This window comes from Actinomadura rupiterrae, assembly GCF_024172125.1.
Classification (GTDB): Bacteria; Actinomycetota; Actinomycetes; order Streptosporangiales; family Streptosporangiaceae; genus Spirillospora; species Spirillospora rupiterrae.
This window is the reverse complement of record NZ_JAMZEA010000020.1, coordinates 1-57671: the sequence shown is the minus strand read 5'-3', so window position 1 is coordinate 57671 and position 57671 is coordinate 1. Positions and strand designations below refer to the sequence as shown.

The window sequence follows — 57671 nt, the reverse complement described above, 5'->3', positions numbered from 1 at the left end:
GGAGGACGCGGCGTACCCGATGACGTGCTCGCGCTCGGCCGAGTCGAGCAGCGCGCGGCGGTAGTCGAGCATGATGATCCGCGCCTCGGCCGGGGTGTACCGCTCGCAGATCGCGTCCACCAGCACCTTGAGCAGGTTGGACTTGCCGCTCTCGTTGTCGCCGATCATGACGAAGTGCGGGTCGGCCTCGAAGTCCAGCAGGACGGGGGACAGGTTGTCCTCGTCGATGCCGATCGGGACGCGCTTGCCGGTCTCGGTGACCTGCGGGAGCGAGGTGAGCGGCAGCTCGTCCGGCAGCATCCGGACCTGCGGCGCGCCCGGACGGCCCTGCCAGGCCGCCGCGACGGTGTCGACCAGGTGCTTGACGCCCGCGGACAGGTCCTCGGTGGTCGTCCCGCCGTCGATGCGCGGGAGCGCGCCGAGGAAGTGCAGGCCGTCGCGGGTGACGCCGCGGCCGGGACGCCCCTCGGGGACGTTCGCGGCGAGCTTGCGGTCCATCTCCGACTCGTACGGGTCGCCGAGCTTCAGTTCCAGCTTGGTCTGGAACAGGTCCCGGATGGTCATCCGGAACTCCGACCACTTGTTCGTCGCGGCCATGATGTGGATGCCGTAGCCGAGGCCGCGCGCGGCGAGGTCGGTGATCGTGGTCTCGATCGCCTCGAAGTCCGACCGGACGGTCAGCCAGTTGTCCACGACCAGGAACACGTCGCCGAACCCGTCGCCGGGGATCTGGCCCTCGGCGCGCAGGCGCCGGTAGGCGGCGATCGACTCGATGCCGCGCTCGGTGAACATCCGCTCGCGCGACTCCAGCAGGCCCGCGACCTCGGCGACGGTCCGGCGGACCCGGTCGGGGTCGAGCCGGGACGCGATCCCGCCGACGTGCGGCAGGTCGGCCAGGGACGCCAGCGAGCCGCCGCCGAAGTCCAGGCAGTAGAACTGGACCTCCTGCGGGGTGTGCATCAGCGCGAGGGACGTGATCAGCGTCCGGAGCAGCGTCGACTTGCCGGCCTGCGGCGAGCCCGCGACGCCGACGTGCCCGGCCGCGCCGGCCAGGTCGAGCCACATCGCGTCGCGGCGCTGGTCGAACGGCCGGTCCACGATGCCCGCGAAGGCGTGCAGCCGCCCGCGGCCCTCCCAGCCGGCGGTGGTGAAGCCGAACTCCGGCGTGGCCTGGAGGTTCGGGAGGCTCTCGTTCAGCGGGGACGGCTCGTCCAGCGGCGGCAGCCAGATCTCGTGTGGCGGCGGGCCGTTCCCGGCCAGCTGCTTCACGACCATGTCGAACAGGCTGATCTGCGGGCCGTCGTCCTCCTTCTTGACCTGCGCCTGCTGCGGCGCCTCCAGCATCTGCGGCTGGACGTACGCCGGGGTGAACGGGACGATCTGCGCGACCTGCCGCGGACCCTCCGCCTGCGCCTGCGGGGCGTCGTCGTCGGGGCTGTACGGCCCTGAGACGTACGCTGCGCGGAAACGGGTCATCGTCTCGGTGCCGACCTTCAGATAACCGTTACCAGGCGCCTGGGGAAGCTCGTATGCGTCGGGGACGCCCAGGACGACGCGCGATTCCATCGCGGAGAAGGTCCGCAGACCGATGCGGTAGGACAGGTGGGTGTCCAGGCCGCGGAGCTTGCCCTCTTCCAGGCGCTGGGAGGCCAGCAGGAGGTGGACGCCGAGGGATCGGCCGAGGCGTCCGATCATGACGAACAGTTCGGCGAAGTCGGGCTTGGCGGACAGCAGTTCGGAGAACTCGTCCAGGACGACGAACAGGGTGGGCATGGGCTTGAGCGGTGCGCCCTGTTCGCGGGCCTTCTCGTAGTCGCGCAGGGAGGCGTAGTTGCCGGCCGCGCGGAGCCATTCCTGGCGGCGGACCATCTCGCCGTGCAGGGCGTCGTACATACGGTCGACCAGCGGGAGCTCGTCTTCCAGGTTGGTGATGATCGCCGAGACGTGCTGCAGGCCGTCCATGCCCAGGAAGGTCGCGCCGCCCTTGAAGTCGACCAGGACGAAGTTCAGCACCTCGGACGAGTGGGTCATCGCCAGGCCCAGCACCAGGGTCCGCAGCAGCTCCGACTTACCGGAACCGGTAGCGCCGATGCACAGGCCGTGCGGGCCGAAACCGCCCTGCGCGGCCTCCTTGATGTCCAGCTCGACCGGACGGCCCTCGGTGTCGACACCGATCGGCACGCGCAGCCGGTTGCGCGGCGCGCGCGGGCGCCACGCCTGCGCGACGTTCAGCCGCGCCGCGTCCGGGACGTTCAGCAGCTTGGTCAGCGTCATCGCCTGGGACAGCGCGTCCAGCTCGCCGCCGCCCGCGGCCGCCGACGCGCGCAGCGGCGCGAGCTGCCGGGCCAGGCCGTCCGCCTGGACGTAGCTGAAGGCGTCCGGACGGCCGAGCAGGGTCGGGACGTCCTTGCCGGTGCGGTCCTTGCGGAGCATCGCCATCTTGTCGGCGGCGACGCGCAGCCGCAGCATCGTGTTGTCCGCGGTCGGGGTGACGTGCCCGGTGATGTCGATCACGCAGACGCCCTCGATGCCGTCCGCGCCGATCTGCGAGTCCGGGGTGACGGCGCCGCCGTCCACGATCACGATGTGGTACGGAAGATCGTTCTGCGACAGGCCGGGGGTGAACCGGGGCCGGTCCTTCACCTCGAAGGCCAGCATGGCCTCCAGCTCCGACAGCGTGTTCGCCATCAGCCGGACCGGGCCCGCCGCGTCCGTCACCTGCGGGTGCATCGAATGCGGCAGCCACTTGACGAAGTCCCAGTGCGGCATCGCCTGTGGCGAAGCGCACACGCTGACCCGCATGTCGTCGGGGGAGTGGAACGAGCAGAGCTGGGCGATCATCGCCCGCACCATGCCGCGCACCGCCTCGACGTCCCCGACCGGGACGATCCGCGAGAAGGACGGCAGCGACACCGCGACCGGCAGGTTCGGCACGGTCGAGTGCGCCCGGACGAACCGGCGCAGCGCGCCCGCCGTCATCGGCTCCAGGTCCTCGATCGGCTTGGTCTCCGGCGGGATCAGCTGGACGGCCAGCTTCTGCGGACCCGCGCCGATCCGCACGTTGCCGAAGTCGGAGTCGGTCGGGCGGCGCTCCCAGATCCGGGCGCTCATCACGACCGACCACAGCGAGTCGGGCGTCGGGCTGTTCCACTCCAGCGACTCGCGCTGCTGGTCGGCGGCGCGCCGCACCTTCCGCCGCGCCTGCGACAGGTACCGGAAGTAGTCGCGGCGGGCGCCGTTCAGCTTGAACTTGCGCTCCCCGGACCCCCGGGTCAGCTGGCCGATCAGCATGCCGACCATCGCCAGGCCCATGCCGCCGGAGCTGATCCCCGCCATCGGGCCGCGGCTGTTGCCGCCGAGCAGCATCAGCCCCATCATCAGCGGCATCACCGCCATCGGCAGGAAGGTCAGCACCGCCTGCATGCCGCCGCTCTGCTGCTCGGGCAGCTCGGGCGGTGACTCCAGCAGGAGCTCGCCCTTGGGTGCCGGGGGCGGCTGCCTGCGTTCCTTGCGTCGGACGAGAGTCGTGCTCACCTGGGAGTTCCCTCCACGGATGCGCCGGAGGCGTCGGGCTCGGGGTCGGGGTGCGGGGCCGGGGCGGGGGACGATGGAGTCGGGGGCGGGGGGCGATGGAGTCGGGCGGGTCGGTCGAGTCGGGACAGGTCGGTCGAGGCGGGGGTCATAATCCGTATCAGCTGGACAAAGTAGTCGTTACGGGTGAGCCTCGGAGTCACTGTCGGTCAACGGTTGATTTAGCGTAATGGGACCCAACATCCTAGGCTTCGCGTTCGATCCGACGATCCGGAGGACGGGAGCCCAGTGAATTCCCCCGCCACAACCGAACTGTGCAGGGTGACGATCGTCGCGCCAAGACGGCGGATCGACGTTTCGCTCCCTGCCGATGTGCCGCTCGCGCACATGCTTCCCACCCTGCTCCGCGCGGCGGGGGAGAACCTGGCGGACGCCGGGCTCGCCCACTCCGGCTGGGTGCTGCAGCGCCTCGACGAAGGCGCGTTCGACGCCGCCAAGACGCTCTCCGTGCTGGGCGTCCGCGACGGCGAGATCCTTTACTTCCGCCCCCGCATGGCGCAGCTCCCGGAGATGTCGTTCGACGACGTCGCCGACGTCATCGCCGAGGGCATGAAGGAGCGCTCCGACCGCTGGCGGCCCGCGTCCACGCGCCGCTTCGGCCTCGGCGCGGCCGCCGCCGCCCTGGTGGTCGGCGCGTTCGTGATCGCGATGTCCGGCCCGCCCTGGATCGCGCCCGCCGCCGCGGCGGGCCTGGTCGCGGTGGTCACCGTGGTCGCGGCCGCCGCGCTGTCCCGCGCGTTCGCCGACTCCGGCGCCGGGATGATCCTCGGCTACGCCGCCCTGCCGCACGCGTTCCTCGCCGGGCTGCTCGCGCCCGCGCGCTCGCACGCGACGCTGCTGGACCTCGGCGCCCCGCACCTGCTCGCCGGATTCGGCGTGATGGCGCTGGTGTCGGTGATCGCGATGTTCGCGGTCGCGGACGGCCTGTCCACCTTCCTCGGCGTCACGGTCGCCGCGATGGCCGGGACCGTCGCCGCCGGGGTCGAGTTCGGCGTCGGCGGGCTGCCCGCCGCCGGCCTCGCCGCCTGCGCCGCCGTCGTGGTGATGATGCTCACACCGGCCATCCCGTCGCTGGCGTTCAAGCTGGCCAGGATGCCGCTGCCGCCCGTCCCGGCCAGCGCGGACGACCTGCGCCGCGACACCGAGACCGTGGACGGCCGCCAGGTGCTCGCCCGCACCGGCATCGCCGACCGGTTCGCGACCGGCCTGGTCGCCGGTGTCGCGATCTCCGCGCTCGGCGGGATGATCTTCCTGGCCACCGCGTCCGGCTGGGCGCCCGCCGCGACGATCGCCGCGATGTCGGTGTCGCTGCTGCTGCGCAGCCGGGTCTTCCGCGGTGTCACGCAGCGGTCCTGGATGCTCGTCGCGGGCTTCGCCGGCCTCGGCCTGCTGGAGGTCGGCACCGCCTGGCGCGGCGACTCCCAGATCCTGATGCTCGCCACCGGGCTGCTCCCGCTGCTGGTCGTGGTCGGCATCGTGGTCGGGGTCTCGCTGTGGATCCCCAACCACCGGCCGTCCCCGTTCTGGGGCCGGGCCGGCGACATCTTCGACATCATCGTGGTGATCTCGCTGATCCCGCTGGCCCTGGCCGCGCTGGACATCTACGGCCGCGTCCGCGGCCTGGCGGGGTGACGCCGCGATGCAGAACCGCCGCGACCTCTACCAGGCCCACCGGCTGATGACCCAGCGGGTCGGGCTCGCGCTGCTCCAGGGCGAGCCCGACATCGCCGAGTCCCCGATGCGCCGGCACGCGGTCGGCGCGTTCGCCGGGGTCATGGTCGCGCTGCTGGTCGCCGCCGTGTTCGGCATCTGGGGCGTGCTCGCCCCGGGCGGCGCGCGCGGCCTCGACCAGCCCGGCAAGCTGATCATCGAGAAGGAGACCGGGACCAAGTACATCTACGACGCGAACACGCGCAAGATGTTCCCGGTCGCCAACTACGCCTCGGCGATGCTCGCGCTCAACCAGGACAAGGTCGAGCGCCGCACGGTCTCCCGCAAGTCGCTGGCGCACTTCGAGCGCGGCCCGATGATCGGCATCGTCGGCGCGCCCGACTCGCTCCCCGACACCAAGCAGCTCATCCGCGGCCCCTGGTCGGTGTGCGTCCGCGAGGCCGCCGGGACCAACGGCGTCCGCCGCGAGTTCACCGCCCTCGCCGCCGGGCGCGACGTCGGCGGCCGGAGCCTCGGCGAGAACGAGGCCGTCGTGGTGAAGTCCGGCGGCCAGGCGTGGGTGATCTGGAAGGACCACCGGATGCAGCTCGGCGTCCCCGCCGGCGGCGTCACCGCCATCACCGGCGGCCCGGACGCGGTCGAGGTGCCGCCCGCGTGGCTGAACGCGATGCCCGCCGCGGGCAACTTCAGCGCCCCGGACGTCCCCGGCCGCGGCGCCGCCCGCCAGGGCCCGGGCGGACGTCCCGCCCGCGTCGGCCAGATCTTCAAGGCCGACACCGGCGGCCAGCCCAACTGGTACGTCATGCTCGCCGACGGCCTCGCCCAGATCTCCGAGACGCAGGCGCAGCTGCTGCTGCGCTCCCCGGACACCGTCGCCGCCTACCCGGGCGGCCAGGGCGTCAAGGAGATCCCGGTGGACGCCGCGTCCGCGCAGCAGGCCGTCGGCGGCCACAAGCCGCTGATCGACCCGGCCCTGCCGCCGACGCTGCCGAAGTTCGCCAGCTGGGACACCTCCACGCCGCTGTGCTCGGTCTTCCCGACCGGTTCGGCGGTGGCGCGGCTGACGCTGGGCGGCTCGCTGCCCCCGCCGTCCGCGGCGACGCTGGGCGCCGGCTCGTCCGGCTCGGGGAACGCGGTGGACCAGGTCGTCCTGCCCCCGGGCGGGGCGGCGCTGATGAGCCTGGTGGCGGGCGGTGGCCAGAACGGCGGCCAGGCGGCCGGCTCGGGCTCGCTGTCGCTGGTGAACGACCAGGGCGTCCGGTTCGCGCTGCCGTCCCCGGACGTGGCGAAGAAGCTCGGCTACGACCCGACGAAGGCGGCGCCCGTGCCGTCCCCGGTGATCCAGCTGATCCCGACCGGCCCCGCACTGGACCCCGCGAAGGCCCGCAACCCCGTCCCCACTACAGGCGGCTGAGGGATGCGCGAGCGGCCGGGACTGACACGAGTGGCTTCAACGACCGAGGTATGACACGCGTTGCATCCTGACCGCATCCGGCCACTCCCGGCGCACGGCTTCCGTTCGCCGGGGGTGGGCCTGATCTTTGGTTTCAGGGCGGTCACATCCGGGGGTTCTCGGATGTGACGTGAATCACATAGGGCGCAGGGGATCCATGCGATCTCCGATTGCGTCGACAGGTTGACAGCGAAACCCATATGATCGCTGACATTTCGGGTCACAGGGCGCGTTGCCTCGGTCAGAGGCGATGCGGAGGGGCGCCCAAGACGGTGCGGCCAGCACATGCCTGTGACGCGGTGTCAAGGACAAGCTCCCTAACTGGAGGTGACACTGTGGCCGGCCAGTCCGCAGTCGACAGAGCAGCAATGGCCCAGGCGGCGACCCGCATCGAGGAGTCCGCCAACATCATCAAGGGCCTGCAGAGCCAGCTTGAGGGACACAAGAGCAACCTCATGAGCGGCTGGGCGGGCAACGCGTCGATCTCCTTCGACAAGGTGTTCAACGAGTTCCAGACCGACATGAACAAGGTGCGCACCGCCCTGGACGGCATGCACGAGAAGCTCTCGCACACCAAGATCCAGTACGAGAGCACGGAGCAGGAGCAGAACGAGGCCGTCAACAAGATCAACTCGCTGCTCAACGGCAGCACCTGATCCGCGCCCCGTTCGTCCAGCAGTCCGGTCTTCGACCCCTCGAAGGAACTTCATCGTGAGCGAGAGCTACACCAAAGCAAACTTCGGAACCATGCAGCAGGCACAGGCCGACTTCACCCTGGCCTACCGCGCGCTGATCGACGAGCTCTCCGACCTGGAGAAGGAGCTCGAGAAGCACCTCCAGCAGTGGGAGGGCGACGCGGTGTCTGCCTACTGGGACGCCAAGCGCCAGTGGGACTCCGCCGCCCAGCACATCGGCACCGTCCTCAACCAGCTCGGTGTCGTGATCGGCGAGGCGCACCAGAACTACAGCGCCGCCGAGCGTAAGAACTCGGGCATCTGGGGCGCCTGAGCTGGTTGCTGCGGGCCTGGACGGCGCCGGACACCCTCCCCCGGGAAGGTCCGGCGCCGTGCCCGCGCCGGAACCGGACCGCCAATTGCCAGGAGTAGTGACTCATGGGTCAATACGACCTCCCACCTGACAAGATCCACCAGATCGACGTGTACCACACGGAGGGTTACGGCGAATACGCCACCGTGACCACGTCGAAGATGACGGACCAGGAGTGGAACGCTCTCACCGAGAGTGAGAAGAAGGATTACTGGCTGAAGTACGCCGGTGACCCGGGCACTCCGAAGGACCACCCCGTCCAGCGGACGCACACCCCGGACGACTCCCCCTGGAAGTACGAGGCCCAGCCGGGTTACGACGTCGACCCGAAGGCCCTCCGCGATCTCGCCGACAAGATGGAAGGCGAGATGAACGGGTGGAAGAGCAAGCTGAACCGCGTTCAGACGATCACCATCACCACCCAGAACGTGACCGACTACCAGGCCGGCAAGGACTTCGTGGACATCGCCACCACGTCCAAGACCGCGTTCGGGCAGTACATCACGGAGATCAGTAACACCTACACCGCGGTCATCGGTCGGCTGCGCGCCACTGCGCAGGAGTACGAGCGCGCCCACCAGAAGACCAAGGACGCCGTCGATAAGGACGTTGACCTCTGATGACCAACGGTGACGTGAACACAGGGGGTGAACGCTGATGGGACAGGTCGACTACCCGATCAAGACCGGGCCGAAGCCGTCCTACAACTACGGTTCCACGGACTTCGACGAGGTCAAGAAGAAGTTCAAGGGCATCGAGACGGGCCCGGTCGGTGACGCCTCCGACGCGTACCGGGACGCGGGTGACGTCCTCGCGGAGATGGCGAACAACCTCCGCGCCCACGCGTCCACGATCGTCGGCGCCTGGAAGGGCGACTCCGCCCAGAAAGCCCTGGACCAGCTGAAGCAGGTCCACTGGACCGCGACGAACCTGTCGAACAGCAGTGCCACCAACGCCTCGAACTACCACTGGTTCAAGTACCAGATCCTCGACTGGTACAAGGCCAAGGCCGAGTCGATGGACGACGGCATGTTCCACGACAGCGACGACGACAAGTACGCCGGCGAGATGCTCAACAAGTTCGCCATGCGTGCCGGTCAGGCGTGGGACGGCCACCCCGACAAGATCACCAAGGACCTGCCCGGCGACGGCAAGGGCGACCTCGGTGACCCCCGCAATCCCGGTGGCGGTCCTCCCGGCGGAGGCCCCCCTGGTGGTGGCCCTCCCGGTGGCGGTCCCCACGGCGGTGGCCCGAAGGGGAGCTTCGACCCCAACAAGAACAACCCGTTCAAGCACTTCAACGAGAACAACAACCCGCACCTGAACCCGAACGACCACAACAAGTTCAACGACCCGAACAGCAAGTTCCCGAACAGCCACAACCCGAACTGGAACAACAGCAACAACCACAACCCGTTCCAGGACCCGAACCACAAGACGAACCTGTCGTCCTTCGACCCGAGTGGCATGGGTCCGGGCGGCGGTCCCGGCGGTGGCGGTGGCGGCATGGGACCGTTCGGCGGTGACGGCGGTGGTCTCGGCCCCGGCGGCAGCGGTGGTGGTCTCGGTGGCGGCGGCATCACGGGTGTTCCGGGCGGTGCTCTCGGCGGTGGCTTCGGCGCCGGTGCGGCAGCCGGCGGTCGCGCGGGTATGAACGGCATGCCGATGGGCGGCCAGCACGGCGGTCAAGGCGAGGGCGAGAAGGAGCGCGAGCGCTCCACCTGGCTCACTGAGGACGAGGACGTGTGGGGCGCGGACGACGACACCGCACCTCCGGTCATCGGCTAAATGCTTGACCGTATGACTGCGACAGGGCGGCGGGATTACGATCCCACCGCCCATGTTGCTGTGTAACGGAAGAAGTGAGGAAGATCTTGAGACGGCTGATCCAGGCCGCGGCTGTGACCGCCGCCTTCGGAATCGTGCTTGGCCAGACGCCCTTCGCCCTCGCAGCACACGACAAGGGCGAATGGTGGTTCAACTCGTGGCACATCGAAGAGCAGGTGTGGCCGCAGACCAAGGGTGCCGGGATCACCGTGGCAGTGCTGGACACCGGCGTGAACGCGTCGCTGCCGGGTCTCAAGGACGCGGTGGTCCCCGGCACCGACTTCGCCGGGGGTGACGGTCGGCGCGACCAGGACACCGACAGCAGCACGGGCGGCCATGGCACCGCGATGGCCAGCTTCATCGCCTCCAGCGGCAAGGGCACCGGCTACATGGGTGTCGCGCCCTCGGCCAAGATCCTCCCCATCTTCACCCGGGGAAACGTGCCCAAGGAGATGGCCGAGGCGATCCGCTACGGCGCTGACCACGGCGCCAAGGTCATGAACATCTCCCAGGGGCCCGTCGCCAGCTCCTTCCCGAACCAGTGCCCTCCCGAAGTGGCAAGCGCGCTGGCGTACGCCGCCAAGAAGGACATGGTCGTCGTCGCCTCCGCCGGTAACGAAGGCGACTCCACGAACTCGCCCGAGTACCCGGCGTCCTGCCCGGGAGCCTTGGCCGTGGGCGCAATCGACCACACCGGAAAGCCGTGGGCGCGAAGCCAGCGTCAGGACTACGTCACGGTCGCTGCGCCCGGCGCGGGCATGACCGCGGTCGGCAAGGACGGGCGGCTCTACGACAACGGCAACGGAACCAGTGATGCCGCAGCGCTGACGTCGGGCGCCATCGCCCTGCTCCGCAGCAAATACCCGGACATGACGGCCCGCCGAGCCGTCCAGGTCATCGTCGGCTCCGTGAAGGACCTCGACGGACCCGGCAAGAACAACGTCACCGGCTATGGCGTCGTGAGCGTACGCCAGGCGCTCGCGAACAAGGTTCCGGAGAGCGCGCCAAACCCGGTCTACGAGAAGCTCGACAAGGCCGGGGCCGCAGCGCCCAAGGGATCGGGCTCTACTGGCACCGCGCCCGAGAAGACGGACGACAAGAAGAGTTCCAGCAACACGCTCCTCTACGTCGGCATCGGCGTCGTCGTCATCGCGGTCCTCGTGATCGGTGGCGTGGTCGTCATGCGCCGCGGCAAGGGCAAGAACGGCGGCGGCCCTTCCGCCCCGCCCCCCGCCCCCACAGGCCCCCCGTCCTTCGGCCAGGGCCAACCGCAGCAGTCCCCGTACCAGGGCGGCCAACAGCCCCCCGCCGGCTACGGTCAACCAGGCAACGGCGCCCCCCAGTTCCAGCCCCCAACCAGCGGCCAGGAACCCCGCCAGTAAGCAAGAACAACGCAGCACCTCAAAGCGGGATGGTGAGGCTCGTGAACACGAACCTCACCATCCCGCTTCTGCTTCTATTTCATGGCGCAGTGAGACTCCGCTAAACAGGGCCAGTCTCCTGCTGAACACGCGTACGCGTGCCAGCCCGCTTGCGGTAGCCGCCGAAGCCGAGCAGCCCAAGCAGGACGAGCAACGCGATCGGGGGCAGGAGAAGCCGAATCCCGGGAACGACAGCCCGATCCTGCGTAGCGCGAACCGGAACGGTCTTGCCCAGATCGTCGCGCGTGGCACCGTAAACGCGGCCCTGCCCGCTCTCTCGGCCTGTCGCGGCCCAATGACCAGAGCACCGCGTCGAGTGCCCGAACCGTCCAGCGTGCCGCCAGCACTCGTCCACGGTAGCCCGCGTCGAAGCGCCATTCGCATACCACCAGGCCGGACGGGCAATCCCGCCAATCCCATCAACGAGGACGGCCAGAACAGCAACAACGCACAAGCCGGCGACCAGCTTCGGCTGAAGCCGCCGCAGAGCCCCCATGGCCGTCCCGGCCCCGCTCTCCGGCAGTATCCGTGAGTCCGCGGGCTCCTTCTCCAACCGCCGAACCCACCCGGGCCGAAGCAGACCACGCAATGCGAGGCGACCGCCGAGGAGCCCCACTCCCAGTCCCAGAAACGCGCCGACGACAAGCCCAGCAGGCATACCCGTCCAAGACACCCGCCAGACCCAGAGCGCTTCCCCGCTCAGCCAGGCAATCGCGAACCACATAACAGCAAGTGGCGCCCCCACCGGCTTGAACCCATCCGGATACCAGGACTTCCACCACCCGACGTAAGCCGCCGCCCCGAAGAGAAACAATGCTAGCGCTACCGCGCCGGCCACGACCAAAAGAAGGTTGCCTACAACCGACTTCGCAGACCCCGCCGCCAGAATCACCGCCCGCCCTTCCCGAAGCCGAGATTACGAAAGAGCAAGCCCGCCCTGTTCTGCGCATTGCGCGTAGCCCGGTTCATGCATGCCCAGACGTCCTTGATTTGCCTGCAGGCGATCGGCTTCGCCTTCTGGATCATCTGGCCTCCATGGGGTCGGGCATCGGGTTGACCGGCAGCACGGAATGTGATTCGCGTTCCGGGTAGCAGGTGAAGCAGAGGAGGGCGGCAACCGCGAACAAGAGGCCAACGACGAAGCCAAGGACCGCTCAGAAATTCGGTAGCCGTTTCCGCCGGCGGCCGGCTTTTGCGGCGGGCGAAGTGCCGGAGCCCCCGACGCGTGCTGCGAGACTTTCCTGTGCCGGCCTCGCGGCGTCATCGCCCCTCATCGAGTCGGGAGCCTGCTAGAGCCTGCCTTCTAGCTGGGCGAACGCGATGCTCCACCAGGACTCGGGGTCCTCGAAGGCCGCTGGGTCGAGCTCGGCGAGCTCGGCGTGCAGGCGCCCGGCGGGGACGGCTCGGGTGGTCTTGCCCTGGTCCGCGCGGATGAGCCGGTCCACCCGGAAGAGGAACTCGACGAAGTGGGCGAGGGTCGAGTTGACGAGTTCGAGCCCGGCCGGTTCGTCGGCGGTGAGGAGGAGCACCTGGCCTGAATCGCCATTGAGGCAGTAGTACATGGCTTCGTCGTCGGGCACCCTCCCGAGGGCGATGAGCCCGAGCGGTTCGTCCGCGCCGACTTGGACCTCCAGGACGCCGAACAACTTGATGTCGCCGTCGATGTAGGCGTCCAGCAGCAGGGGCACCTCGCCGGGGATCGCGGCCTTCGGCGACAGGGTGGCCGGGTCGAAGCGGATGCGCTCCAGCAGGTCGACCGGGATGTAGAGCAGCCCGTCCTCACCCCACTGCGCGAGCATGTCCTCAAAGGAGATCATCTGTGATCCTCTTCCGGTCGGCGGTCACGTCTCTGCTGAGGCGAAACCGTGGCGTACGAGGAACTCGTACCACTCGTCTCCATCGGCACCGAGGATTCGCCGGTATCCGGAGCCGAGGGCGTATTCTTCGATGAAATCGTCCAAGCTGTCGGTGAGCTTCTCGAAGGGGCTGTCGAAGTAGCTCTCCAACCCCGGTTCGGAAAACCACCAGATGCTTCCGTCGGCGCGGTCCATGAGGAGCGGGAAGTCGTTCAAAACGGCAACGACATACCAGTTCTCGTTCTCGCGGCCGGTTGCGGCGGCCATTTCCGGTTGGTCCAGGTAGAACTGGACCTTCTGCTGGCGCTTCACCGGTGGGACGGAAATCCAGCCGACGTGAAATCCGTCGGTCTCCGCGAGGAGTTCTTTGACGGGGGCCGGCAGATCGGAGGGGATGTCCGTCGCGCCCTGGTGCAACCGATGTACCACGGCGAGGTCGGGCTCGTCTGCCAGCTTGTTCTTTACCTCGATGAGCCTGGCGCGGGTCTCTGGTCTCATAATATCTTGATCCTGATCGGAGTGCCGGTCGGCAGGTGGTATATCTGTTCCCTGATCTGCCTTCCTATCGCGTTGTTGGTGGTGCTGTCGAGGAAGCGAAGATTGTAGCGCAGGTCAGGCCCGGCGAGCTGCAGCTCGTGTCGATGGTCGAGCTGCATCGATCCGTTGGTGATCCGGTCGATCAGCCGATCCCGGAAATCCGGGTTATGCGCATACTGTCGCCGAATTCGGCCGATCAGGTCGCCGCGATGTTGGTTTCGTCGCGCAGTGTCCCGTAGGCGGTGCGGCTCTATGAACTTGAAGAGCTTGCCTTCGTCGCCGAGCTTTTTGAGTGCGTTCGCCTTACGGCGGAACTCGGCCTTCGGCATACCCGGTTCGTGCTTCAGATGAATGGTGACCGGTTTCTGTGGGCCGTGCCGCTTCGCCCAGCGCACGAAACTCTCAATTTCCTTGAAGATACCACGTGCGGTCTTCTCCCTGGCGGTTCGCGGAGGGTGAAAGCCCCTGCGGGCCGCCGATGCCAGCCAGAAAATCAGGACCAGACGGACCAGCATGGTTCCCTATCCCGCCAGGACGGCGTTCACGGCCAGGTTGATGAGCTCGTCGATGAGGGCACCGGTGATCTCCTTGAAGACCGGGATCTCGGCGAGAGACGCCCCGAACGTCTCGGGGGCGGTGGCGAGGGCCTGGGCGATCTCGACGGCCAGGATGGTGAGCTGGACGATCGTGTTGATCTTCAGAGCGAGGACGACGCCGCCGCAGACCATCAGGGCCGCACCGATGATCTGGGCGGCGGTGCGGGCGTCTTCCAGGTTGGCGTGCGGAGCCTCGTGGTCGCTCCACGCCTTCCGGAAGGCCTCGACTCCGTCGGCTTGGTGGGCCGTCCAGACCAGCTGGGCGTGACCGTGGGCGTCGGCGACGGGCCGGCCGAGCGTTCCGGCGAAGCGCAGCCAGGCACTGCCCATCTGGAGGAGCTTGGTCTCGTCGGCCTCGGGCCAGGAGTAGCCCAGCATGTTCAGCAGCGAGCGCAGCTCGCCGGGCAGCTGCAGGCCCATCGTTAGAGGAAGTCCTTGACTCGGTTCACCTCGATGTGGGAGGTGTCCTCGGACTCCCGGTAGGTGCCCGCCATCGCCTGGACGCCTTCCGCGTGCTCGGTCACGGCGCCGATGTTGTCGTCCAGGCAGTCGCCGAAGATTTGCAGGGCGCCCTGGTAGCAGAGGCCGATGACCTGGCCGATGTCATCGTTGCCCCATGGTTCGCCGTAGGACGCCAGCTCGCCCTGGAACTGCTGCCAGTGGGCGCGGAGGTCGGAAGCGGCCGTGCCGATGTCGCGGCCGGTCTTGAGTAGCTGCTGGTGATCGACTTTCAGTTCCGGTGCCAAGACAGGTCTCCTTGAGGGGAGGGAGGCGGGTCTCTACTTCGGCTGAACGTTGCTCATCAGGGCTTGCAAAGAGGCCACGTAACCGCGCAACTGCGCGACGCTGGCGTCCTGGACGGCGTTGAGACGCTCGGTGTGGTCGGCGGAGGGAGCGCCGGCCTGCCGGGCCTGTGCCGCGGCGTCGGTGAGGGCGGTGTTGACCGCCTGGACCAGGCCGTCGGTGATCTCGGCAGTGCCCGCGTCCGGCTCCCACCAGATTCGACTGACGTGGCCGACGGACGTTGCCTTGGCATAGACGCGGTTGTTCATGGTCCAAACCTCGGCGGCCATCTCGACCGTGGACGGCGACACCGCGTCCAAGGCGGCTCTGGTCTGGGCGAACAGCCCCTCGAAGTCGGGAGGATCGACCGTTCCGCGCATCACGGCGCGCTGGTTGATCTGGGCCACCGCCTCACCCAGCGCGCTCGTCACCTGCTGCATGCCGACGCGAGCCTCGTTCAGGGCGGCATCGAGTGACGCGCGCAGGCCGTTCACATCTACTGGCGGGACGTCCTGCGCGTCCCTCGGCCGTGGCCGGCACTGGGCGAGTGCAGTGTTGATCAACCGCGTGAGCTGGGACTCCAGCTCGACCTGGTTCTGCCGGAGCACTCGGGCGTCGAGCTCGATCCCCTCCAGCCGTCCGCCGACCGCCGTGACCCGGACGCGCTCGTCGTCTGACATCGCCGAAGCCCGTGACGGGACTTGCTCGACGGGCTGCTGGGCATCCTGGGGAGTCGCTCGCAGTTCGGCCAGCCTGCGCCGCGCCTCATCGACTCGCTCGTCCATGCCGCCGCTCCTGTCCTTGATGCCAAGATCGACTGGTCGTGACAGTAGCAGTCGAACCGGGGTTTTTGGTGGAAATTGGCCGCAATCGGGATATTCGCCTGATGAGGCATCAGGCCCACCAACGCGTCCAGCGATGGCGCGATGCTGCGGAAGGCGAGGGCGGTCGCCTGGAGATCGGTGAGCACCGCTCGATGGCCCGCTTCGAGCTCAAGTGCGGACGTTGGACTTGGCGGCGTTGTCGAGGCGGGTTCCGGTGCGGGACGTGCCGTACAAGGTCGTGTTGGTGATCGTCGCGCCCGTGAAGTCGGCGTCGTCCAGGATGGCGTTCAGGACCAGGGTGTCGGTGATGGTCGCGCCGTGGAGGCGGGCTCCGGTGAGGTCGGAGCGGCTGAGGACGGAGCGGGTGATCGTGGCTCTGTCCAAGATGGCGCCGGTGAGGTCGGCTCCCGTGATGGTGGCTTCGGCCAGGCGCGCGCCGGTCAGGTCGGCCCCGCGCAGGTCGGCGTGGTCGAGTTCGGCGCCGAACAGGTCGGCCCCGCGCAGGTCGCGTCCGGCCAGCGGAGCACCTTGGAGATCGTTGTAGTTGCCGTCGCCGGCCGGGTAGCGAGCGTCCGTCCAATCCTCGCCGTTCTTGGCCGCGCGGACGACGTCGTCCAGGTTGGCCGATTGTTCGGGGATGGCCCAGCGGGCCCGCGACACTTGACGCTCGTATGCGAGCGCCTCCTGCGCCTCGCTGTGTCGCGGTGCCTGGGGGAACCACGTATCGGTGAAGTGCAGGTCGCGCATTCCGACGACGTAGCCGCTTCCCGTCGCGCGCACGATGGGGTCCACGGCATTACCGAGCATCTGCGTGCCCGTGAAGTCGGCGTCGGCGAGCGTGGCACCGGTGAAGTCGGTGAAACGGGCCGAAACCTTCGACAGGACGGCACCAGTGAGATCGGTGTCGGACAGATCGGCGAATTGCAGGTCGGCGCGGCGCAGGTCGATACCGGACAGGTCGCGTCCGGCCAGCGGAGCGCCTTCGAGGTCGATGGCCGGCGCTTCCTGTCCGCCCAGAACGGCGAGCCAGTCGCCGCCGGTCAGGGCTTCCATCAGGGCCTCGTCCAGCCGCTCCGCCATGTACGGCTCGGTCCACCGCTCCATCCGCCAAACGGTCGCGGCCCCGTGGATTCCGAGCATCCGGCAGTCCTCCCTTTCGCACTTCGACGTGGCGGTCGAGGAGACGGTTCAGGGGCGCGCACGGATGACGATCGGGCGGCGGGGGAGCGTGGCCCCGGTCGGCCTGGGGCGGACGACCGGGGGATTGGGCGCTTATTGGTGGGGGGACTTCAGGGTTTGGATGAGGGTGGTGAAGGCGGTGGGGGTGAGGGGGAGGTGGGGGGTGTGGGGGGACTTGGAGTCGCGGATGGCTACTTGGTGGGTCAGGTCCGCGATCTCTACGCAGTCTCCGCCGCTGCCGCCGCTGTGGCTGCTCTTGCGCCAAGTGGTCCGTGTGTTCATCGGCTGACCTCCAAAAGGGCGGTGATCAGGTCGATCGTCGCCGAGGTCGTCAGGGCGACGTTCCTGATCAACTCCAACCGTTCCGCGTAGGAGGCTACCGTCACGGCGTCTTCGAGAAGATGGCCATGGCCGCCCGCTTCGGTGTAGGCGACGTCGTGTGCGCCGCGATCGAAGCTGAGAACGGTGAACGAGCCTTCCTTTCCTTCGTGGTAGCCGATGTCGTCCGGGACGATCTGGAGGTGCACGCGCGGACGGGCGGCCATCTCGATGAGGTGCTGCCACTGGCCGCGCATGACGTCCTGTGGTGCGACCGCTGAGCGGAGGGCGTGCTCGCTCTGGACGATCCACAGCCGCGGCGGGTTGTCCCGGCCGAGGATCGCCGCCTGGCGTTCCATGCGTCGGCGGACCATGGCTTCGGTCTGGGCGGCCGTCCGCTGTGCGGAGGTGCAGACCTCGCGGGCGTACGCCTCGGTTTGGAGCAGGCCAGCGATCAGTTCGGAGTCCCACTTGCGGATGACCGACGCCTGGAGCTCGTGCGACTGGTACTCGTTGAAGCCGGGGACGGGGGTGGGGGCCGGTTCGCCGGGGCGTTCTATGGCCTTGGCCAGGTCTTCGAACCAGGTGCCGGTCTTCCAGAAGGTGTCGCAGTCGGCGCCGAACTTTCGGGACGGCTTCTCGGCGCAGTTCTCGACCTGCCAGATCCAGGTGCCGGTGTAGCCCATCTCGTCCCCGAGGGCGTCCATGGACAGGCCGGCGTCGCCGCGGCGTTTGCGGAGCTGGGCGGCGAAGAAGCTGGGCAGGTCGTAGGGCTGGATCGGCGGGCTTCTGCGGGGCACGTCGTGACCTCCGGGGGTTCACAAGGACGGCCCGGCTTGGTGGGCACCGGCCGTCGCTTGCCGCGGTCCTTGCTGTGCTTCGTAGCCGAGAGTATGTCGCCGGTCACAGACTCGGAGGGTGTTCACCGGGAGTCGAGGACGGAGGTTTTCAGATGGTGAGGATCGAGCGGTCGCGTAGGCGTGAGTCGAATGTGTTTCTGGACGGCGACCCCGAGCCGCGGCCGCCTCGTGCTCGCGGGTTCGGCCTTGGGACGCGTTCGGCGGATGAGTGGTTGTGGGGGCCGGATGAGATGCGGTGGCGGCGTGCGTTTTCGGGGCGTCCGGAGCAGGTGGCTTTGGCGCGGGAGTTCGCCGGGGCGCTTCTCGCCGGGGCGGAATGTCTCGACGTGGTGGAGTTCGTGGTGTCCGAGTTGACCGCCAACACCATTCGGCACAGCCGGACCGCGGAGGCGGGTGGGTGGTTCGGGCTTGAGCTGGTTTTCGACGACCCGGTCTATGTCGCGGTCGTCGATAACGGGGGACGGGGCGTCCCGGCAGTAAAGGAGCCGGTTGATCTGCTGGCGACCAGCGGGCGAGGGCTGTACGCGGTTTCGCAGCTGGTCTGCCGGATGGGGATCGAGGGTAATCCCCAGTGCGGGCACAAGGTGTGGGCGGAGGTCGCTCTTGACCGTGAGTTGGGTGCCGGCCTCCTCTGATGGGCAGCGCGGCAGGTAGGAGTGCGCACGGCTGGTAAGGCGGGTGGCGCGGATCGTTCTGGATGGCTTCACGAGCGTGATGCGAACAGGCTTTGATCGGCTTGGCGGTTGATTGTCAGACTCCCCGCATGCATTCCATTTCCGAGACCATCCGGATTGACGCCTCACCGGAGCGGGTCTGGGAGGTACTCGCCGACCTCGACTCCTATCCGCAGTGGAATCCGTTCATCAGGGAGGCGGCGGGCGCTCTCGTCGCGGGTTCCCGGCTGACCATCAAGCTGTTCCCGGGGACCGGAGGACGTCCCAGCACTTTTCGGCCTGTCGTGCGGGTCGTTCGTCCCGGGCGGGAGTTGTGCTGGAAGGGCAAGGTGCTCGTGCCGGGGCTGCTGGACGGCGAGCATCGCTTCGAGATCGAGGCGGACGGCGGCGACGCCTGTGTCGTGACGCAGAGCGAGAGGTTCACCGGGCTGCTGGTTCCTCTGCTGGGCAAGACGATCGAGCGGACCACCGCCGACTTCCGGGCACTCAACCAGGCGCTCAGGCGGCGCGCGGAGGACGGGCGATGACATCCCCGGCCGACCGGGCGGGGGCTGGTCGGCCGGGCACGAGGATCCGGCCGGGCGGCCGGGACGCGGGTCAGGCCGGGGTCAGGGAGTTGCCCCAGCTCGTCCAGGAACCGTGGGCGTTGTGGTCCACGACGAACCAGTTCTCGTCGAACTCGGCGGTGCCGGTGCCGCCGAGGCGGGTGAGGAAGGAGCGCTGGGCGTAGTAGCGGTTGTAGGCGCCGTCGCCGTCCGACCCGTGCGGGGTCACGCAGGTCGTCCACGAGTAGGTGTCGGCGGCCAGGTAGATGGAGCGGACGGTCTGGCCGTCGCGGTACTGGGTGTAGGCCGGGTACTCCTGGGAGTCGTTCACCCAGCGCTCGTCCTTCCACGTGTACCAGTCGGCCTTGAGCCAGATCTGGCGGCTCTGGCAGCTCATCGGCATGGCCTCGTTGGGGCTCGGGGCGAGGTACTCCGTCTTGATCAGCGTGGCCGTTCCGCTCGCGTGGGCCGCGGCGGGCGCCAGGGACGCGGCCACGGCGGCCGCCGCCGCCACGGAGAACGTCTTCAGGGCAAGTTTCATGAGGTTCCTCTCGTGTTTCCGGGGAGGGGGCCAGCCTCGCGACACGGTGCGAGGTGATCAAGGACGCGTTGGAGCACGCACGTGCAGCCGGGCTTCACGATCGCGGACGTCCACCGTCCGGCCCGGTGCGGTGGGCGGATGACCTGGGCGGATATCGTCACCATCCGGTCGTGGCGCACACGGGCGGTGGAGCGGGAGGGGTTGGTTGGAGCCAGGAACGAGCGGCAGCGTTTCGACCCATATCGCGCGGTTCCTGCTTCAGGCCGCCGCGGACGCGGGCGTCGAGGCGTCCGCCATCGCCGCCGTGCCGGGGCTCGCGCCGGCGATGCTCGGCGGTGACCTCGACCGCGTCTCCACGCTCGCGCTGCACCGGCTGTGGGAGCTGATCCACGCGGCGGCGGGGCCGGAGGCCGGTGTCCGGATCGCCGCGGCCGCCGAGCACGGGCGCCTGCACGTCTGGGACTACCTCGTCACCGGCGCGCCGACGCTCGCCGAGGGGTTCGGCGACGCGGCGCGCTACTTCGCCGCGCTCACCGACCCGCAGGTGACGCTCCAGGTCACCGAGGGGGACGGGCGGCTGTCGGTTGGCTACGCGGGCTTTCCCCTTGCGGAGGACGTGAACTCGCAGATCAACGAGTTCGCCTTGGCTCTGCTGCTGCGCAGGGCCAGGGAGTCGGCCTGGGGTGTCGCGGTGCCGGTGCACGTGGCGTTCGCGCATCGCGCTCCCCGGCGGCACGGGCACCTCGTCGAAGCGTTCGGCACGCGGGCCATCGACTTCGGGGCGGACGCCGACACCGTCACGTTCGCGGACGATGGGCGCCTCACGCGTGAACGTCCGCACGACCCCGAGCTGCGTCGCATCATGCGGCAGTACGCGCAGTCGGTCATCGACGGCGCCCGTCCCGTCCCGACCTGGCAGGACGCGTTCCACGCGGCGGTCTGCGACGTCCTCGCCGAATGCCTGCCCGACGGAGTCTCGCTGGAGCGGGTCGCGCGCCGGATGGCGGTCAGCCCGCGCACGCTCCAGCGGCGGCTCGCCGAGCAGGGGACGAGCTGGCGGGAGGAGGTCGAGGCCGTCCGGCACCGGCAGGCCGCGCGGCTGCTGCGCGACACGCGCCTGCCGGTGCGCTCCATCGCCGGCCGCCTCGGCTACACCGACCCCCGCACGCTCCGCCGCGCCTTCCTTCGCTGGACGGGCCAAACCCCCGACGCCTACCGCCGAACCGTCTGAGCCCCCGCGCAACACGTCGGTGGACGGGCGTCCGGACGCCGTGCGCCGCGCTTTACGGACGGGCCGTTCCGCTGTCGCGCGCTGCGGTCGCGGTCGTGGAGGGCGGAGGTGGGACGCTTCCCAGCGGCGTCCAGGCGGCGCGGGTGCCGGGCAGGGGCGTACCTTGCACGGAGCAGTTCGCGTCGTGACCGCCCGGAGGGACAGATCGGTGAACGAAACACGTGAGGGCCAGTGATCGAGGCACGCGAGATCGAGGCGTTCCTGGCGGTCGCCGAGACGCTGCATTTCGGACGGGCGGGGGAGCGGCTCGGGCTGTCCACCTCGCGTGTCAGCGGGCTGGTCCGCACGCTGGAGCGGCGGCTGGGCGCACCGCTGTTCGAGCGCACCAGCCGCCGGGTGAGTCTCACCCGGGACGGGGAGTTCCTGCTCCGCGAGATCCGGCCCGCGACGCTCCAGATCGAGCGCGCCATGCAGAGCGTCCGCAGCGGCATTTCCGCGGATCGGACGATGCGCGTCGGCTTCGACACCACGCTGCCCGCCAAGGTCGCGCCCGAGCTGATGCGGGCCGTCGCCAGGGCTCACCCGCAGTGCCGCGTCATCCGTTCCACCCATCCCACCTCGGACTTGTTCCGCTGGCAGGAACGCAGGGAATGGCCGGTGGACGTCTTCCTGACATGGTCGCCGCAGGCGCGCGTCCCGGACCTGAATTTCGGCCCGGCCTTGTTGCACGTGCCGCGGGCCGTGGCCGTCGCGGAGTCGCATCCGCTCGCCGGACGGGACGACGTCGCCGCCGTGGAGTTGGCCGACCATGAGATCGTCCATCCCGGTTTCCCGGAGTGGTACACCGACTACTGGCTCCCCGCGACCGAGGCGACCGGCCGTCCGCTGCGGACGCGTCCGATTCCGTGCGGATACGTGGAGGAGCTGCTGCGGTGGGTCGCCACGGACGGTGACCTGGTCCATTTCGTGCCCGGCACCCTGCCCGAGATCTGCCCGGACCCGCTGGTCAGAGTCGTCCCGGTGTCCGGGCTTCCGCCGCTGACCGTCCGCCCGGTCTGGCCGCGTCCGCCGAGCGACCCCGACACCGAGGGCTTCGTGCGCGTCGCTCTCGAACACGCCGTGACCAGCGGCTGGACCGTCCCTCTCGCCGACCGGCCGACGCTTGCGACAGCCGACGCGACCACGGCCGTGGCGACGGACGCAATGGCAGGCGCGACCGCGGCCGAGGCGACGGACGCAATCGCAGACGCGACCGCGGCAGTGGCGAACGATGCGAGGGCGGGTTCGGGGGCGCTTGCCGGGGTGGAGCCGGGGGCGGCGGAGCTTGGCGTGTAATGACCCCGCGGTGGCGTGAGCGGTCATCCCGGCAGTGCGGGGGCGCTGCCTATCGTCGCTTCCATGACCACTACAGAGATGTCTTCGCAGGTGGCGATGCCCGCGTCCGGCTCCGCGTGGGTGAAGGCGGCGCGCAACGGCGCCATCCAGCGGGCCGTTCTGCTGGCCGTCGCGACCGTCGTCCTCATCGCGATCGACCAACGCATCTGGGTGCCGTTCAGCGTCAGCGCGTACGCCATCTGGAACGCCGCCGCGCTCATCCGGACGAGCGTCCGCTCGGCATCGAGGCCGCAGGTCTCCGCGGGCGTCGAGCACCGGGCGCGTCCTCTTTCCGGACACACTCCGGGGCCGGCCAAGCCGCCGTGGAATCCTCGCGACGTCGCGGCGACGCATGAGTACAGCTCGTCCGCTCCGACTTGCCGGACGCCCTGACGTCGAAGCGCCGCGTCCGAACCGGACCTAAAGGTCAGGAGCGGGCGCGGCAGGTTGTGCAGCTGGTCAGGGCGGTGACGACCTGGTGGGCCAGGGTGTCGGCGGGTGGGCGGCCGGAGGCGGCGTCCAGGGGGATCGAGGTTGATTCGTCCGCATAGCCGAAGCCGTCGGAGTTGGAGTCGCGGCCTCGGTAGGCGACGATGACGATGGCGTTGCGGACGCGGACCGTCTCCTCGGCGGTGCCCAGCTTGCCCAGGCCGCTGACGGCGGTCCGGTGGGTGAAGAAGGCCTGGTCGCCGATGCCGCCGAGGCGGGTGGTCGCGTCGCTGCGGAGGGTGCCGAGGGACGTGGTGCCGTTCGTCTGGAGCGCTCCCTGCCAGGCGGTGTCGAAGTCGGCCTTGGCGGCGGCTTCGGTCGCGTGCAGGCGGACGGCGACGAGGACGCCGCGTTCGATGATGCGCTTCACGTGCGGCTGGTTGTCGTTGGACGAGCGCCAGTCGCAGTACGTGTAGCGCTGGCTGGGGTAGGTGCCGGACGTGGGCGGCTGCGCAGCACCCGGGACGAGCCGGTCGAGGGTGTCCTGGGGGACGGCGCTGCACAGGGACGGGGCCGAGGCGTAGGTCGCTTTGTCCTTCTTGCCGTCCGAGCCGCCGACGATCGCCCAGGTCACGCCGCCGATGGCGACGAGCGCGGCGGCGCCGGCCCCGGCCAGCGGCCACAGCTTGCGGCGCGGCCTCGGGGGCTCCGCGGGCGGTTGCTCGGCGGGGGCCGGGGCGGCGGACGGCGGCTCGGGAGGCGTCTCGTCGTCCGGCGGGAGGAAGGTCGGCTGGCTCATGTGTGCGGACTCACCGGGGGTCGCTGGGCAGGGGGCGCTACGTCTGAATGTTAGACGTTGGACGCGTCCGCTCCGGTTCGTTCACCCGTCAGATCGCCGACCGCGTCCGCGTAATAGGACGCCCCGGAGAGGTGGAATGCGATCTGCCTGAACGTCCAGCCGTCACCTGGTGAATGGGACAGCTGCTGCTCGGTCGGCGAGTTTCAGGGTATGAGTGACCAATCCCGTGATGATTTCGGCAGGGGCGCGGTCGTCGGTCTCCGGCAATTCATCGGACATCACAAGCCTCCTCTTAAAGGACGGCGCTCAGATTAGGCCCCGAAAATCTCGACCGCGGACGAAACGTGGCTGCACTCAGGCCGCGACAGCCTGGGGACGGCGCGTCCGGCGAAGGTAGTAAGCGACCGTGACGATGGCGAGCAGCGGGCCCCAGGCCAGGAGCGGCGCATAGCAGGCCGTCATGACCGCGCCGGCGACGCCGTGCGGCGCGTCGGGGTCGCCCATCGCGCCGGGATCGGCCCAGGACACCGCGCCGATGAAGGTAATAACGGTGACCGCGAGCGAACCCAGCGCCGCGGGGACGGCCGCCGCGAGCGGCGGGATGCGGCGTCCGCCCAGGAACGGGATCCACGACGGGACGACCTCGCCCCACGGCCGCACCAGCCCCATCGTGAGCATCGCCAAACCCTCCGCGACCAGCGTCAGGACGATCACGTACGGCGTGAGCATCCAGCCGGGCTTGTAGAGGTCGGCGAGTTCGCCGGAGAACCCGACCGGAACCCCGACTCCGAGCGCGATCCGCCAAAGCCCGGACGGAAGCGCGGTAAGGCTGGCGGCCCGAGCGGCCCACTCGATCCAGCGCGGCGCGACGGCATCCATGAAAACCCCCAGGTCGAAGCATTGCTGACACCGCCAATGCTGCTGGGAAGGGCCAGGCACGCGCTTCCCCCGACCGGTTCAAGGTCGTCCCCCCCGAACGGGCGAAGATCTCGCTCCCCCGTGCGGGGGATAACCGCTAGATCGGGGGGGCGGTGATGGCGCCGTTGGTTTTCAGGGTCTCCAGGGCCTCGGCTAGGGCTTCTTTGGAGACGTCCGGGAGTTGGGCGTTGTTCGCCTGGATGTGGGCGACCAGGGACGGGTCCGGGGCGATGTTGTGGGTGCGGAGGTAGTAGGCGGTGGCCTCGGGCCAGACCCAGGTGCCGTCGGTCCGGTAGCCGGACGGGACGGTCAGGGGGCGGGCGTCGTCCTGGAGGTCGGGCAGCGGGGCGCCGGACGGGAAGGCCACCGGCGCCTGCTCCAGGTAGGTGAGGACCGCTTCGCGGGCCTGCGGCGGGACGGGCGGACGGGGCGTGAGGCTCGGTTCCGGGAGCGGGAACGCCATGCGGAGCGACTGCTCGTACCGGTTCGCCTGGTTTGTCAGGGCGTCCAGGGACGGGGCCTCGGACTCCAGGGCGTCCGGGAGCAGGGAGCGGATCGCGTCCACGGCCGGGACGCCCTGGGCGAACGCCTCGCGCAGGCCGACGTAAAGGGGGCCCGACGCGTTCGCCGCCCGCAGGCCCGCGTCTGCGCGGGGGATGTAGGAGGCGGAACCGCCCGACGCCCACAGGTAGCCCAGGACCAGGCCGTCCTCCCCGGTGACCGGGCGGTACACCACCGGGCCGGACGCCTGGACGGGGTAGGTCGGCGGCGCCTGGACGTGGAGCGGGCCCCAGCCCTTCGAGCGGTCGACGGGCGTGCCGTCGGGGAACTCGCCGTCCTGGATCATCGGACCCTCGGACGGCGCGAGCTGCGGGTTCGCGAGGCGCTCCACGACGGCGAGGGAGCCCGCGCGCTGCGGGGTGGCGCCCGGCGGGACGCCGCCGGCGCGCTGGTCCTGCGCGACGCCGATCCAGCGGCGGATCGCCTCCCGGGCCGGGATGTCCTGTGCGGCGGCGGCGTCGAGCCGGTCGCCCCACGCGAGCGGCGCCTCGTACGCGCGCTGGATCATGTCCAGGCGGCGGACGAAGCTCGCGGCCTTGTCGGTCTCGCTCGCCCACAGGTAGCCGATCGGCTCGCCGTCCAGGAGCACCGGCAGGTACTCGACGGGCTTGCGGGTGAACGGCTCGTACTTCTGCATGGAGTCCTCTGCCAGGTCAGGTTCGGATGAGCGCGACCGCCGCGTCGCGCTGCGCGTCGTCCACCTCGGGCGTCCGGAACGCGTTGCCGCGCGCGTGCGCGACCAGCTCCGGATCGGGCGCGACGCCGTGCGCCTTCAGGTAGTAGCCGACGGCCCCCGGCCAGACCCACGTCCCGTCCGTGTGGAAGGTGAGCGGCACGCGGGCCGCGCGCTCGGGGTCCAGCTCGTCCGCGTCGAGGCTGCGCGCCGCGAGCACGATCGGCGCCCGCTCCAGGTACTGGACGAGTGCGTCCTTCTCATCTTCCGGAACGTCCGGCCGAGCCTCCCCCTGCCGCGGCAACGCCGCCCCCGCCATCCGAAGCCCATCCGAACCCGCCGGCGCAGCCTCCGCAGGCGCGCCCTGCTCCGCCTGCGGAGGCGCGGCCTGCTCCGCCTGCGGCGGCGCGGGCTGCTCGTACGTGATGTCGTGGGTGTCGGGGAAGGTGAGGCGGAGGGTGGCCGCCGTCCACGGGCTGGACGTGCCCTGCTTGAGGACGGCGAACATCTCGTTCAGCGCGGGCGGGGCCGCGAACGCGGTGGTCCGGCCGTCCAGCCCGGTGACCTGGACGGACGACCCGTCCGGCGCGTACCGGACGGCGGCCTCGACCCATGCGGACGGCAGGAACATCCCGAGCAGCTGCGCGATGTCGCCGAGGATCTGCGCCTGCTCGTCCAGGGCGAGCGGGCGGTCGACCGACCGCGGCGCGCCGCCGAGCCACACGGGCAGCCACTCGCGCGGGAACGCGGCCAGGTCGCGCTGGTACGCCTCGCCGCCGAGACCCGGGTCGAGATCGGCGTCGAACCATGTCCGGTACGCGCCGGGCGGCTCCAGCATGAACCGCATCCCGAACCAGGTGCCCTCGCCGGGCCGGTACATCATCGACCGCAGCTCGGCCGCGACGCCGAGGAACTCGCGCGGGGCCTGGAACTCGCGGACCGAGCCGTCCGCCATCACGACCGCGAGCGCGGCGCGCGACGCACCGCCCGCCATCGCGACGCGCAGGTCGACCCGCCGCCATCCGGACGGGGCGAGCGACGCCATCGCCGTCCCCATCCACTGCACGAGCTGGTCGTACCGCGCCTGGTCGTACGGCCACGGCCCGTACCCGGCCGGCGGCCGCTCTCCGGGCCCCTGAGTCATCGCTTCAGCCTCCTCGATCCGCCCGATCCTAGTGCTTTCCCGACACCTTCCGACCTGCCTCCGAGCACGTCGAAGGCCAGGCCGAATCGGGCGGTCGGCTGTTCGTGCGGTGCGGTCCGTCCGGTCAAGGCGTGGTCCTCATCTCGTCGGCCACGACCGCCTCCAGGCGTCGGAGAGCGATCGAACCGTTGCCGGTGAGCTCGTTCCAGGCGCTGTAGGTCCATCCCTCGGGGGACGGGATGCCGTAGCCGTCGCGGAGGGCGGTCACGATCATGTCGGTGAGGTTCCGGTAGTCCTCGGCGGGTGCGGGGCAGGGGAGCACGTACGACCAGTTCTCGTCCCCCATCGCGGGGTCGCGGGGCTTCCAGCCGGCGTCGGCGATGATCCGCTCACCTTCCGCGGACGCCCGGTCCTCCGGCTTGAGGAAGACGTTGTCGCAGACGTAGGCGGTGAGCGCGTCCTCCTCCTGCATGCACTGCGTGAAGCGGCCGCCCCCCTCGCGCTCGCTGATCACCACGAGAGCCCCCTCGGGAAGCTCCGCGAGGTCGCCCGCCAGGGCGGCCGCGAACGTCTCCCAGTCCACTGCGTTCTCCTTCGAGGGTGCTCGGGATCTGTCGGCCCGGGTGGCCCGGCAGGGCCGGGGCCGGCTACCGGAGGGGAGCCTGGGTGAGGGTCAGGTTGTGGAGGGTGATGGGTTCGTTGCCCTTGCGGTCGTTCCAGGCTCGGTAGTGCCAGCCTTCGGGGGACGGGATGCCGTAGCCGTCGCGCAGGGCGGTCACGATCATGTCGGTGAGGCGGTGGTAGGCGGCGGAGGACGAGGGCCAGGGGAGGCGGTACCACCAGTCCTCGTGGCCCTGCCGCGGTTCCGGGGGGTTCCAGCCCGCGGCCTCGATCGTCCGGCGGGCCTCGGGGGACGCCTGGTCGGCCGGGGCGAGGTAGGTGTTGTCGCTGACGTACGCGACGAGGCCGTCGTCGTCCTGGGCGAACTGCGTGAAGCGGCCGCCGTCGGCGCGCTCGGTGATCACCAGGAGCGCGCCCGCCGGAAGGCCCGCGAGATCGTCGGCCAGTTCGGCGGCGAACGTCTGCCAGTCCATGCGAATCAGGCTTCCTCGTCCCAGGTCTTGAGATAGTCGTTCAGGGCCACGAAAAGGGTGACCCGGACTTCCGAAGAACGCACTCCGACGGTCGTTTCCGCGCCCTGCCAGCGCACTTCCGGTTCGTCGCCGGGAATGCGGGCGGACGGGGCGCCGAGGCGCTCGGACGCCAGGCCGGCGACGCGGGCGAACTCGTCGCGCAGCCAGGAGCGGTCGCGGGCGGCCTGCGCGCCGGTCGCGTCCGGGTCGACGGACGTGCAGGTGGCGGCGTTGATCATGACCGCGCGGGCGCCGTCCTGGATCTTGACGTCGGCGCTGGCCGGGCCGAGGCCGTCGTCCAGCCACACCGTGTTCTTGAGCGCGACGTGCACGCTCCAGCCGAAGGAGGCGACGAGATCCGGCACGTCCTGCGCGCTCCAGGACCAGTCCAGGTCGCGGAACGCCGTCGCCAACTCGCCGATCCGGTCGTCGGGCAGAATGGCTTTCTCCGTCATGGTCCGATCCTATCCACGGGGTTCCAGGCCGGAGACGCGGCGGAAGTCGAAAGGCTCGCCGTCGCGGCTGAGGCCGAAATCGGCGTAGTTCACGACGCCGTTCTTGTCGGCGTGGATATACACGTACTCGACCTTCAGGGTGCCCGCGTTCAGGTGGTCCTGGAGCTGCTGCCGCAGCGCCGGGTTCGCCTCCAGGACGCCTCTCAGGTCGGGGTCGATCGACATCACGAAGTCCAGGTACTCGGGGCTGCCCTGCTCCGCCTTGAGGAAGTTCTCGATCTGCCGCCCGGTGAGGGTGGACCCGACGCCCTTGGCCTCGATCGCGGTGATCGTCGCGGAGTGCTCGTCGATGCTGACGCCGAGGATGTCGATGGTGTCCGGCTTGCCGGGACCGTCGTGGCTCGGGGTGAGCAGCTGCCGGCCGAGGTGGTGGGTGAGGAAGTCCTTACCGGCGACCATGCCGAGCTTCTCGCTGTACCCGGCGAGCTTCTGGCCGAGCTCGTTGTGCTTCTTGGCCAGCTCCTCCATCCGCTCCAGCTTCTGCAGGACCTCGGGATCGGCGCCGAGGCGCGCGATGATCTTCTCCTTCTGCGCCTCGATCTTCTTGTCGCTGTTGACCTCGTCGTGCTTCTTGACGCCGAGCTCGTCCAGGACCTGCTTCAGGTCCTCGCGGACGTCCTTGCGCTCCTCGTCGACCTTCGAGCGCTCCTCGGCGAGCTTCTCCAGCTCCTCGTGCGCCTTCTGGCTCTGGTCCTCCGGCTTGTACTCGTGCTTCTCGCCGAGGTCCTTGTCGAAGTCGTACGGGCGCTCCCGGAGCGGGTCGGTGGCGAAGGTGCCCTTGGCGGTGTCCTTGAGGCGGAAGTCGTCCTCGGTGCGGTGCGTCCCGGGCGGGTCCTGCTCGTGGTGGAGCCGGCCGTCCTCGGTCCGGTAGAAGCCGTCGGGGTCGCCCTCGCGGTGCAGGCGGCCGTCCTCGCCGCGCACGAGAGGGGGCTCCTGGTCGTGGTCGGGGGACGGTTGGGGGTCGTCGTCGCCTCTGGCTCGGGCGTCGTGGGACGGGTCGGTGGGGTGGTGGGACGTGTCGGTGCCGGGGGCGTGGCCTCGGCCGGCCGGGTCGGTGCTGCCGTCCGGGTAGTGGGTCTTCCACTGGCCGTTCGGCGGGAAGTCCGGGCGGAGGCGGCCGTCGGCGTCGTGGTGGCCGGTGCTCGCGAACATGTTGCCGTTGTGGTCGGACCAGGCCAGGCCCTCGGGCGCGACGACCTTCACGCCCAGGTGGCGGGCGAGCTGGTTCGCGAAGTCGCCCTCGCCGGTGTGGCAGGACAGCAGGAAGACGTCCTTACCGTTCCAGTTCGGGTCGTGGTAGATCAGCTCGGCCAGGTCCTTGGCGGAGATCTTGTGGCCGTTGACCGTGATGCCGTCCGGGCCGCCGTGCGCGTCGATCACGTAGCGGTTCGGGTCGGCGGCGATCTGCCGGGCGAGCTCCCGCATCGCGTGGTCCTCGGGACCGTAGAACGAGCGGCCCGACGGGGTCTCGTCGCTGGAGCGCCAGACCTCGTGCAGGTGCTCGGGCAGGTTCCGCGGGACGTCGTCCGGGTGCTGCTGCGGCTCGTCGTGGTGCTGCTGTTGCTCGTTCTCGTGGGGGCGGTTCGTCCCCTCGTGCTCGGTGTGGGGGGACGTCGTCCGGCGGTCGTTGCCGTGCCCAGGGCCGCTGCCGGGGCGCTCCGCGGAGGGCGTCCGGTCGGTGGACGGCGTGCGGTCGCGGTCCGAGGCGGGTGTCCGGTCGCGGTCGGACGTGGGCGTCCGGTCGGACGTCGGCGTCCTGTCCGTGGACGGCGTCCGGTCGTTGCCCGGAGCGCGGTCGCTGGTCGGCGTCCGGTCCGAGGTCGGGGTCGGGGACGGCTCGGCGGACGGGGTGCGGTCGGTGGACGTCGGGGTCCGGTCGGTGGGCTGGTCCGCGAGGGTGGGGCCGCGGTCCGGCGTCGGGCCTCGGTCGGGCGTCGGGCCTCGGTCGGGCGTCGGGCCTCGGTCGGGCGCGGGCGTCGTCCGGTCCGTGGACGGGGTGTTGTCCGTCGTGGGGGTGCGGTCCGCGGACGACGGGGTGCGGTCGTTGCCCGGGGTGTGGTCGGTGGACGGCGTGCGGTCCGTGGGCGTCGGCGAAGGGGTCCGGTCCGTCGGGGTCGGGGTGCGGTCGCTGGTGGGCGTCCGGTCCGTGGACGGGTGGTCGGACGGGTTCGGCGTGCGGTCCGGCGCCGGGGTGCTGCTCTCCGGGACGCGGTCCGTGGACGACGTGGGTTCCGTCGAACGGTCGGTCGGACGCGTCGTCGGCGTCCGGTCTCCAGGCCCCTCGGACGGGTTGGACGCCGGGTCCCGGTCGGTCGGGGTGCGCTCCGGGGCGCGCTCCGGAGTGGACGTCGGGGAGTGGTCCGGCGTCGGGTTCGGCGTGCGGTCCGGGGTCGGCGCGGGGCCGTTGTCGGTCGGCGCGTTGTGGTCCGGCGTCGGGGTGCGGTCCGGGGTCGCGGACGAGGTGTCCGGGACGGTCGGGGTCCGCTCCGTGGACGGGGTGTTGTGGGTCGTCTCCGGGCGGGCGGCCGGCTCCGGCGGCGGGCCGTGCGGGATCACGCGCGCGTGGATGTCGTAGGTCGGACGGCCGAACTGGTCGTAGCCGGTCTGCCGGACGTCGGTGATCTCGTACCGGGTGCCGCGCGGCAGGACGAGTTCGCGCTGGTCCGGATAGGCGCTGTCGCGTCCCATCCAGACGCCGTGGGTGCCCTCGGGGAGTTCGAGGTGGAGTTGCATCTCGAACGGCTTGTGGTCCACGACGGCGGGGCTGTTGCCGAGCGAGGTGGACATGTAGCCGGGCTCGGTCTGGGTCGTCCCGATCAGGGAGCGCGGGTCGCGGTTGCCGAGCGCGGTGCCGTCGCCGGTCTGCATGAACGACACGTCGTGCAGGCCGCGCCGCGCCTCGATCGGCTCGGGGAGCGTGTGCGCGAGAGCCTGGTCGAGCTGGTGGATGCGGTTGTTGAACGCCTCGGTGCTCGGCGTCTCGCCGAAGTACCGGGTGTAGAACTCGTGCCCTGCGGCGCCGTGGCCGATGCTGTTGAGCGCGCCGTGCGGGTCGGGCGAGTTGACGATGTAGTTGACCAGGTGGCGCTGGTAGTCGTTCAGGTCCGGACGGCGCATCATGTCGTGGACCTGGTGCAGCGTCGGCGGCTGGCCGCCGTTGAGGTAGTTCAGGTGCGCCTGGGCGATGTGCTGGTCCTGCAGCTGCCGGAACATGTGCCCCGGGTCGCCCGCGCCCGGACGCAGGAAGCTGTTCTGGACGGACTGGACCGTGTACTGGTGCAGCGCGTTCTGGAGGTCCGGCGGCAGGTTGTCGTAGACGTCGCCCAGGTGCCGCTCGCCGTACTGCTCGCCCTCGTCGTCCGTGCTGAAGCGGCGGACGCCGTCGTCGTCGACGTGGCCGGGACGCGGGTCGGGCTCGGGCTGCGGGTGCGGCTCCGGCTCGGGACGCGCCGCGGGCTCGTGGGCCGGCGGCGTGTGCTCGGTCGTCCGCGGCTGCGGGTCGTGGACCGACCAGCTCGGCGACGTCGGCTGCCCGTGCTCGTTGATGTGGACGGGGCCGTCCGGCGTGACGACGCGCGTGCCCAGCTCGTTCGCCGCGCGCGGGCCGAAGTCGCCGCGCCCGGTGTTGTCGGACAGCAGCAGGACGGGCCGGCCGTCGTAGTTCGGGTCGTTGCGGAGGGTGTCGGCGAACTCCTCCGGGGACATCCGGTGGTCGCCGACGGACGGCCCGTGCTCGTCGCCGGGCATGTCCACGACGTACCGGTGCTCCTCCGGCGGGACGCGGTCGGCGTTCGGGTGCGCCGGGTTGCCCTCGGAGTCGTGGAAGGACCGCCCGGACGGCGTCTCGTCGCTCTGCCGGAAGTGGTCGCGGAGGTGCTCCGGGACGTTCTCCGGGACGGGCCGCGGGTCATGCTCGCCGCGCGGAGCCGCGTCATGCTCCTCGGGCGTGGCCGGGTCATGGTCACGCGAGGTCGGCTCGTGCTCTTCGGGGTTGGACGGCTCGTGATCGCGCGGGCTGGGCTCGTGCTCTTCGGGGTTGGTCGAGTCGTGGTCGCGCGGGCTTGGCTCGTGCTCCTCGGGCGTGGCCGGATCGTGGTCGCGGGATGTCGGCTCGTGCTCTTCCGGGTTGGTCGAGTCGTGGTCGCGCGGGGTCGGCTCGTGCTCCTCGGGCGTGCTCGGCTCGTGGTCGCGCGTCGTCGGCTCGGACGGCTCGTTGTCGCGCGTGGCGGGGTCGTGCTCGTCCTGGGTGGACGGGTCGTTGTCGCGGGACGCGGGGTCGTGCTCGTCCGGGTTTGCGGGGTCGCGCTCCGGCGCGGGGCCGGACTCGTGCTCCTGCAGGTCGTGGGAGGTCGGCTCCTGCTCCTGCTGCGGGGACGGCTCGTGCTCGCCGTTCGACGCAGGATCAGGCTCGCTCTTGGGCGACGGCTCGGAGGAGTCGTTCTCCTGCGGCGTCTGCTCCTGCGTGCTCTGCTCCTGGGGCGCCTGCTCCTGCGGGCTCTGCTCCTGGGGCGCCTGCTCCTGCGGACTCTGGTCCTGCGGAGCCTGCTCGTGCGGCGTCTGCTCCTGGGGCGACTGGTCCTGCGGGGTCTGCTCCTGGGGGCTCTGCTCCTGCGGGGTTTGCTCGTCGGGGACGTGTTCGACCGGGGGCTGGTCGCTGTGGATGACGCCCTGGTCGTCCACCTTCGGGCCGGTCGTGGGCTCCTGGCCGTCGCGGGACGGGTCGGACGAGCCCTGGTCGTCGCCGGCGGGGCGGTTCTCCGGGCGGGGCGGCTCGTTGCCGGAGCCGGAGCCGGAACCGGCGGTGGACGGACGCGTCGACGGTTCGCCGGACGGGCTCGCGCCGCGTCCCGACGAGGACGAGGACGACGACGGCGAGGAGCCGCTCGGGGCGCCGCCGTCGCCGCCCGGCATGAAGACCGGCATCGGCGTGACGGCGGGGCCGTTGTCGTTCGGGGAGGTGTGGTCGCCGGTGTGGTCGCCTTCGCCGTCCGCGCCGGGACGCGTGCGGGTGCCGTCCGGGGACGGCGAGGCCAGGTTCGTCCCGCGCGGACCGCCGCCGCTGCCCGTGGGCGCAGGCGAGGTGCCGGACGGGCCCGTCCCGGACGGCGTGGTCGAAGGCCCGGCGCCGGACGGCCGGTCCGACACGGAAGGTCCGGACGCGGATGGTCCGGAAGAAGATGGTCCCGAAGCAGATGGTCCAGAAGTGGAACCAGACGGTCCCGAAGTAGACGGTCCGGAAGCGGACGGTCCGGAAGCCGAGGGTCCGGACGAGATCGGGCCGGCGCCGGATGGCCCGGCGGACGTCGGGCCGGCAGCGGAAGGCCCAGGCCCGGACGGTCCGCTGCTGCTCGGAGAAGTAGACGGACCAGGCCCGCCGTCATGCGGAACGCCGGACGGCGAAGGCCCAGGCGACGAGGACGACGGGGACGAATTGCTGGAAGACGGCCCCGACTCGTTCTCGTGCGGGAACGACGCCAGGTCCGTGTGCGGGGTGTTCCCGCCGCCGTTCAGCGCCGACTCGATGGGATTCCGGCTGCCCGAGTCGTGCGAGGGGCCGCCACCCGAGTCGTGGGACGGCGTAGGCGAGTAGTCGCCGCCGCTGTGCGACGGCGAGGACGAGGGCGAGGACGAAGGCTCGCTGCTCGGCCCCGGGTCCCGGTAGGACGTCGTGGTCGGCGAATTTTCCGGCCCGCCGTTGGACGACGGATGGTCGCCGCCCTCGTTCCCGTGCGGCGACGACGACGGCGAGGACGACGGCTCCGAAGAAGGCGAGGAGGAAGGAGACGACGACGGGGACGACGACGGATCGTGCGTGGAGACCGGGTCGGCCGTCGGGGTCGTCGTGGGCTCCGTCGTCGGCGTGTTGGTCGAATCCGGGGCGTGGATGCCGTTGTTGTACTCGTTGAGCCCGCCCTTGGCGCCGCCGACCGCGCCGCCGAAACCGCCGGACGTGCCGCCCTTCGCGGCGGCCTCCAGGTCGATGTCGCGGCCGTGCGCGAGGTCGGTGGCCATGGAGCCGAGCGCGCCGCCCGCCGCGCCGCCGATGCCCTCGCGGGCGGCGCCCTTGAGCATGTTCCCGACCGCGCTGTCGGCCGCGCCGGAAAGTCCGGGGATCTTGCCGACGCCGTGCCCGACGGCGCCGCCGACCGCGCCGCCGATGGCGCCGTCCAGCATGGAGGTGCCGACCTGCTTGAGGTCGATCCCGTCGCGGTGGCCCTGGGCGACCTGGATGCCCTGGATCAGCAGGTCCAGCCCGCCGCCCTGCAGCAGGCCCATGATCGCGCCCTTGGCGATCGAGGACAGCAGGTTCTCGCCGAGCCGCTCCAGCAGCTGGGTCGCCATCGTCCGCGCGGTGGCCCAGGCGCCCGCCTCGACCGCCGGGATCGCCGCGGTGGACGCGCCGAACGTCTCGAATGCCGCCGCGATCAGCCAGGCGATCTGGATCGCCGTCACGATCAGCAGCGCGATGAACATGTACTTGCCGTACTCGATCTCGGTGGCGCCCTGTTCGAGCACCTTCCCGAGCGCGTCACAGGCCTCGGCGAGCTTCGGCAGGATCTCCGGGTCGGTGGCGGTCCACTTGTCCCAGTTCTTCCGGAAGTTCTCGGCGGCCTGGCTGTCCAGCGCGCCGGACACGTCGCCGGCCGCCTTGTTCAGCTCCCCGATGAGGGAGGTCACGTCGCCGGACGCCGTGTGCCACGCCTCGGCGGCGCGCCGCATCGCGGTCTCGTCGCCTTCGGGCCAGTCCGTGCCGATGATCCAGGACAGCCACTTGACCTCGTCGGGGATCTCCATGCCCACGGGAAGGCCACCTCAAGGGAGTTCGGGGAGCGGGGGGACGGGGTGCCAGGCCCCGGACCGGCAGGTCAAGATCAAACCGTCCGGAAAGGGCTTTTATAGGTGCGATGCCTGGCGGGTGCAACCTCGCCCGGCCCGTCCGCGCGCCGCGGGGGCGGCGGGACGGGGCGGGCCGGGGTCATTTGATCTTCGAGTGGTGCTCGGCCTTGTCGTAGTTGTCGGCCATCTCGTCGATGCCGCCCTTGATGTCGTGCAGGGCCTTGCCGAGGTCGCCGAACGACTTGAGCATGTTCGTCGAGGGGGTCTCGTAGTTCTGCGCGAACTGCTGCCCGGTCTTGTCGTTGCCCCAGCACTTGCCCTCGGCCGAGAGCTTGCTGTTGAGCCGGGTGAAGATGTCCTTCAGGTGGTCAGCGCCCGTGTCGAAACCGGTGCCCGCCTTCCGCAGGGCCTTGGTGTCGACTTCCACATATCCGCCGTCGCTCATTTACCCAGCAATCCGTAGTGCTCGCGAATGGAGTCCATGTCGAACTTCTCGGGCAGCAGCTTGCCCAGGTCGAGGATGCCGCCGCCGGGCGAGCCCTTGGGGGCGATGTCCTCCATCGCCTGCCGGGTCTGCTCGGCGACCTGCTCGGACGCGGCGTTCGACGCCTCCAGGACCGCGGCGGACAGCTCGGCCGAGGCCAGCTTCCGGTAGACGCGGGGGTCGAGCTCCAGCTCGGTCATCCGGCCCTGCCGGTCCACCGTGACCCGGACCATCCCGTCGGCCGCCTCGGCGGACGCCTCGATCGTCGCGAGCCGTTCCTGGAGCCCCTTGAGCTTGTCCCGCTGCTCGCGGTACTGGCCCAGAAGCTCGTCGATGTGCGCCTGCCACTCAGCGCGCATGCCGCTCCCTCCCCATCGTCGGTCCCGACGACGTTACATGGGCACTTGCCGGACTTCGACCTTATGTGTAGCTAGTTCTTCCAGATCAGGACGTTCTGCACCTCGACGCCGAGCTCCGCCGCCGTCAGGCTCACCGGGCCCGCCGCGCCGCCCGCGGCGCCGCCGCGCGCGTAGTACGACTGGGCGAACACGACGCTCGAACCCTGCGAGTACGTCCGCGTCCAGCGCTCCGGGTCGCCGCGCAGCACCGGGATGCCGCTGCTCTTCGCCGGGCCCAGCAGCCGGGGCTCGGCGTGCAGGTCGATCGAGCGGACGACGGCCCGCGCGTCCACCGCGGACTCGAACTTCGCGATCGACAGCACGGTCACGATCGTCCGGGACGAGTTGAGGTACACGCCGGACGCCATCCGGGTCGTGCAGGGGTGCGTCCGCAGCGTCGAGAGCATCTGCGTGTTCGCGCGCAGCACGCACGACTCGTAGCGGGTGCCCTCCTGGGTGAAGGTGTTGCCCTTCGCCGTCCGGATCGACCGGGTGAGGATGCTCCACGGGTCGGCCGACCCGCCACCGCCGCCGCCCGCGGGCGGCGTGCTCCCCGACGAGGGCGGCGTATAGGACGGTGCGCTCGTCACCGGCGGCGGCAGGACCGCCACATGCCGCTTCGGCTTCTTGTCGCCGCCCGACAGCAGCACGAACGCGCCGACACCGCCGACGATCACGACCAGCGCCACGACGCCGAGGATGATGGCCAGCGCCGCACCGCCGCCGCCGCTCCGGGGCGGACCCGGAGGCGGGAAGCCCGGCGGGCCGGGCGGTGCCATCGGCCCTCCCGGCGGTGCCATCGGGCCGCCGGGCGGTCCCTGCGGGAACGGCTGCGGCCCGCCCATGGCCTGGTTCGGTGGGAATCCCGGCTGGCCAGCAGGGGGCTGACCGGGCCACTGAGGGTTCAATGCGCACTCCGGACGAGGGGTTGGTGATCACCGTGGGCCTGGCGGGGTCCGGCAAGACTAACGGCAGATCTGCGGGCTGTTCGTCCAGTTTTCGACGGACGGGAGGCGAAATCGGTGCCGTCCGAATTCGATCTCTTCCGGTTTCGGACGGACGCGCCCGACCGCCCGTGCCGGGCCCCGCGCCCGCCGGACCTCCTCCGGGACGCCTTCCGCGACCCCTCCGGGACGTCCCGGGACGGGCGGGAGAGCCGGGAAGGCGGGATCTCCGGGCCCACGCGCGGTGCGTTGGGCGACACGAGTCTCGTAGGCTTGCCGATCGAGGGAAGGGAGGCAGGTGACCGACTCCAACTGGCAGCTGGCCGTATTGCGCGACCTCGGCGCGACCCAGCGGGGCTTCGCCGACACCGCACCTGCCGAACCCCGCCCCGCCGCAGCTCAGGCCCCCGATCCCGGCGACATCGCCGGGACGGCCCAGGTCGCCGCGCGCTCCCCGGAGCCCGACCCGGCGACCGGCACCGGCGGCTTCCCCGGCCTCCCCGCCTCCGGCACTCCCGCCGCGCCCGGCCTCCCCACCTCCGGCACGTCCGGCCTTCCCGCCTCCGGCCCGCCCGGCGCGCCCGCGTCCGGTGCGCCCGGTGCGCCCGGCCTCCCCGCCTCCGGCGCGCCCGGTGCGCCCGGCGCGCCCGTGTCCGGTATGCCCGGCGGGTCTGGGACGTCCGCGTCCAGCGGGTCTGGGACGTCCGCGTCCAGCGGGTCTGGGACTTCCGCGTCCGGCGGGTCTGGGACTTCCGCGTCCGGCACACCTGGCCTGTCCTCCTCCGGGGCCGGTGCGCCTGGCCTGCCTGCCTCCGGTCCCGCCGCCGGGTCCGGCGCTTCTGGTCTGCCCTCGTCTGATCCCGCCGCTGCGTCCGGCGCGTCCGGGACGTCCGGCGCGGCCGGGGCCGGTGCGGGCCCCAATGCCGCGCCCGTCCCCAACGCCGGGGGTGCGTCTGGGGCTCCGGGGTCTGAGTCTTCGGCGTCCGGCGCGGGTGGGAGTGGCGAGTTCCCGACGGGGAGCCACCAGCAGCCTGCTCCGCACGCCGATGCGCCCGTGGCCGGGCCCGCTGCCGCCGATCTTGGGACGGCCACCGGACCGGGCAACGACGCGCCCTGGGGCGCGCCGCCGAGTCCGGACCAGCCGTCCACCGGAGAAGGCTTCCCCGGCGTTCAGGACGCGCAGGCCGCAGCGGGCGGTGCGCCGACCGGCGAAAGCAGCCCGTGGGGAGCGCCTGCGGCGTCCGGCTCGTCCGATGGCGACAAGACCGGGGGCCAGCCGGGTGGCGCCTGGGGTGCGCCCGCCGACGCCGGCCAGGCGGCTTCCGGTGACCAGGGGACCGGCACCGGCGCTTGGGGCACGCCCGGTCCGTCCTCCGGCGGCGACCAGAACCCGCAGGGCGAGACGCCTTGGGGCGCGCCGCCCGCCAACGCAGGACCTTCGCAGGACGGCTTCCCCGGCGTCGCGGCCCAGCAGAACGCGCAGCCGCCCGCCGCCGACGGCGGATGGGGACAGCCCCCGGCCAATCAGGACCCGTCCGCGTTCCCCGGCGCTCAAGGCCCCGACGCGGGCCGCCAGGATGGCGCGCCCGGCCAGCAAGGCCCAGGACAGCAGGGGACGGGGCAGCCCGAGCCGCTGCTGCACTCCGACTTCGCGTGGGAGGCGGCGATCAACCCCGTCCTCGGCGGGGTCGAGCAGCAGCAGGACGAGGCGCAGCAGCAGGCCGCCCCGCCGCAGCCGCAGCAGCCCGCGCCGAACCCGCAGCAGCAGGCCCAGCAGGCCGCGGCCGGCGGCCCGCACCCGGCGGACGAGCTGGTCCGCAAGAACGTGCACGGCGACAAGCTCGGCCGCCGGCTCGGCCGCGGCGTGCGGAAGGCGGTCGGCGGCGGGTCCGCGATGACCGCGCAGCAGCAGGCCGCGTTCGCCGACCTGATGGCGCGTCCGGTGCCGAGCTTCCGGCAGATCGCGATCGCCAGCGTCCGCGGCGGCGCGGGCAAGACCACGATGGCCGCGCTGCTCGCCAGCGAGCTGGCCCGCCACCGCCAGGACCGGGTCGTCGCGATCGACGCGGACGCCGAGCTGGGGTCGCTGCCGCTGCGGCTCGGGCTCGTCCCGCAGCTGTCGCTGACCGACCTGGCGCAGGCGAGCCCGTCCACTTTCGACGAGGTGTCGCGGTTCCTGTCCCGGACGTCCGAGGGGCTGTGGGTGCTGTCGTCCACCCGCGGCGGCCGGATGTCGCAGGAGTTCTCGATCCAGACGTTCCAGCGGGCGCTCAGCTCGGTGAGCCGGTTCGTCAGCGCGGCCGTGGTGGACTGCGGCGCGGGCATCCTGACCGAGGTCAACCAGGGGATCATCGCGCAGACGCACGCGCTGGTGCTGGTCACGCCCGGCACCGTGGACGGCGCGCTGAGCGCGCGCGGGGCGCTGGAGTGGTTCGCCAACAACGGAAGGCAGCACGTGTTCCAGCGCGCCGTGGTGGCCATGGTGTCGCACGCCCCGCAGATCAACGCCGACCTCGGCCGGGCGCAGGAGATGCTCACCGCCTGGGGCCTGCCGGTCGTGCACGTCCCCTACGACCGCCAGGTGGCGACCGGCGCGGCGCTCGACCTGGACAAGATCGGCGGCGCCACCCGGCAGGCCGCCACCAAGATCGTCTACCAGGCGTTCGCGCGCTCGCTCGGCCTGCCGGGGGTGCAGGGATGAGCCTGGACCTGGTGGCCCTCGCGCGCCGGCGGCCGGACGTGTTCGCCGTCGCGGACGGCCTGGCCGCGATGGGCGAGCCCATCCACATCCGCGGCGGCGAGAACGAGCCGCCCACCCGCCTGTTCGACGCCGCCGGGCGCCTGCTGGTCTCGATCGAGGAGCCGGTCGAGGTGACCGTCGCCAGCGAGATCGCGCGGCTGCTCGGCGCCGAGTTCGCCGCCCGCGTCGGCGCGCCGGTCTGGTGGGTGGACGTCCGCGCCGTCGCCGACATCCCCGAGGCCGCCCGCGTCGCGCGCCGCTTCTCCGACGCGCTCGTCCACTGGGTCGGCGGCACCGTCTATCCGGACGGCGAGTCCGACGCTCCCGCGCGAAGCTGGCGCGCCGACCCGGCCGCCGCCGGCGACCCGTCCGTGATCGGCGGCCCCGGACCGTCCTGACCCGGTGTCGCCGGGCGGTGTGATCTATGTCGCGTTCCGGCATGAGCCGGTGCGACGCGGGTAATTGCCGCGCGGGGTCGGATGTGGAACGAGGGCCGTCGCGGGAGGCCTCCCGCGACGGCCCTCGGTATTCGCGCCCTCGCCCCCGGTCTGCGCCTTCGCCTCGGTCTGCGCCTTCGCCCCCGGTCTGTGCCCTTGCCCTCGGGTTCGCGCCGCACCTCGGTTTGCGCCCACCTCGGTTTGCGCCCACCTCGGGTTGCGCCCACCTCGGCTTCGCCCGTGACGACCGGGGCCGTTCAGGGGCGGTTCAGGGACGTGCGGAGCTTGGCGAGGATCTCGTCGGCCGTCCGCAGGTCCTGCGGTTCACGCCGTCCATTCAAGATCGCGAGAGCCCGCGCACGAAGGCCCTTTCACGCCACCTTGACGCCGCTACGGACGGTTTTCGCGCGGCTTTGACGCCGGTCGGCGCGGATCCGCGCCGCCGCCTTGGCGGGTCAGGAGGCTTGGGGGTTCTGGAGGTGTTGGAGGAGGCGGCGGTGGCGCTGCCAGCCCTCGGGGGAGCGGCCGTCGCCCAGCGGGAACAGGGTCATCGGCGCGCGCGGCGGGCCGACCTGCTGGCCGGGGATGCCCTGCGGGGCGGGGACGGCCCCGGCGACGGCGAGCGCGACGGGCGCGGCGGTGCCGGTCCAGCGCGGCTCGGTGGTGAGGTCGGCGCGTCCCGGGGTGAGCTGGACCAGCAGGGACGCGACGGGCCGGTCGGCCGCGATCGCGCCGACGAGCTGCGGCAGGTGGGCCAGGGGCGGCGGATCCTGCGGGGCGTAGCCGACGGTGACCGTGGTCGCCTCGTTCACGGCGCCGCCGCCCGCCGCGGTGAAGGCGCAGACCGCCTGCGCGGGGCGCGGGCCGTCCCCGGCGACGACGACGCGCGCCGACTCCCGGTTGCGGACGTGCTCGGTGAACCGGTCCGGACGCCACGGTTCGGCGACCGGCTCGGCCGTGCCCCAGCCCAGCGGTGACTTGCCGGTGAGCAGCTGCAGCATGCGCTCGACGGTGCCGCCGACCTCGCCGTCCGCGGCGCCGTGCCGGACCCGGTAGGTCAGGCCGAGCTGCGCCCCCACCGGACCGGACGGCCGGGAGGTGAAACCGGGCGCGTAGTCGCGCGCGTCCGGGACGGGTTCGAAGGACGCGCCGGTCCAGCGCATCGGACGTCCGGTGAGGCCCTCGTAGTAGGCCTCGCCGTCGCGGATCACCCACTGCGGGCCCGATCCGGCCGCGCCGACGCGCAGCGGCAGCGTGATCCGGGACCCGGGAGGCGTGACGAGCTGCACGGCGCGGCCGGACCCGGCGCAGTCGGCGAGCGCGTCGACCAGCCATGCCGACAGGGGGACCACGGGCCGGTCCTGAAGGACGATCATGGCCCGTTCGGTCAGTGCGTCCACGGTGCTCATCGTTGCCGAAGTCTATTCCCGTCGGGATGCCGCTCCGTGCGGCGGACGCCGTCATACCAGCGTGGCGGGACGAATTTCGCGCGATTCGGGGGACGGAAGTCAGAGATGTGCTGAAATGTCCGCGATGCCGGAGGACGAGCGCGCCCGCAGGGCCCAACCCCCGCCCCGGGCCGTGCCCCCCGCACGCCCCGGCCGCCCTGCCATGCCCTCCAGCACCCCCACGCCCCCCGCACGTCCTGCGCATGTGGTGGGGGAGCGGGGTGGGGCTCATGCGTTGCCGCCGGCTCGGATGTCCTCCCGGTCGGTCTTCGAGAACGAGCCGGGGGACGGGGACGGGCCGCGGCGGACGGGGCGGGCCTGGCGGGTGCTGGGTGTGCTGTCGATCGTGATGTCGGTCGTCCTGGTCGCCGGGAGCATCGCGGCGTACGCGCTGTGGCGGCGGATCGACGGGCAGATCGGGCGCGAGAACGTGACCGGGCAGCTGCCCGCGAACCGCCCGCCGAAGCTGAACAACGCGATGAACATCCTGCTCATCGGGTCGGACTCGCGGGCGGGCGCGAACGCGCGGTACGGGACGGAGGTGGCCGGCGAGCGGTCCGACACCACGATCCTGCTGCACCTGTCGCCGGGCGGCGACCAGGCGATCGGGCTCAGCTTCCCGCGCGACTCGATGGTCCGGATCCCGGACTGCAAGCGCAAGAACGGCAACGTGGTGCCGGGCCGGCTGGACATGATCAACTCGGCGTTCGCGCAGGGCGGGTCGGCCTGCACTTGGGCCACCATCGAGTCGCTGACCAAGATCCACATCGACCACTTCGTGAAGGTGGACTTCACCGGGTTCAAGCGGGTCGTGGACGCGCTCGGCGGCGTGGAGATCTGCGTGCCGCGCCGGATCGACGACCCGAAGGCCGAGCTGCACCTGCGCCGCGGCCGCCAGATCGTGCACGGCGACCAGGCGCTCGGCTACGTCCGCACCCGGTACGTCCTCGGGGACGGCTCGGACCTCGGCCGGATCCGCCGCCAGCAGCAGTTCATGGCGTCGGTGGTGAAGAAGGCGACCGACAAGGGCATGCTCAAGGACCCCGGCCGGGTCTACGGCTTCCTCTCCGCGGTGGCGAAGTCGATCAAGGTGGACGACCAGTTCACCATGCAGGTCATGCGGAAGCTCGCCACCGGCCTGCAGGGGATGAGCGCGGGCAAGGTGCGGTTCGTGACCGTCCCGGTCGAGGCGTACCCGGCGGACAAGAACCGCGTCCAGTTCAACCAGGCGCAGGCCGAGCCGCTGTTCGAGGCGATCCGCCACGACAACGCGCCGCCCGCGCCCGCCCCTCCGCCGCCGGGCCAGGGCCCGAAGGGCGCGCAGGGCCCGCAGGGGCGGCCGGTAAAGGCCAAGCCCGTCCCGCCCGCGCAGGTCAAGGTGACCGTTCTGAACGCGACGTCCGAGCAGGGCCTGGCCGGACGCGTCGGGGACCAGCTCAAAGGCCGCGGATTCCAGGTGGTCAAGGTCGGCGGTAAGAAGGCCGGCGCGCATCCGAAGACCGAAATCCTTTTCGGGCCGGGCGCCGACCGCCAGGCCGCCGCGCTGGCCGCGGCCCTGCCCGGCCATCCGCCGCGAGCCTTCCCCGCCGGCACGCCCGGCATGGTCTACCTGGTCATCGGCACGGACGGCGCCGACGTAGGCCCCGGTGCCCGCCGCCCGCTCCCGAAGGTCGCCGGTGAGATCCGCGCCGACCGCGACGTCTGCGCCCCCCAGCGCTGAGCCCGGACGGCGACTTCGGAGGGACACAAATCCCAAGACCAGCCGGAATGACGGAATGGGGGTATCTTGTCCGCGCGCCCCTTTCCTCACTCCCGTCACGAGAGTCATGTCCAACGAGCCCTTTTGTTTGCTGATGACCGTGTATGGAGGCGATCACCCGGAGTACCTCCGGGACGCCTTCCGCAGCGCGGTGCACGACCAGGTCCTCCGGCCCGACCAGGTCGTCCTCGTCCGGGACGGACCCGTTTCGCATGAACTCGAACTGTGCCTGAAGGAACTCGTGGCGACCAGCCCGGTGGAGGTCACCTTCCTCCGGACGGAAACCAACCGCGGCCTCGGCCCGGCCCTCGACCTCGGCCTCTCCGCCTGCCGCCACGACATCGTCGCCAGGATGGACGCCGACGACGTCGCGGTGCCGCACCGGTTCGCCGTGCAGGTGCCGATCGTCCGGGACGGCGCCGACCTCTGCGGAGCGGGCCTGCTGGAGTTCGCGACCTCCGTGGACGACCTGGTCGGCCTGCGCACCCCGCCGAGCGACCCGAAGGACATCGCCCGCTACTCGCGCCTCCACGACCCCTTCAACCACCCGACCGTGGTCTACCGGCGGCGCGCCGTGGACGCGGCCGGCGGTTACGGCGACCTGCCGCTGATGGAGGACTACTGGCTGTTCGTCCGCATGATCGCGGGTGGCGCCCGGGTCGTGAACGTGCCCGAGCCCCTCGTCTACTACCGCGTCGGGGACGGAGCCTACGAGCGCCGAGGCGGCCGTGACCTGCTGCGGTCGGAGATCAGGCTGCAACGGGAGATGCTGCGCGGTGGCCACCTCTCGCGGACGCAGTACGTCCGCAACCTGGTGATCCGCGGCGGCTACCGGCTCGTCCCGACGGTGGTCCGCCGTCCGGTGTACCGGATGGTGGTGGCCCCTTACGGCGCGCGCAGGAACCGCGCTCGCGACGACCAGGGGCCAGCGCCGCACGATTCGAAGCCGCACGATTCGAAGCCGCAGGATTCAGCGCTGCAGGACTGACCGCCACGGAATCAACGCGGCAGGTCTCAGAGCGACGGGACTGAGCGCCCATGACGGGGGCGGCTGACCGATACCGGTCAGCCGCCCCTGCTGTCAGGCCCAAGATCCTCGTCAGCCGACCGGGCGGCTCCACAGCAGCGGCTGCTCCGCCTTCTGCGTCACGCTGGACCCGACGCCCAGGACCGAGTCGTCCAGCACGGTCAGCCCGTCCACCTCCTGGTCACCGGTGCCGCGCAGCGCCGACGGCGCGGTGGCGAGCTTCCAGTCGGCGCCCGTCGCAGACGTCCAGACGATCACGTCGCGGGTTCCGGCGCGGCCGGTGATTCCGGTCGCGACGAAACCCTTCGGAGTGGCGGTGAGGGCGGTCAGCTGGAAGTCACGCGCCCCCTGCGGCAGCGGCGGACGGCTTTCCCGCCAGGACTTGCCGCCGTCGGATGAGACGTAGCCGACGGGCGCGGGCCCGGTCGAGCCGACGCCGGTGCCGAGGGCGACCAGACTGGAGTCGCGTGCAGCGACGCTGGTCAGCGAGCCGTCGGCCAGGCCCGACGGGACCGGGAGCCGCTGGAGCGTCCACTGCGTGCCGTCCGGGGAGGTCCACACACCGGGACGGGCCGCAGGCCCCTGGCCGATTTTCGGGTCGCGGACGCCGCCGACCGCGACGAAGCCGTTCGGTGTCGAAGCCGCGTCCCGGAGCCAGCGGTTGGAGTTGGGGCGGGCGATCAGCCCGTCGTCGCCGGTGCTGCGCCCACGCTGCCAGCTCTTCAGGTCCGGGGAAAACCAGACGGCACCGGACAGGCCGTCCTCACCGACGATCACGTAGCCCTTCGGCCCTGCCGCGGCGCTGTAGGTCGCGAGTGCGGTGTTGCGCGCCGGCTGGAACGGTGCGGCCGAGTCGGCGGCCTGCCAGGCATTCCCGTCGGCCGAGGTGAGGACGAGCGGGCGGCGCGGCGAGTTCTGGTCCGAGCCGACGGCCAGCCAGCCGGCCTTCCCCGACACCACGGACTGGAGCCGCTGGGGGCCCGATCTCGTCGGCACGCCCTTGGCCTTCGCCCAGGTCCTCCCGTCCGAGCCGGTCCACACTGCGGCGTCTCCGCCCGCGCTGCCGACGGCGACCACCTTTCCGGCGGACGCGTCGACGGCGGCGACCGATCGGTCGGGACGGACGAGTCCGGGGACGCGCGCCGGGTCGGCGGGCAGCCGGGTTCCCGAGCCGTCCCATGCGGCGAGCAACGCGGCGGGGCCACCGTGCGCGTCCTGGCCGACCAGGACCGGCTGGTCACTGCTCAGCGCGAAGCCGTTCGCCGAACGGCCGTCGGGCGTGTCCAGCGTGCCGCCGTCCTGCCAGGTCCTGCCGTCCGCACTGCGCGAGACCAGCAGGTCGCGGCCGCGCGCGACCAGGGCTGCGAAGCCCTTGTCCGAGCCCGCGATCCGCGTTGTGAAGCGGTACCCGGGAGTCTGGAGCACGCCCGCCTTCGTCCAGGAGCCGCCGTCCTTGGAGAGGAACGCCTGCGCGTAGGTCTTGCCGCCGTCGGTGACTTCCCGCAAGGCGACGAACCCGGTCGGGCCGCCGCCGACCACCAGGCCGCGCGTACCCTTCGGAACGGGGACGACGGACTCGGTCCAGCTCTTCCCGCCGTTGGTGGACCGCCAGATCTTGCGCCCTGCGTGCTTGGCGTCGACCGTGTGGATGCCTTCCAGGAGCAGTGTCGAGCCGGAGGCCGCCGCGTCGTAGAGCGAGACCGTGCCCTTGCGGATGGGAAGCCCCAGATGTCCGCCGGAGTGCTCCTCCCACCGGCTCCCGTCGGCGGACGTCCACACCGCTGGGACGCTGTCACGGAAGTCGCCTCGCGCGGATGTCTCGCCGACCGCGACGAAGCCCGAGTCCGTTGAGATCAGCCGCTTGACGTGGGACTTCGCCCCGAACTGGTTGCCGGCGGGATCGGGTTGGCGGCGCCATTCGCGGCCTTCGGCGCTCGTCCAGACCGTTCCGCCGCCGGGGCGGGTGCCGATGGCCACCCAGCCGCGTGAGGAGCCCGCGATCAGGTTCGGCATCTCGCCCGGGCCGGGCTCGTCGCCGTCGGTGTCGTGGACGGCCGCCGGTGCGAAGGTGCGGCCGGAGTCCGTGGACACCAGGAACCAGCCACGGCTGTCCTCGCCGCCGACCGCCACGACGGTCGTGCCCACGGCGTCCACTCCGGTGAGGCGACGGGCGCGGCCGTCCTGGGCGGACAACTGTCCGGCCGGGAAGACCTTGTCCCCGACCGTCACGCTCTCGCCGGCGCCGTCCTTCCCGTCGCCGGTCAGCAGGAAGAACCCTCCGCCCGCCGCGATCACGACGACGACGAGGCCCGCGAGACCGATGAACAGCGGCTTCTTGACGCCGCGCTTGGCTCCCTTGGTGCTCTTGCCCCCGGCGCGCCACGGCTCGTCGATGACCGGCGGAGGCGCGACCGGTTGCACACCCGCACCGATAGGAGGCGTGGTTCCGGGGATCTGCTGCGCGTAGGGGAAGCCGGACGGCTGGTCGGCGATCGTGTGGTCGGTGATCGTCCGATTGGCGGCATCGGGCTGCGGACCGCGCGCCAGGCCGCCCTGGGGGATCTGCTGTGCGTACGGGAACGGCTCTGGGGCCTGCGGCTTGTTGTCCGGGATCTCCTGGGCGTAAGGGAAGGGGTCGGAGGACCGTCGTGTCTCCGGGATTTGCTGCGCATAGGGGAACGGTTCGGGAGCCGAGGGCGTGGGGGTGTCCGGGATCTGCTGCGCGTAGGGGAAGGGGTCTACGGGCTTCGGTGGCTCGGGGATCTGCTGCGCGTACGGGAACGGCTCCGGAGCCGGAGGACCCTGCGGAGGTGACACCGGGTGCGGCCCCGACTCCTGCGGGCCGGGCAGGTCGTCCGGGAGGAGGGATTCGGGCTGGTCGTCGGCCGCGAGCCAGTTCGGAGGCGGCAGTGCGGCACCTTCGCCGTCGGGCTGCGCCGCGCGCTCGCCGTTCGGGTCCCCGGCCGGGGGCGTGGGTGGGGTCACACTCATCTCCAGGTCCGCACGAAACCAGCCGGCTCCGGCCGGTCAGACTGGATCATATCCGGACGCCTTACTGCGAAGACGTCAGTCGCCGCGCTGCTGGCGGCTCATCCATTGCAGCAGATCGGGTGTCAGGCGCTGGAACGTCCGTAGGTTGTGGCCGCCGTCCTTCGGGAACAGCGTGGTGAGCCGGAGCGGCGGCTTCGCCAACGCCGCGTACCGCTGGGCCTGGTCGAAGTCGGGGCCCTGCTCCGTCTGCGCGAGCAGCACCGCGACCGGCGGCGGGGGCATGTGCTCAAGCCTCCAGATGAGGTCGTTCTCATCGCGAACCTGCTTGCTACCGCCATACAGGTCCCCGGTCGTCGGGTCCTGCACCGACCGCAGGTATCCCCCCAGCGAGGCCGCCGCGCCGAACCGGTCCGAGTGCCGCGCGGCGAGCTTGACCGCGCAGTAGCCGCCGGTGGACTGCCCGATGACGCCCCAGCCGTGGGGGCCGGTGGCCGTCCGGTAGGTGGCGGCCACCGCCTGCGGGACGTCCTGCGAGAAGTACGTCTCGACCTGCGGTCCGGCAGGGATGTCGGTGCATTCCGTATCGCGCGGCGGCACGACCGTCGCCTTCATGATCACGTAAATGGTCGGCTGGACCGTGCCGGACCGCATGGCGGCGCTCGCGTCGCGCAGCAGCCCCTGCCGCTTGATGATGCCGCGCGGGTCGCCGGGGTACCCGGCGAGAACGAGCGAGACCGGGAAGCGGCGGGCCTTGGCCTTCGGGTCGAAGTACTGCGGCGGTAGGTAGACGAAGGCATGCGCCTGGATTCCCGTGCGGACGCCCTGGACCGTGACATCCTCCAGTTGGCCGTCCACCGTGCCCGGACGCAGGCCGGACCCCGCGCCGAGCGGGGACACCTTGCGCGCGAGCGGTCGGAACGCCATCGGTCCGGCCGTGTTCGCGCCGTGGAACTGGCCGGTGCCGTTGGTCGTGCCGAACAAGTCCGACCAGCTCACGAAGAACAGGAAGTTCGCGTTGATCCCGGCCGCCACGGCGAGCAGCAGGGCGACCTGGCTGGCGGTCACGAGCCCGAGTCGCATGGCGAGCGGCGCGGGACCGCGCCCCGCCGCGCGGGGGAGCAGCCAGACGGCGAGCCCGGTCACCCCCACGGCCGCAATGATCAGCAGAGCGATCAGCCAGCCGCTTGTCGGTCCCACACCGTCTCCGTCCGTTCCACGGGGTCCCATTCGCCACACCAGGGCAGATTGGCTAGTTTGCCGTAGATTGTCATGCGGAGCCTCAACGATCCCCCCGCGCCGGTCCGGCGGATCACCGACCGTCCACTCGCCGTCCTGGCCCTGGGCGCGCTGATCAGCGCCCTGGTGGCGGCGCTCGGACTGGCCTTCTCGGCGGGGGACGGCAAGTCCGAACCGCCCCGCCGCACCCGTGCGACGAGCGCCCCGACGGCGTCCCCGGCGCCACCCGGCCCGCCGACCAAGCCGCTGATCGCTTCGAACTTCCCCGATCCATCGGTGATCAAGGCGGCGGACGGCTACTACGCCTTCGCCACCAACGACGGCGGGCGCAACGTGCCGATCGCGAAGGCCCCGTCCGCGACCGGTCCCTGGACGCGCGCAGGCACCGACGCGCTGCCCGCACTGCCCGCCTGGGCGGCGAGCGGCCGGACCTGGGCTCCGGACGTGTCGGCCCGCTCCGACGGCTCCTACCTGCTCTACTTCACGGCCCAGCAGCGATCGTCAGGCAATCAGTGCCTCGGCGTGGCGATCGCGAGCGCCATCTCGGGCCCCTACACCCCGGCGAGTGACAATCCTCTCGTCTGCCGCGCCGGTCGCGACACCATCGACCCAGCCGCCTTCGTCGATGCCGACGGATCCCGGTACCTGCTCTACAAGCAGGAGGGCGCCGTGCGCGACCCCGGTGGCCTCTGGGTGCAGCGGCTCACCGCGGACGGCCTGTCCGGGGCCGGAGCGGCCGTCCGGGTGCTGACCAAGAGCACGGCCGAGCCGGAACTCGTCGAAGCGCCCGCCCTCGTCCGGCAGGACGGCAAGTATGTCCTCTTCTATGCGGCGGGTGTGTTCCACAGCAGCGAATACCAGACCCGGTATGCTATCTCGTCGTCCATCACGGGTCCGTACACGCGCGGGAGCCGCGCCCTGCTGACCACCACCGGCTACCGGGGCCAGATCACGGGACCGGGCGGAGCGGACGTGGTCCACGACGGCGCCAACTCGCACCTGGTCTTCCACGGAATCCTCCGGGCCCCTGGGGCCGACCCGCTCGTTCGCGGCATGTACATGGCCGACCTCGGCTGGGCGAACGGAACCCCGGTCGTCCGTGGCAGCCCCGTCCGGTACGAGGCGGAATCCGGTCGTCTTACCGGGCTGCAGACGAAGCGGAAGGTGTCCGGAGCGTCGAACGGCGCCACTGTGGGCACTCTCGACAACCCCAACAAGTTCGTCGAACTGGACGTCTACGCACCGACCGCGGGCGAGTACCAGGCACGCGCGGACTATGCGAACCGCGCCAGAGGCCCCGCCGCCCTGACCGTCCTGGTCAACGGAGCGGCTCCCGTGCCCCTCGCGCTGGCCGCCGACCCGGCGCACCGCTTCCATGACGCCACGGCCACCGTCATCCTGCGGACGGGCTGGAACGTCCTGCGCGTGACCGGCTCCCAGGGAGCGAGCGACCTCGACTGGCTGGAGATCTCCTGACCCTCGCCTGGAGACCGGCCCCCGCTTCGCCTACGAGGCGGACTTGGCCTTCTTGTCCGCCTGCCAGAGGGAGCCGGCTTCGGCGACGTCCCCGTCGTAGATCTTCCGGCCCCGGCGGAGCATGACACCGCGATGGCAGAGATCGACGAGCATCGGGATGTCGTGAGCGACGATGAGCATGGTCCGGCCCTCGTCCCGCAGTTCGCGGATGCGGGCTATGCACTTCTCCCGGAACGGCGGGTCGCCGACCGCCAGCACCTCGTCGATGAGGAAGATGTCGGGCTCGGTGTGGGCGGCGATCGAGAAGGCCAACCGCATGAACATGCCGGACGAGTAGAACTTGACCTCGGTGTCGAGGAAGCGCTCCACGCCGGAGAACTCGACGATGGTGTCGAACTTGCGCTTGATCTCGGCCTCGGACATGCCGAGGATGGCGCCGTTCAGGAACACGTTCTCGCGGCCGGTCAGCTCGGGATGCAGACCCGCGCCCACGTCGAGGAGTCCCGCGACCCGGCCCCGCACCCGGACGGTCCCGGCATCGGGCGACATCACGCCCGAGATCAGCTTGAGCAGGGTCGACTTCCCGGAACCGTTCAGCCCCATGAGGGCGACGGTTTCGCCCTGGGTGACCGTCAGGCTCACGTGGTGGAGGGCGTCGAAGCTCTCGGAGAGCGCCTGGCGCCGCGCCAGCCGGACGGTGATGTCCTTGATCGAGCGGGCGTGGCGGAGCGTGAACCGCTTGCTCACGTCCTCCACGACGACGGCGGGCGGACCGCCCGGGACGCGCTTGCCCTCGGAGAGATCGGTGGGGGCCGTCATCTCACATCTCCTGGGCGAAGCGCCGCTGGAGGCGAGCGAAGACCGCCTCGCCGATGAAGAAGAACATCAAGGCGCAGCCCAGCGCCGAGACCGTCCGGGCCGTCAGCGCGGGCGGCGGGGGGATGCGGCCGTCGCTCAGCGGCCCCCAGAAGCCGTGGTGGAACAGCTCCACGGCCGAAACGAGCGGGTTGAGCTGCCAGATCTGGAGCAACCAGCGCGGCGCGTGGTCGCGGACGTGGGTCCACGGGTAGACCATGGGGACCGTCCACGAGATCGTGAGCATCACGATGTCCACGACTTGCTCGACATCGTGGAAGAACACCGTCGCCGCGGCGCAGAGCAGGCCGAGGCCGAGCGCGAACAGCACCACGATCAGCAGGCCGACCGCCGCCCCCGCCACCCCGGTGAGGGTCGGCCGCCATCCGTAGCTGAGCGCGCCCGCGACGAGGATCGCCAGGGCGGGCAGGAAGTGGACGAGCGACACCAGCAGCGATGCGGACGGGAACAGCTCGCGCGGCAGGTACACCTTCCGTACGAGCGGCGCGTTGTGCAGTACGGACCGGGTCGCGGACTGGAGCGTCTCGGTGAAGAGCGTCACCAGGACCAGCCCGGAGAACAGGTAGATCGGGAAATCCTTGATGACCTTGTCCATGCCCATGAACACGCCGACGACGAAGTAGAAGACGGCGAAGTTCACGGCGGGCCGCACGTAGGACCAGCCGAGCCCGAGCAGGGATCCCTTGTAGCGGGCCTTCAGCTCTCGTCGCAGCAGCAGCTTCAGCAGGTAGCGATGATGCACCACCTCCATCAGGCCGCCACGGCCGGCGGGGCTGCGCAGTTCGGGGTCCGCGGCCGTCCTCACCGTGCGCCCGTGCCTCGGCGATCCGAGCTGGACGGCGGGCGCACGGCCGGTACTCGCGGGACCCGCGTTCTGCGAGGCCGTCGTCATGACCGCTCGCGGACTTCCTCAGCGGCGAAGGTCGTGCGCCAGCTTTCCGGGGACGTGAGCTGAGGCTGCGCGGCCTTGTAAGCGGCGACGAGCTTGGGCCACTCCTGGTACAACCGCGTGTGCAAGGCCGTGGTGCGCTTCAGGATCGACCGGTACCGGGCGGGGTCCCGGCGGTACCAGGCGGTGCCGGTGCCGTCGGCCGCGGAGACGAGCGCGCTGTCGAAGCGCGACAGCCGCCACCAGTGCAGGTCGATGTGCGGAACCACGGTCTGCGGGTGCTCGGCGGCGTCCGGACGCAGCGGACGCAGGTGACGCAGACCGCTGGTCAGCGCGGTCTGGAACATGTCACGACGGCTGGACGGCGACGCCGCCTCGCGGCCCCGCCGTGGCGGACGCCGTCGGACGGCCGGGAACTCCTCGGGGTCCGGCCGGAAGGTCGCGTCGGGGAACCGCTTCCGCAGTTCGCGGATCTCGCCGAGCTTGGTCGGCAGCGTGTCGTGCATGTGCCCGGGGCCGGCGAGGACGTCCTCGATCGCCGACAGCATCAGCTCCGCGGCCGAGTACTGCATGGACAGGGCGTGCTTGACCGAGACGAAGAGGCTCTCCTTGAGGAGGTTCCCGCCACGGTCGTAGGGGGAGTGTAGTAGCGCCGAGACCAGGCGGTTCCGCTCGTGGTAGTACGCCTGCCAGTCGACGGTGTCGTCCTTGTCGTGCCACGGGACATGCCAGACGGCCACGCCGGGCATGGAGACGGTCGGGAAACCCGCTGCGCGGGCGCGGATGCCGAACTCGGCGTCGTCCCACTTGATGAACATCGGCATCGCGAGTCCGATCTCGCGGATCACCGAGGTCGGGATCAGGCACATCCACCAGCCGTTGTAGTCCACATCGATGCGCCGGTGCAGCCAGGCCGTCTCGCGCATCCGGTGGTACCCGAAGTCATGGCCGTGGAAGGTGTGCGGCGCGGGACCCCAGAACCATCGGTAGGGCGCGAGCGTCTCGCCGTAGGCGTGCAGGACGGACCGGTCGTAGAGGCTGAACATGTGACCGCCCACGATCGTGGGACGGCGGGTCAGATCGGCGAAGGCCACCGCGCGCAGGATGCTCTCCGGCTCGGTGACGACGTCGTCGTCCAGCAGCAGGACGTAGTCGGACGACCCCGCCCGCACGGTCTCGTCCATCGCCCGGGCGAAGCCGCCGGAGCCGCCGAGGTTCGCCTGCTCGATGACCCGCAGGCGGCCGTCCAGCGCCTTGGCGGCGTCGGTGAACCCGGAGTGGTCCTCGACGCGCTGCGTGCCCTGGTCGATCACCAGGATCTCGTCCAGGCCCTCCAGCAGTTCCGGGGCCTCGGCCAGGGCGGCGAGCTGCTTCACGCAGAAGTCGGGCCGGTTGAACGTGGTGATTCCGATGGTCGTCCGGCCGCGCGGGCGGTCCGTGGCGTCCACGCACCATTCCGCGCCTTCCAGGACGGCCGGACGCTCCCCGGCGGCTAGCTCCAGCCAGTACCAGCCGCCGTCCACGAACGGCTTCAGCGGCAGCGTGAACTCATGCTCGGCGACCTCGGCCGACTGCTCGCGCCGCACCTCCAGGCGCTGCGCATGCCCCTTGGAGTTGGAGCGGTAGACCAGGATCGCCGCGTCGCCGCGGACGCGGACGCGGAGGACGACCTCCTCCACGTCGGTCCAGCGCCGCCAGTACGCGGCGGGGAAGGCGTTGAAGTAGGTGAGGAAGGACACACGCCGACCGGCGGGGACGACCACGCGGCGCCGGTCGGTCTCCTCCTCGCGGTCCGCGCCGTCCCAGTGCGCGCCGTACTCGGTGTCCTCGGCACGGGACGCCTGGAGCGCCGACAGGTCCCGGAGGTCTCCCTCCAGGTAGAGGCGTCGGATGTCCTGGTCGTCGTCCATGGGCATGACGACGCGGTGCACCACCCGCAGGCCGGGTGTCGTCTCGGCGGTCATCGGTCCGTTCCTCCGGCGGTGAGCGGCGCGCCCTCGGTGAAGTGCGGGCGGAGCCGGTTGTCGAACATACTCAGCGCGCTTGCGATGGCCATGTGCATGTCGAGGTACTGGTAGGTCCCCAGCCGTCCGCCGAACAGAACGGAACGTTGTTCCGTCTCGCGCGCGGCGAGCGCCCGGTAGCGCAGCAGACGGTCGCGGTCCGCCGGGGTGTTGATCGGGTAGTACGGCTCGTCGCCGCGGTCGGCGAAGCGAGAGTACTCCCGCATGATGACCGTCCGGTCCGTCGGATAGTGAGTCCGCTCTGGGTGGAAGTGGCGGAACTCATGCACGCGCGTGTAGGGGACGTCCTCGTCGGCGTAGTTCATCACCGCCGTGCCCTGGTGGTCACCGGTCGGCCGGACCTCCATCTCGAAGTCCAGGGTGCGCCAACCGAGGTCGCCCTCCGCGTAGTCGAAATAGCGGTCGAGCGGGCCTGTGTAGACGACGGGCACTCGCCCAAGGACGTCGTCGCGGAGCGAGAAGAAGTCGGTGCCGAGCCTGACCTCGATCTTCGGGTGGTCGGCCATCCGCTCCAGCCAGGCCGTGTAGCCGTCAACCGGAAGCCCCTCGTAGCTGTCGTTGAAGTACCGGTCGTCGAAGGTGTACCGGACGGGCAGCCGGGTGATGATCTCCGCCGGCAGCTCGCGCGGGTCGGTCTGCCACTGCTTGGCTGTGTACCCCCGGATGAACGCCTCGTACAGGGGCCGCCCGATCAGGGAGACGGCCTTGTCCTCCAGGTTCGCGACCTCGGTGACCTCTGCGGCCTGCTCGGCGACCAGGGCACGTGCCTCGTCGGGGGTGAAGGCCCGTCCGAAGTACGCGCAGATCGTGCCGAGGCTGATCGGCATCGGGTAGACCTTGCCCTTGTAGGTCGTCAGCACCCGGTGCCGGTAGCCGGTGAAGGCCGTGAACCGGTTGGCGTACTCCCACACCCGCTCGTTGGACGTGTGGAAGAGGTGCGCTCCGTAGCGGTGGATCTCGATGCCTGTCTCCGGCTCGGGCTCGCTGTAGGCGTTCCCGCCGAGATGGTCGCGGCGCTCGACGACCAGGACGCGAAGTCCGAGCTCGGCCGCGCAACGTTCGGCAACGGTCAGGCCGAAGAAGCCCGAACCAACGACGATGAGATCAAAGTTCACGTGAGAGAACCCCGGCTGTGTGGAGGCGTGGACTTCTGGGGTGAAGTGGGACGTTCGATGTGATTGCGTCGATAAGATACCCGCCATGCGGCCCGTGGTCTTCCTCCATGTGGGTGCGCCCAAGAGCGGGACGACCTACCTCCAGAACGTTCTCTGGGAGAACCGCGGCGCACTCGCCGAGCAGGGCGTGCTGTATCCGGGAAGCGACCCGGCAGCGCACGTCCGTGCCGCCTTTGACCTGCGTGGCGCGTTCTTCGACGGTGATCGCGATCCTCATGTCACGGGGGCCTGGGGCCGGTTGGTGGACGAGGTCCGCGCCTGGGACGGCGGCGTTTCGATCATTTCCCAGGAACTGCTCGGCGCGGCTTTTCCAGATCATGTTCAGCGAGCTTTCAGTGATCTGTCCTTCGCCGATATCCACCTGGTGTGCACCGCCCGTGATCTTGCCCGTCAGATCCCGGCGCACTGGCAGGAGGACGTCAAGAACCGGATGACGCTGACCTTCGCGGAATACCTCGCCGGTCTTGAGGAGCCGCATGTGCCTCGCGGCCCGGACTGGCAGTGGATCCGGGAGTTCTGGCGCACTCAGGACCTCCCGGAGATGCTGCTCCGGTGGGGCGCGGGCACGCTGGTGCCGGCGTCCCAGGTGCATGTGGTGACGGTTCCGCCGCCCGGAGCGGACAGGGACCTGCTTTTCCGCCGGTACTGCGAGGCGGTCGGAATCGACGCCGACGGCTGCGACACGTCCGGGGTGTTCGGGAATCCGTCGCTCGGCCTGGCGGAGACCGCCTTCCTGCGCCGCCTGAACGAGGTGACCAGGGACGAGATTTCCTGGGCCGTTCACGATGACTTCATCAAGCATCAGCTCGCGCAGGACATGCTCGTCCGCCGTCCGGAAACGACCCGGATCAGGATGCCCGGCCGTTTCCTCTCCTGGGCCAGGGAGCGGTCGGAAGCGATGGCCGGTGAACTTCGGGAAGCGGGATACCGGGTGGCGGGTGACCTCGCCGACCTCGCCTCCACGGCCTCGGGGGAAGGCGTCGCCGATCCCGACGCCGCACCCCCCGAACAGGTTCTCGACGCCGCGTTGGAGTCACTGTCCGAGCTGTTGCGCACCTTGCGGGACCGACAGGACGCGGGCACCGAGACCGTCGAACTCGCTTCACTGCGCACCGACGTGGCCCGGATGCACAGCGACGCCGCGCACCTGCTCGCGGTCGCGACCCCGATGTCGGCGGTCGCCATGGCACCGGCCAAATGGGTCGTACGAGGGCTGAGTGAACGGCACGCCCCCGTCATGCGCGCGCGGGTGGCTTACTGGCACTACGTCGAGCGCCGCCGCGACGGCCGCGAACAGGAGAGGTGACGGCTTCCTCGATGGGGACGAACAAGAAGGTCTTCCTGCATGTCGGCGCACCGTTGCTGGGCGCGGACGCCGCGCAGGAGGCACTGTGGCATGCCGCCGACCGCCTGGCGCGGGGCGGGATCGGTTTCCCGCTGCACGGACCCGGTGACATGTTCGCGGCGACCATGGACCTGCGGGAGATGTCCTGGGGCGGACGACGCGACCCCGCCTGGATCGGGATGTGGGACAAGATCGCGACCCGCGCCGGCGAGTGGACCGGTGACCGGGTACTGCTGTCGCACGAGTTGCTCGCCGGGGCCACGGCGGAGCAGGCTCGCCGCGCCGTGGCCTCCTTCGGCGACGCCGAGGTCCACGTCGTGTTCACCGCGCGTGATCTCGCCCGGCAGCTCGCGGCGGATTGGTCGGAGCACATCCGGCACCAGCACACCGTGACCTTCGACCGGTTCGTGGATGACCTGGTCGAGCTGGGCATCGACGCGCCCGAGCCGTTCGGGCCGATGTTCTGGGGGCTGCACGACCCGGTGCGCGCCCTGCGCGCCTGGGCGACGGCGGTTCCCGCGGCGCGGGTGCACGTGGTCACCGCCCCGCACGGCGCGGACGGCCGTCCCGAACTGTGGCGCCGGTTCATGCGGCTGACCGGCATCGAAGCGGACTGGTGCGACCTGGCCGCGCTCCCGGAGGAGGGCGATCTCGGACGGACCGAGGCCGAACTGATCCGGCTCGTGAACGAACGGCTGCGCGGAGTGCTCGGCGACGCCTACGAACGGCTCGTCCGGCGGCATGTGGCGGGCGAGATCCTGCACGGGCGGCCGGGCGCTCGCGAGATCGTCGTCCCGGAACGGCATCGCACCTGGATCACTGAACGGTCCCGGATACTGGTGGCCGACCTGGAGGCCGCGGGCTACGAGGTGCTCGGAGACCTCGCGGACCTGCTTCCCGATCTTCCGCCCGCCGACGCCGGACCAGACGACGGCGCGCCGTCCGCCGACGCCCTGACCGACGCTGCGCTCGTGGTGATCGAAGCGGTCTTGCGGGACCTCGCGCGCGTGGAGGAGCGCCGGCAGATCGGGGATCTGAGCGTCGAACTGGGCAAGGTCCGCGACCAGCTCTCGGAGCTGGCCGCG

The 57671-nt window shown here is 70.9% G+C and carries 49 protein-coding genes (1 of these 49 running past the window's edge); 19 read left to right on the top strand and 30 right to left on the bottom strand.

All coding sequences use genetic code 11. The annotated features are described in order from the left end of the window. Nucleotides 1-3534: the 5' portion of a type VII secretion protein EccCa gene (gene eccCa / locus FHU30_RS44515; RefSeq protein WP_253883774.1), read on the bottom strand. The gene continues 456 nt to the left of window position 1, outside the view; 3534 of the gene's 3990 nt are visible here — the first part of the coding sequence; its start codon is at nt 3532-3534; its stop codon lies beyond the left edge, outside the window. A 285-nt stretch (nt 3535-3819) separates the two neighbouring features. Here eccCa and eccD point away from each other — a divergent pair, with 285 nt between their 5' ends. The 7 genes from eccD (at nt 3820) to FHU30_RS44480 (ending at nt 10971) form a co-directional block, all read left to right on the top strand. After that, nucleotides 3820-5223: a type VII secretion integral membrane protein EccD gene (gene eccD, locus FHU30_RS44510; protein ID WP_253883773.1), complete on the top strand. Its 1404-nt coding sequence runs from the start codon at nt 3820-3822 to the stop codon at nt 5221-5223. 7 nt (nt 5224-5230) lie between these two features. After that, nucleotides 5231-6676 carry a type VII secretion protein EccB gene (eccB, locus tag FHU30_RS44505; RefSeq protein ID WP_253883772.1) on the top strand — a complete coding sequence of 482 codons (1446 nt, stop codon included), beginning with the start codon at nt 5231-5233 and terminating at the stop codon, nt 6674-6676. A 374-nt stretch (nt 6677-7050) separates the two neighbouring features. Further along, nucleotides 7051-7371, top strand: a complete 321-nt coding sequence (locus FHU30_RS44500; RefSeq protein WP_253883771.1) for a WXG100 family type VII secretion target — start codon at nt 7051-7053, stop codon at nt 7369-7371. A gap of 55 nt (nt 7372-7426) precedes the next feature. Further along, entirely contained in the window at nt 7427-7723 is a 297-nt protein-coding gene (locus FHU30_RS44495) for a WXG100 family type VII secretion target (protein WP_253883770.1), read from the top strand. 104 nt (nt 7724-7827) lie between these two features. After that, nucleotides 7828-8382 carry a hypothetical protein gene (locus FHU30_RS44490; protein ID WP_253883769.1) on the top strand — a complete coding sequence of 185 codons (555 nt, stop codon included), beginning with the start codon at nt 7828-7830 and terminating at the stop codon, nt 8380-8382. A 37-nt stretch (nt 8383-8419) separates the two neighbouring features. Beyond that, nucleotides 8420-9550, top strand: coding sequence for a WXG100 family type VII secretion target (locus FHU30_RS44485; protein ID WP_253883768.1), 1131 nt, complete (start codon nt 8420-8422; stop codon nt 9548-9550). Between the two features lie 86 nt (nt 9551-9636). Then, nucleotides 9637-10971, top strand: a complete 1335-nt coding sequence (locus FHU30_RS44480; protein ID WP_253883767.1) for a S8 family serine peptidase — start codon at nt 9637-9639, stop codon at nt 10969-10971. Between the two features lie 927 nt (nt 10972-11898). On the opposite strand, the gene FHU30_RS44475 is transcribed toward FHU30_RS44480, so the two are convergent. From FHU30_RS44475 to FHU30_RS44430, 10 genes are all read right to left on the bottom strand, one after another. Continuing rightward, nucleotides 11899-12036: a hypothetical protein gene (locus tag FHU30_RS44475; protein ID WP_253883766.1), complete on the bottom strand. Its 138-nt coding sequence runs from the start codon at nt 12034-12036 to the stop codon at nt 11899-11901. A 263-nt stretch (nt 12037-12299) separates the two neighbouring features. After that, nucleotides 12300-12827 carry an SUKH-4 family immunity protein gene (locus FHU30_RS44470; protein WP_253883765.1) on the bottom strand — a complete coding sequence of 176 codons (528 nt, stop codon included), beginning with the start codon at nt 12825-12827 and terminating at the stop codon, nt 12300-12302. 24 nt (nt 12828-12851) lie between these two features. Continuing rightward, nucleotides 12852-13364, bottom strand: coding sequence for a hypothetical protein (locus tag FHU30_RS44465; protein ID WP_253883764.1), 513 nt, complete (start codon nt 13362-13364; stop codon nt 12852-12854). Continuing rightward, a complete protein-coding gene (locus FHU30_RS44460; RefSeq protein WP_253883763.1) occupies nt 13361-13918 on the bottom strand; it encodes a hypothetical protein in 558 nt (185 codons plus the stop codon). Before FHU30_RS44460 ends, FHU30_RS44465 begins: the two co-directional genes overlap by 4 nt. A 6-nt stretch (nt 13919-13924) precedes the next feature. After that, nucleotides 13925-14419, bottom strand: a complete 495-nt coding sequence (locus tag FHU30_RS44455; RefSeq protein ID WP_253883762.1) for a WXG100-like domain-containing protein — start codon at nt 14417-14419, stop codon at nt 13925-13927. Between the two features lie 2 nt (nt 14420-14421). Beyond that, nucleotides 14422-14745, bottom strand: a complete 324-nt coding sequence (locus tag FHU30_RS44450; protein WP_253883761.1) for a hypothetical protein — start codon at nt 14743-14745, stop codon at nt 14422-14424. A 33-nt stretch (nt 14746-14778) separates the two neighbouring features. Continuing rightward, nucleotides 14779-15567 carry a hypothetical protein gene (locus FHU30_RS44445; protein ID WP_253883760.1) on the bottom strand — a complete coding sequence of 263 codons (789 nt, stop codon included), beginning with the start codon at nt 15565-15567 and terminating at the stop codon, nt 14779-14781. A gap of 207 nt (nt 15568-15774) precedes the next feature. Continuing rightward, nucleotides 15775-16746, bottom strand: a complete 972-nt coding sequence (locus FHU30_RS44440; RefSeq protein ID WP_253883759.1) for a pentapeptide repeat-containing protein — start codon at nt 16744-16746, stop codon at nt 15775-15777. Nucleotides 16747-16878: 132 nt separating this feature from the next. Next, complete coding sequence (locus tag FHU30_RS44435) at nt 16879-17067, bottom strand: DUF397 domain-containing protein (RefSeq protein ID WP_253883758.1); 189 nt, start codon at nt 17065-17067, stop codon at nt 16879-16881. Then, a complete protein-coding gene (locus FHU30_RS44430) occupies nt 17064-17903 on the bottom strand; it encodes a Scr1 family TA system antitoxin-like transcriptional regulator (RefSeq protein WP_253883757.1) in 840 nt (279 codons plus the stop codon). The genes FHU30_RS44435 and FHU30_RS44430 overlap by 4 nt, the downstream gene beginning before the upstream one ends. A gap of 152 nt (nt 17904-18055) precedes the next feature. On the opposite strand from FHU30_RS44430, the gene FHU30_RS44425 reads away from it, so the two are divergent. Together FHU30_RS44425 and FHU30_RS44420 are read left to right on the top strand one after the other, a co-directional pair. Continuing rightward, nucleotides 18056-18598: an ATP-binding protein gene (locus FHU30_RS44425; RefSeq protein ID WP_253883756.1), complete on the top strand. Its 543-nt coding sequence runs from the start codon at nt 18056-18058 to the stop codon at nt 18596-18598. A gap of 128 nt (nt 18599-18726) precedes the next feature. Further along, complete coding sequence (locus FHU30_RS44420; RefSeq protein WP_253883755.1) at nt 18727-19164, top strand: SRPBCC domain-containing protein; 438 nt, start codon at nt 18727-18729, stop codon at nt 19162-19164. Nucleotides 19165-19234: 70 nt separating this feature from the next. On the opposite strand, the gene FHU30_RS44415 is transcribed toward FHU30_RS44420, so the two are convergent. Continuing rightward, a complete protein-coding gene (locus FHU30_RS44415; protein ID WP_253883754.1) occupies nt 19235-19723 on the bottom strand; it encodes a hypothetical protein in 489 nt (162 codons plus the stop codon). Nucleotides 19724-19928: 205 nt separating this feature from the next. Between FHU30_RS44415 and FHU30_RS44410 the strand changes: the two genes are divergently transcribed. From FHU30_RS44410 to FHU30_RS44400, 3 genes are all read left to right on the top strand, one after another. Next, entirely contained in the window at nt 19929-20954 is a 1026-nt protein-coding gene (locus tag FHU30_RS44410; protein ID WP_253883753.1) for an AraC family transcriptional regulator, read from the top strand. Between the two features lie 231 nt (nt 20955-21185). Next, on the top strand, nt 21186-22289 hold the full coding sequence (locus FHU30_RS44405; protein WP_253883752.1) for a LysR family transcriptional regulator: 1104 nt from the start codon (nt 21186-21188) through the stop codon (nt 22287-22289). A gap of 63 nt (nt 22290-22352) precedes the next feature. Then, nucleotides 22353-22721, top strand: a complete 369-nt coding sequence (locus FHU30_RS44400; protein ID WP_253883751.1) for a hypothetical protein — start codon at nt 22353-22355, stop codon at nt 22719-22721. Nucleotides 22722-22755: 34 nt separating this feature from the next. On the opposite strand, the gene FHU30_RS44395 is transcribed toward FHU30_RS44400, so the two are convergent. The 11 genes from FHU30_RS44395 to FHU30_RS44345 form a co-directional block, all read right to left on the bottom strand. Continuing rightward, a complete protein-coding gene (locus FHU30_RS44395) occupies nt 22756-23556 on the bottom strand; it encodes a hypothetical protein (protein ID WP_253883750.1) in 801 nt (266 codons plus the stop codon). A 354-nt stretch (nt 23557-23910) separates the two neighbouring features. Further along, a complete protein-coding gene (locus FHU30_RS44390; RefSeq protein ID WP_253883749.1) occupies nt 23911-24435 on the bottom strand; it encodes a hypothetical protein in 525 nt (174 codons plus the stop codon). Nucleotides 24436-24571: 136 nt separating this feature from the next. Further along, the gene (locus FHU30_RS44385) at nt 24572-25672 is read right to left on the bottom strand and encodes a hypothetical protein (protein WP_253883748.1); all 1101 of its coding nucleotides are present in this window, start codon (nt 25670-25672) and stop codon (nt 24572-24574) included. A gap of 16 nt (nt 25673-25688) precedes the next feature. After that, complete coding sequence (locus FHU30_RS44380; protein WP_253883747.1) at nt 25689-26852, bottom strand: hypothetical protein; 1164 nt, start codon at nt 26850-26852, stop codon at nt 25689-25691. Nucleotides 26853-26976: 124 nt separating this feature from the next. Next, nucleotides 26977-27435 (bottom strand): TY-Chap domain-containing protein, encoded by a 459-nt coding sequence (locus tag FHU30_RS44375; protein WP_253883746.1) that lies wholly within the window; start codon nt 27433-27435, stop codon nt 26977-26979. Nucleotides 27436-27499: 64 nt separating this feature from the next. Further along, nucleotides 27500-27946 carry a TY-Chap domain-containing protein gene (locus tag FHU30_RS44370; protein ID WP_253883745.1) on the bottom strand — a complete coding sequence of 149 codons (447 nt, stop codon included), beginning with the start codon at nt 27944-27946 and terminating at the stop codon, nt 27500-27502. 5 nt (nt 27947-27951) lie between these two features. Continuing rightward, nucleotides 27952-28440: a DUF6301 family protein gene (locus FHU30_RS44365; RefSeq protein WP_253883744.1), complete on the bottom strand. Its 489-nt coding sequence runs from the start codon at nt 28438-28440 to the stop codon at nt 27952-27954. 9 nt (nt 28441-28449) lie between these two features. Next, a complete protein-coding gene (locus FHU30_RS44360; RefSeq protein ID WP_253883840.1) occupies nt 28450-35295 on the bottom strand; it encodes a DUF8616 domain-containing protein in 6846 nt (2281 codons plus the stop codon). A 181-nt stretch (nt 35296-35476) separates the two neighbouring features. Beyond that, nucleotides 35477-35782: a WXG100 family type VII secretion target gene (locus FHU30_RS44355; protein WP_253883743.1), complete on the bottom strand. Its 306-nt coding sequence runs from the start codon at nt 35780-35782 to the stop codon at nt 35477-35479. Further along, nucleotides 35779-36180, bottom strand: coding sequence for a YbaB/EbfC family nucleoid-associated protein (locus FHU30_RS44350; RefSeq protein WP_253883742.1), 402 nt, complete (start codon nt 36178-36180; stop codon nt 35779-35781). Before FHU30_RS44350 ends, FHU30_RS44355 begins: the two co-directional genes overlap by 4 nt. Before the next feature lie 71 nt (nt 36181-36251). Next, nucleotides 36252-36998: a flagellar basal body-associated FliL family protein gene (locus FHU30_RS44345; RefSeq protein WP_253883741.1), complete on the bottom strand. Its 747-nt coding sequence runs from the start codon at nt 36996-36998 to the stop codon at nt 36252-36254. Between the two features lie 463 nt (nt 36999-37461). On the opposite strand from FHU30_RS44345, the gene FHU30_RS47525 reads away from it, so the two are divergent. Beyond that, on the top strand, nt 37462-39864 hold the full coding sequence (locus FHU30_RS47525; RefSeq protein ID WP_253883740.1) for a nucleotide-binding protein: 2403 nt from the start codon (nt 37462-37464) through the stop codon (nt 39862-39864). Next, nucleotides 39861-40301 carry a hypothetical protein gene (locus tag FHU30_RS44335; protein ID WP_253883739.1) on the top strand — a complete coding sequence of 147 codons (441 nt, stop codon included), beginning with the start codon at nt 39861-39863 and terminating at the stop codon, nt 40299-40301. Before FHU30_RS47525 ends, FHU30_RS44335 begins: the two co-directional genes overlap by 4 nt. A gap of 494 nt (nt 40302-40795) precedes the next feature. Here FHU30_RS44335 and FHU30_RS44330 read toward each other — a convergent pair whose 3' ends face one another. Next, nucleotides 40796-41749, bottom strand: a complete 954-nt coding sequence (locus tag FHU30_RS44330; protein WP_253883738.1) for a DUF6177 family protein — start codon at nt 41747-41749, stop codon at nt 40796-40798. Nucleotides 41750-42038: 289 nt separating this feature from the next. Between FHU30_RS44330 and FHU30_RS44325 the strand changes: the two genes are divergently transcribed. Together FHU30_RS44325 and FHU30_RS44320 are read left to right on the top strand one after the other, a co-directional pair. Then, on the top strand, nt 42039-43508 hold the full coding sequence (locus FHU30_RS44325; protein WP_253883737.1) for an LCP family protein: 1470 nt from the start codon (nt 42039-42041) through the stop codon (nt 43506-43508). A gap of 133 nt (nt 43509-43641) precedes the next feature. Next, the gene (locus FHU30_RS44320) at nt 43642-44535 is read left to right on the top strand and encodes a glycosyltransferase (RefSeq protein WP_253883736.1); all 894 of its coding nucleotides are present in this window, start codon (nt 43642-43644) and stop codon (nt 44533-44535) included. Nucleotides 44536-44646: 111 nt separating this feature from the next. Here the strand turns inward: FHU30_RS44320 and FHU30_RS44315 are convergent, their stop codons facing one another. Both FHU30_RS44315 and FHU30_RS44310 read right to left on the bottom strand, forming a co-directional pair. After that, nucleotides 44647-47559, bottom strand: a complete 2913-nt coding sequence (locus FHU30_RS44315) for a beta propeller repeat protein (RefSeq protein ID WP_253883735.1) — start codon at nt 47557-47559, stop codon at nt 44647-44649. Nucleotides 47560-47640: 81 nt separating this feature from the next. After that, on the bottom strand, nt 47641-48762 hold the full coding sequence (locus FHU30_RS44310) for an alpha/beta hydrolase (RefSeq protein WP_253883734.1): 1122 nt from the start codon (nt 48760-48762) through the stop codon (nt 47641-47643). A 72-nt stretch (nt 48763-48834) separates the two neighbouring features. Between FHU30_RS44310 and FHU30_RS44305 the strand changes: the two genes are divergently transcribed. Beyond that, entirely contained in the window at nt 48835-50277 is a 1443-nt protein-coding gene (locus FHU30_RS44305) for a family 43 glycosylhydrolase (RefSeq protein ID WP_253883733.1), read from the top strand. A gap of 30 nt (nt 50278-50307) precedes the next feature. Here FHU30_RS44305 and FHU30_RS44300 read toward each other — a convergent pair whose 3' ends face one another. The 4 genes from FHU30_RS44300 to glf form a co-directional block, all read right to left on the bottom strand. Beyond that, the gene (locus FHU30_RS44300; RefSeq protein ID WP_253883732.1) at nt 50308-51096 is read right to left on the bottom strand and encodes an ABC transporter ATP-binding protein; all 789 of its coding nucleotides are present in this window, start codon (nt 51094-51096) and stop codon (nt 50308-50310) included. 1 nt (nt 51097) lies between these two features. Beyond that, nucleotides 51098-51958: an ABC transporter permease gene (locus tag FHU30_RS44295; RefSeq protein ID WP_253883731.1), complete on the bottom strand. Its 861-nt coding sequence runs from the start codon at nt 51956-51958 to the stop codon at nt 51098-51100. Between the two features lie 83 nt (nt 51959-52041). Next, nucleotides 52042-54006, bottom strand: coding sequence for a glycosyltransferase (locus tag FHU30_RS44290; RefSeq protein WP_253883730.1), 1965 nt, complete (start codon nt 54004-54006; stop codon nt 52042-52044). After that, a complete protein-coding gene (gene glf, locus FHU30_RS44285) occupies nt 54003-55181 on the bottom strand; it encodes a UDP-galactopyranose mutase (protein ID WP_253883729.1) in 1179 nt (392 codons plus the stop codon). Before glf ends, FHU30_RS44290 begins: the two co-directional genes overlap by 4 nt. Before the next feature lie 85 nt (nt 55182-55266). Between glf and FHU30_RS44280 the strand changes: the two genes are divergently transcribed. Both FHU30_RS44280 and FHU30_RS44275 read left to right on the top strand, forming a co-directional pair. Beyond that, nucleotides 55267-56547 (top strand): hypothetical protein, encoded by a 1281-nt coding sequence (locus FHU30_RS44280; protein WP_253883728.1) that lies wholly within the window; start codon nt 55267-55269, stop codon nt 56545-56547. Beyond that, a partial coding sequence (locus FHU30_RS44275; RefSeq protein ID WP_253883727.1) for a hypothetical protein occupies nt 56544-57671 on the top strand: 1128 nt, incomplete at its 3' end. The genes FHU30_RS44280 and FHU30_RS44275, both read left to right, overlap by 4 nt.

What these genes read in the sequence shown, in the direction of transcription:
- FHU30_RS44390 (WP_253883749.1), bottom strand. Translation starts at nt 24,435, where the DNA reads ATGGATGCCGTCGCGCCGCGCTGGATCGAGTGGGCCGCTCGGGCCGCC.
- FHU30_RS44350 (WP_253883742.1), bottom strand. Translation starts at nt 36,180, where the DNA reads ATGCGCGCTGAGTGGCAGGCGCACATCGACGAGCTTCTGGGCCAGTAC.
- FHU30_RS44470 (WP_253883765.1), bottom strand. Translation starts at nt 12,827, where the DNA reads ATGATCTCCTTTGAGGACATGCTCGCGCAGTGGGGTGAGGACGGGCTG.
- FHU30_RS44355 (WP_253883743.1), bottom strand. Translation starts at nt 35,782, where the DNA reads ATGAGCGACGGCGGATATGTGGAAGTCGACACCAAGGCCCTGCGGAAG.
- FHU30_RS44490 (WP_253883769.1), top strand. Translation starts at nt 7,828, where the DNA reads ATGGGTCAATACGACCTCCCACCTGACAAGATCCACCAGATCGACGTG.
- FHU30_RS44360 (WP_253883840.1), bottom strand. Translation starts at nt 35,295, where the DNA reads ATGGAGATCCCCGACGAGGTCAAGTGGCTGTCCTGGATCATCGGCACG.
- FHU30_RS44420 (WP_253883755.1), top strand. Translation starts at nt 18,727, where the DNA reads ATGCATTCCATTTCCGAGACCATCCGGATTGACGCCTCACCGGAGCGG.
- FHU30_RS44330 (WP_253883738.1), bottom strand. Translation starts at nt 41,749, where the DNA reads ATGAGCACCGTGGACGCACTGACCGAACGGGCCATGATCGTCCTTCAG.
- FHU30_RS44435 (WP_253883758.1), bottom strand. Translation starts at nt 17,067, where the DNA reads ATGAACACACGGACCACTTGGCGCAAGAGCAGCCACAGCGGCGGCAGC.
- FHU30_RS44415 (WP_253883754.1), bottom strand. Translation starts at nt 19,723, where the DNA reads ATGAAACTTGCCCTGAAGACGTTCTCCGTGGCGGCGGCGGCCGCCGTG.
- FHU30_RS44380 (WP_253883747.1), bottom strand. Translation starts at nt 26,852, where the DNA reads ATGACTCAGGGGCCCGGAGAGCGGCCGCCGGCCGGGTACGGGCCGTGG.
- FHU30_RS44460 (WP_253883763.1), bottom strand. Translation starts at nt 13,918, where the DNA reads ATGCTGGTCCGTCTGGTCCTGATTTTCTGGCTGGCATCGGCGGCCCGC.
- FHU30_RS44425 (WP_253883756.1), top strand. Translation starts at nt 18,056, where the DNA reads ATGGTGAGGATCGAGCGGTCGCGTAGGCGTGAGTCGAATGTGTTTCTG.
- FHU30_RS44475 (WP_253883766.1), bottom strand. Translation starts at nt 12,036, where the DNA reads ATGATCCAGAAGGCGAAGCCGATCGCCTGCAGGCAAATCAAGGACGTC.
- eccB (WP_253883772.1), top strand. Translation starts at nt 5,231, where the DNA reads ATGCAGAACCGCCGCGACCTCTACCAGGCCCACCGGCTGATGACCCAG.
- FHU30_RS44395 (WP_253883750.1), bottom strand. Translation starts at nt 23,556, where the DNA reads ATGAGCCAGCCGACCTTCCTCCCGCCGGACGACGAGACGCCTCCCGAG.
- FHU30_RS44365 (WP_253883744.1), bottom strand. Translation starts at nt 28,440, where the DNA reads ATGACGGAGAAAGCCATTCTGCCCGACGACCGGATCGGCGAGTTGGCG.
- FHU30_RS44345 (WP_253883741.1), bottom strand. Translation starts at nt 36,998, where the DNA reads ATGGCACCGCCCGGCCCGCCGGGCTTCCCGCCTCCGGGTCCGCCCCGG.
- FHU30_RS44400 (WP_253883751.1), top strand. Translation starts at nt 22,353, where the DNA reads ATGACCACTACAGAGATGTCTTCGCAGGTGGCGATGCCCGCGTCCGGC.
- FHU30_RS44485 (WP_253883768.1), top strand. Translation starts at nt 8,420, where the DNA reads ATGGGACAGGTCGACTACCCGATCAAGACCGGGCCGAAGCCGTCCTAC.
- FHU30_RS44280 (WP_253883728.1), top strand. Translation starts at nt 55,267, where the DNA reads ATGCGGCCCGTGGTCTTCCTCCATGTGGGTGCGCCCAAGAGCGGGACG.
- FHU30_RS44445 (WP_253883760.1), bottom strand. Translation starts at nt 15,567, where the DNA reads ATGGACGAGCGAGTCGATGAGGCGCGGCGCAGGCTGGCCGAACTGCGA.
- FHU30_RS44385 (WP_253883748.1), bottom strand. Translation starts at nt 25,672, where the DNA reads ATGCAGAAGTACGAGCCGTTCACCCGCAAGCCCGTCGAGTACCTGCCG.
- FHU30_RS44320 (WP_253883736.1), top strand. Translation starts at nt 43,642, where the DNA reads ATGACCGTGTATGGAGGCGATCACCCGGAGTACCTCCGGGACGCCTTC.
- FHU30_RS44455 (WP_253883762.1), bottom strand. Translation starts at nt 14,419, where the DNA reads ATGGGCCTGCAGCTGCCCGGCGAGCTGCGCTCGCTGCTGAACATGCTG.
- FHU30_RS44325 (WP_253883737.1), top strand. Translation starts at nt 42,039, where the DNA reads ATGTCCTCCCGGTCGGTCTTCGAGAACGAGCCGGGGGACGGGGACGGG.
- FHU30_RS44440 (WP_253883759.1), bottom strand. Translation starts at nt 16,746, where the DNA reads ATGCTCGGAATCCACGGGGCCGCGACCGTTTGGCGGATGGAGCGGTGG.
- FHU30_RS44335 (WP_253883739.1), top strand. Translation starts at nt 39,861, where the DNA reads ATGAGCCTGGACCTGGTGGCCCTCGCGCGCCGGCGGCCGGACGTGTTC.
- FHU30_RS44300 (WP_253883732.1), bottom strand. Translation starts at nt 51,096, where the DNA reads ATGACGGCCCCCACCGATCTCTCCGAGGGCAAGCGCGTCCCGGGCGGT.
- FHU30_RS44370 (WP_253883745.1), bottom strand. Translation starts at nt 27,946, where the DNA reads ATGGACTGGCAGACGTTCGCCGCCGAACTGGCCGACGATCTCGCGGGC.
- FHU30_RS44305 (WP_253883733.1), top strand. Translation starts at nt 48,835, where the DNA reads ATGCGGAGCCTCAACGATCCCCCCGCGCCGGTCCGGCGGATCACCGAC.
- FHU30_RS44290 (WP_253883730.1), bottom strand. Translation starts at nt 54,006, where the DNA reads ATGACCGCCGAGACGACACCCGGCCTGCGGGTGGTGCACCGCGTCGTC.
- FHU30_RS44465 (WP_253883764.1), bottom strand. Translation starts at nt 13,364, where the DNA reads ATGAGACCAGAGACCCGCGCCAGGCTCATCGAGGTAAAGAACAAGCTG.